The organism is Actinosynnema sp. NPDC053489 (genome assembly GCF_044544865.1).
Classification (GTDB): Bacteria; Actinomycetota; Actinomycetes; order Mycobacteriales; family Pseudonocardiaceae; genus Actinosynnema.
In genome coordinates, this window is the sequence record NZ_JBITXT010000012.1 from 54932 (window position 1) to 112602 (window position 57671).

Annotated in this window: 49 protein-coding genes (2 of these 49 running past the window's edge); 18 read left to right on the forward strand and 31 right to left on the reverse strand. The window is 73.2% G+C overall.

Annotated features, from left to right (window positions below; genetic code table 11):
- The 3 genes in view from ACIGNX_RS25685 to ACIGNX_RS25695 are tightly spaced (at most 24 nt apart) and all read left to right on the forward strand, a layout consistent with a single transcriptional unit that may run on beyond the window.
- Positions 1 to 403: the 3' end of a metallophosphoesterase family protein gene (locus tag ACIGNX_RS25685; RefSeq protein ID WP_396543249.1), read on the forward strand. The gene continues 443 nt to the left of window position 1, outside the view; the window shows 403 of its 846 coding nt (coding positions 444-846); the start codon falls outside the window, past its left edge; its stop codon occupies positions 401 to 403.
- A complete protein-coding gene (locus tag ACIGNX_RS25690) occupies positions 400 to 1059 on the forward strand; it encodes a 4'-phosphopantetheinyl transferase (RefSeq protein ID WP_396543250.1) in 660 nt (219 codons plus the stop codon). Before ACIGNX_RS25685 ends, ACIGNX_RS25690 begins: the two co-directional genes overlap by 4 nt.
- A gap of 24 nt (positions 1060 to 1083) precedes the next feature.
- Entirely contained in the window at positions 1084 to 2562 is a 1479-nt protein-coding gene (locus ACIGNX_RS25695; protein WP_396543251.1) for a glutamate--cysteine ligase, read from the forward strand.
- A gap of 85 nt (positions 2563 to 2647) precedes the next feature.
- On the opposite strand, the gene ACIGNX_RS25700 is transcribed toward ACIGNX_RS25695, so the two are convergent.
- The 5 genes from ACIGNX_RS25700 to ACIGNX_RS25720 all read right to left on the reverse strand — a co-directional run bounded on the left by ACIGNX_RS25700 (position 2648) and on the right by ACIGNX_RS25720 (position 7022).
- The gene (locus ACIGNX_RS25700) at positions 2648 to 3907 is read right to left on the reverse strand and encodes a tetratricopeptide repeat protein (protein WP_396543252.1); all 1260 of its coding nucleotides are present in this window, start codon (positions 3905 to 3907) and stop codon (positions 2648 to 2650) included.
- 117 nt (positions 3908 to 4024) lie between these two features.
- Positions 4025 to 5452: a cellulase family glycosylhydrolase gene (locus ACIGNX_RS25705; RefSeq protein ID WP_396543253.1), complete on the reverse strand. Its 1428-nt coding sequence runs from the start codon at positions 5450 to 5452 to the stop codon at positions 4025 to 4027.
- A gap of 168 nt (positions 5453 to 5620) precedes the next feature.
- On the reverse strand, positions 5621 to 6022 hold the full coding sequence (locus ACIGNX_RS25710) for a hypothetical protein (RefSeq protein WP_396543254.1): 402 nt from the start codon (positions 6020 to 6022) through the stop codon (positions 5621 to 5623).
- 39 nt (positions 6023 to 6061) lie between these two features.
- Positions 6062 to 6469, reverse strand: a complete 408-nt coding sequence (locus ACIGNX_RS25715) for a hypothetical protein (protein ID WP_396543255.1) — start codon at positions 6467 to 6469, stop codon at positions 6062 to 6064.
- A 4-nt stretch (positions 6470 to 6473) separates the two neighbouring features.
- Positions 6474 to 7022: a TetR/AcrR family transcriptional regulator gene (locus ACIGNX_RS25720; RefSeq protein ID WP_396543256.1), complete on the reverse strand. Its 549-nt coding sequence runs from the start codon at positions 7020 to 7022 to the stop codon at positions 6474 to 6476.
- A gap of 45 nt (positions 7023 to 7067) precedes the next feature.
- Between ACIGNX_RS25720 and ACIGNX_RS25725 the strand changes: the two genes are divergently transcribed.
- Positions 7068 to 8675, forward strand: a complete 1608-nt coding sequence (locus ACIGNX_RS25725) for an AMP-dependent synthetase/ligase (protein ID WP_396543257.1) — start codon at positions 7068 to 7070, stop codon at positions 8673 to 8675.
- Here ACIGNX_RS25725 and ACIGNX_RS25730 read toward each other — a convergent pair.
- The 8 genes from ACIGNX_RS25730 to ACIGNX_RS25765 form a co-directional block, all read right to left on the reverse strand.
- Positions 8642 to 9292 (reverse strand): DUF998 domain-containing protein, encoded by a 651-nt coding sequence (locus tag ACIGNX_RS25730; protein ID WP_396543258.1) that lies wholly within the window; start codon positions 9290 to 9292, stop codon positions 8642 to 8644. The genes ACIGNX_RS25725 and ACIGNX_RS25730 overlap by 34 nt on opposite strands.
- A gap of 323 nt (positions 9293 to 9615) precedes the next feature.
- The gene (locus ACIGNX_RS25735) at positions 9616 to 10617 is read right to left on the reverse strand and encodes a LacI family DNA-binding transcriptional regulator (RefSeq protein WP_396543259.1); all 1002 of its coding nucleotides are present in this window, start codon (positions 10615 to 10617) and stop codon (positions 9616 to 9618) included.
- 56 nt (positions 10618 to 10673) lie between these two features.
- A complete protein-coding gene (locus tag ACIGNX_RS25740; protein ID WP_396543260.1) occupies positions 10674 to 12395 on the reverse strand; it encodes a discoidin domain-containing protein in 1722 nt (573 codons plus the stop codon).
- Entirely contained in the window at positions 12392 to 13606 is a 1215-nt protein-coding gene (locus ACIGNX_RS25745) for a DUF1996 domain-containing protein (RefSeq protein WP_396543261.1), read from the reverse strand. Before ACIGNX_RS25745 ends, ACIGNX_RS25740 begins: the two co-directional genes overlap by 4 nt.
- A gap of 392 nt (positions 13607 to 13998) precedes the next feature.
- The gene (idi, locus tag ACIGNX_RS25750; protein WP_396543262.1) at positions 13999 to 14577 is read right to left on the reverse strand and encodes an isopentenyl-diphosphate Delta-isomerase; all 579 of its coding nucleotides are present in this window, start codon (positions 14575 to 14577) and stop codon (positions 13999 to 14001) included.
- Positions 14578 to 14601: 24 nt separating this feature from the next.
- Entirely contained in the window at positions 14602 to 15990 is a 1389-nt protein-coding gene (locus ACIGNX_RS25755; protein WP_396543263.1) for a class I adenylate-forming enzyme family protein, read from the reverse strand.
- A 6-nt stretch (positions 15991 to 15996) separates the two neighbouring features.
- Positions 15997 to 17070, reverse strand: coding sequence for a 3-dehydroquinate synthase II family protein (locus ACIGNX_RS25760; RefSeq protein WP_396543264.1), 1074 nt, complete (start codon positions 17068 to 17070; stop codon positions 15997 to 15999).
- 85 nt (positions 17071 to 17155) lie between these two features.
- Complete coding sequence (locus tag ACIGNX_RS25765) at positions 17156 to 17953, reverse strand: 2-amino-3,7-dideoxy-D-threo-hept-6-ulosonate synthase (RefSeq protein ID WP_396543265.1); 798 nt, start codon at positions 17951 to 17953, stop codon at positions 17156 to 17158.
- A gap of 211 nt (positions 17954 to 18164) precedes the next feature.
- On the opposite strand from ACIGNX_RS25765, the gene ACIGNX_RS25770 reads away from it, so the two are divergent.
- Positions 18165 to 19121 carry a LysR family transcriptional regulator gene (locus ACIGNX_RS25770; protein WP_396543419.1) on the forward strand — a complete coding sequence of 319 codons (957 nt, stop codon included), beginning with the start codon at positions 18165 to 18167 and terminating at the stop codon, positions 19119 to 19121.
- Positions 19122 to 19248: 127 nt separating this feature from the next.
- Here ACIGNX_RS25770 and ACIGNX_RS25775 read toward each other — a convergent pair whose 3' ends face one another.
- The 3 genes from ACIGNX_RS25775 to ACIGNX_RS25785 all read right to left on the reverse strand — a co-directional run bounded on the left by ACIGNX_RS25775 (position 19249) and on the right by ACIGNX_RS25785 (position 21705).
- A complete protein-coding gene (locus ACIGNX_RS25775) occupies positions 19249 to 19608 on the reverse strand; it encodes a cupin domain-containing protein (RefSeq protein ID WP_396543266.1) in 360 nt (119 codons plus the stop codon).
- A gap of 343 nt (positions 19609 to 19951) precedes the next feature.
- Positions 19952 to 20386 carry an SLATT domain-containing protein gene (locus tag ACIGNX_RS25780; protein ID WP_396543267.1) on the reverse strand — a complete coding sequence of 145 codons (435 nt, stop codon included), beginning with the start codon at positions 20384 to 20386 and terminating at the stop codon, positions 19952 to 19954.
- The gene (locus ACIGNX_RS25785; protein WP_396543268.1) at positions 20383 to 21705 is read right to left on the reverse strand and encodes a hypothetical protein; all 1323 of its coding nucleotides are present in this window, start codon (positions 21703 to 21705) and stop codon (positions 20383 to 20385) included. The genes ACIGNX_RS25780 and ACIGNX_RS25785 overlap by 4 nt, the downstream gene beginning before the upstream one ends.
- 76 nt (positions 21706 to 21781) lie before the next feature.
- Between ACIGNX_RS25785 and ACIGNX_RS25790 the strand changes: the two genes are divergently transcribed.
- The 4 genes from ACIGNX_RS25790 (at position 21782) to ACIGNX_RS25805 (ending at position 28355) form a co-directional block, all read left to right on the forward strand.
- On the forward strand, positions 21782 to 23170 hold the full coding sequence (locus ACIGNX_RS25790) for an SDR family NAD(P)-dependent oxidoreductase (RefSeq protein ID WP_396543269.1): 1389 nt from the start codon (positions 21782 to 21784) through the stop codon (positions 23168 to 23170).
- 255 nt (positions 23171 to 23425) lie between these two features.
- Complete coding sequence (locus ACIGNX_RS25795; protein WP_396543420.1) at positions 23426 to 26854, forward strand: TM0106 family RecB-like putative nuclease; 3429 nt, start codon at positions 23426 to 23428, stop codon at positions 26852 to 26854.
- A 71-nt stretch (positions 26855 to 26925) separates the two neighbouring features.
- Positions 26926 to 27468, forward strand: a complete 543-nt coding sequence (locus ACIGNX_RS25800) for a snapalysin family zinc-dependent metalloprotease (protein WP_396543270.1) — start codon at positions 26926 to 26928, stop codon at positions 27466 to 27468.
- Between the two features lie 248 nt (positions 27469 to 27716).
- Entirely contained in the window at positions 27717 to 28355 is a 639-nt protein-coding gene (locus ACIGNX_RS25805) for an LPXTG cell wall anchor domain-containing protein (protein ID WP_396543271.1), read from the forward strand.
- Between the two features lie 54 nt (positions 28356 to 28409).
- On the opposite strand, the gene ACIGNX_RS25810 is transcribed toward ACIGNX_RS25805, so the two are convergent.
- From ACIGNX_RS25810 to ACIGNX_RS25835, 6 genes are all read right to left on the reverse strand, one after another.
- Positions 28410 to 29399: a zinc-dependent alcohol dehydrogenase family protein gene (locus ACIGNX_RS25810; RefSeq protein ID WP_396543272.1), complete on the reverse strand. Its 990-nt coding sequence runs from the start codon at positions 29397 to 29399 to the stop codon at positions 28410 to 28412.
- On the reverse strand, positions 29396 to 30196 hold the full coding sequence (locus ACIGNX_RS25815) for a carbohydrate ABC transporter permease (protein WP_396543273.1): 801 nt from the start codon (positions 30194 to 30196) through the stop codon (positions 29396 to 29398). Before ACIGNX_RS25815 ends, ACIGNX_RS25810 begins: the two co-directional genes overlap by 4 nt.
- Entirely contained in the window at positions 30193 to 31164 is a 972-nt protein-coding gene (locus ACIGNX_RS25820) for a carbohydrate ABC transporter permease (RefSeq protein WP_396543274.1), read from the reverse strand. The genes ACIGNX_RS25815 and ACIGNX_RS25820 overlap by 4 nt, the downstream gene beginning before the upstream one ends.
- Before the next feature lie 28 nt (positions 31165 to 31192).
- Complete coding sequence (locus ACIGNX_RS25825; RefSeq protein ID WP_396543275.1) at positions 31193 to 32536, reverse strand: ABC transporter substrate-binding protein; 1344 nt, start codon at positions 32534 to 32536, stop codon at positions 31193 to 31195.
- Positions 32537 to 32604: 68 nt separating this feature from the next.
- Positions 32605 to 33366 (reverse strand): DeoR/GlpR family DNA-binding transcription regulator, encoded by a 762-nt coding sequence (locus tag ACIGNX_RS25830; protein WP_396543276.1) that lies wholly within the window; start codon positions 33364 to 33366, stop codon positions 32605 to 32607.
- Positions 33367 to 33715: 349 nt separating this feature from the next.
- On the reverse strand, positions 33716 to 34795 hold the full coding sequence (locus ACIGNX_RS25835; protein WP_396543277.1) for an alkene reductase: 1080 nt from the start codon (positions 34793 to 34795) through the stop codon (positions 33716 to 33718).
- A 110-nt stretch (positions 34796 to 34905) separates the two neighbouring features.
- Here ACIGNX_RS25835 and ACIGNX_RS25840 point away from each other — a divergent pair, with 110 nt between their 5' ends.
- Positions 34906 to 35406 carry a MarR family winged helix-turn-helix transcriptional regulator gene (locus ACIGNX_RS25840; protein ID WP_396543278.1) on the forward strand — a complete coding sequence of 167 codons (501 nt, stop codon included), beginning with the start codon at positions 34906 to 34908 and terminating at the stop codon, positions 35404 to 35406.
- On the opposite strand, the gene ACIGNX_RS25845 is transcribed toward ACIGNX_RS25840, so the two are convergent.
- From ACIGNX_RS25845 to ACIGNX_RS25870, 6 genes are all read right to left on the reverse strand, one after another.
- Positions 35393 to 36910, reverse strand: coding sequence for a glycoside hydrolase family 13 protein (locus ACIGNX_RS25845; RefSeq protein WP_396543279.1), 1518 nt, complete (start codon positions 36908 to 36910; stop codon positions 35393 to 35395). The genes ACIGNX_RS25840 and ACIGNX_RS25845 overlap by 14 nt on opposite strands.
- 24 nt (positions 36911 to 36934) lie before the next feature.
- The gene (locus ACIGNX_RS25850; protein ID WP_396543280.1) at positions 36935 to 37774 is read right to left on the reverse strand and encodes a carbohydrate ABC transporter permease; all 840 of its coding nucleotides are present in this window, start codon (positions 37772 to 37774) and stop codon (positions 36935 to 36937) included.
- Positions 37771 to 38640 carry a carbohydrate ABC transporter permease gene (locus tag ACIGNX_RS25855; RefSeq protein WP_396543281.1) on the reverse strand — a complete coding sequence of 290 codons (870 nt, stop codon included), beginning with the start codon at positions 38638 to 38640 and terminating at the stop codon, positions 37771 to 37773. Before ACIGNX_RS25855 ends, ACIGNX_RS25850 begins: the two co-directional genes overlap by 4 nt.
- Positions 38640 to 39998, reverse strand: coding sequence for an ABC transporter substrate-binding protein (locus ACIGNX_RS25860; RefSeq protein WP_396543282.1), 1359 nt, complete (start codon positions 39996 to 39998; stop codon positions 38640 to 38642). The genes ACIGNX_RS25855 and ACIGNX_RS25860 overlap by 1 nt, the downstream gene beginning before the upstream one ends.
- A gap of 276 nt (positions 39999 to 40274) precedes the next feature.
- Complete coding sequence (locus ACIGNX_RS25865) at positions 40275 to 41276, reverse strand: LacI family DNA-binding transcriptional regulator (protein ID WP_396543283.1); 1002 nt, start codon at positions 41274 to 41276, stop codon at positions 40275 to 40277.
- A complete protein-coding gene (locus tag ACIGNX_RS25870; RefSeq protein ID WP_396543284.1) occupies positions 41273 to 41815 on the reverse strand; it encodes an enoyl-CoA hydratase/isomerase family protein in 543 nt (180 codons plus the stop codon). The genes ACIGNX_RS25865 and ACIGNX_RS25870 overlap by 4 nt, the downstream gene beginning before the upstream one ends.
- 81 nt (positions 41816 to 41896) lie before the next feature.
- Here ACIGNX_RS25870 and ACIGNX_RS25875 point away from each other — a divergent pair, with 81 nt between their 5' ends.
- From ACIGNX_RS25875 to ACIGNX_RS25895, 5 genes are all read left to right on the forward strand, one after another.
- Positions 41897 to 42463: a hypothetical protein gene (locus ACIGNX_RS25875; RefSeq protein ID WP_396543285.1), complete on the forward strand. Its 567-nt coding sequence runs from the start codon at positions 41897 to 41899 to the stop codon at positions 42461 to 42463.
- 260 nt (positions 42464 to 42723) lie between these two features.
- The gene (locus ACIGNX_RS25880; RefSeq protein ID WP_396543286.1) at positions 42724 to 45501 is read left to right on the forward strand and encodes a type 2 lanthipeptide synthetase LanM family protein; all 2778 of its coding nucleotides are present in this window, start codon (positions 42724 to 42726) and stop codon (positions 45499 to 45501) included.
- The gene (locus ACIGNX_RS25885) at positions 45498 to 45710 is read left to right on the forward strand and encodes a hypothetical protein (RefSeq protein ID WP_396543287.1); all 213 of its coding nucleotides are present in this window, start codon (positions 45498 to 45500) and stop codon (positions 45708 to 45710) included. Before ACIGNX_RS25880 ends, ACIGNX_RS25885 begins: the two co-directional genes overlap by 4 nt.
- An 88-nt stretch (positions 45711 to 45798) precedes the next feature.
- Positions 45799 to 48723, forward strand: coding sequence for an AAA family ATPase (locus ACIGNX_RS25890; RefSeq protein WP_396543288.1), 2925 nt, complete (start codon positions 45799 to 45801; stop codon positions 48721 to 48723).
- A 33-nt stretch (positions 48724 to 48756) separates the two neighbouring features.
- On the forward strand, positions 48757 to 49458 hold the full coding sequence (locus ACIGNX_RS25895; protein ID WP_396543289.1) for a peptidylprolyl isomerase: 702 nt from the start codon (positions 48757 to 48759) through the stop codon (positions 49456 to 49458).
- Here the strand turns inward: ACIGNX_RS25895 and ACIGNX_RS25900 are convergent.
- Entirely contained in the window at positions 49455 to 50180 is a 726-nt protein-coding gene (locus tag ACIGNX_RS25900) for a hypothetical protein (protein WP_396543290.1), read from the reverse strand. The genes ACIGNX_RS25895 and ACIGNX_RS25900 overlap by 4 nt on opposite strands.
- A 96-nt stretch (positions 50181 to 50276) precedes the next feature.
- Between ACIGNX_RS25900 and ACIGNX_RS25905 the strand changes: the two genes are divergently transcribed.
- Entirely contained in the window at positions 50277 to 50936 is a 660-nt protein-coding gene (locus tag ACIGNX_RS25905) for an MOSC domain-containing protein (protein WP_396543291.1), read from the forward strand.
- Between the two features lie 12 nt (positions 50937 to 50948).
- On the opposite strand, the gene ACIGNX_RS25910 is transcribed toward ACIGNX_RS25905, so the two are convergent.
- Both ACIGNX_RS25910 and paaZ read right to left on the reverse strand, forming a co-directional pair.
- Entirely contained in the window at positions 50949 to 51788 is an 840-nt protein-coding gene (locus ACIGNX_RS25910) for an aldo/keto reductase (RefSeq protein WP_396543292.1), read from the reverse strand.
- A gap of 119 nt (positions 51789 to 51907) precedes the next feature.
- Positions 51908 to 53932: a phenylacetic acid degradation bifunctional protein PaaZ gene (paaZ, locus tag ACIGNX_RS25915; protein WP_396543293.1), complete on the reverse strand. Its 2025-nt coding sequence runs from the start codon at positions 53930 to 53932 to the stop codon at positions 51908 to 51910.
- 138 nt (positions 53933 to 54070) lie between these two features.
- Between paaZ and ACIGNX_RS25920 the strand changes: the two genes are divergently transcribed.
- Together ACIGNX_RS25920 and ACIGNX_RS25925 are read left to right on the forward strand one after the other, a co-directional pair.
- The gene (locus tag ACIGNX_RS25920; RefSeq protein WP_396543294.1) at positions 54071 to 55318 is read left to right on the forward strand and encodes a family 16 glycosylhydrolase; all 1248 of its coding nucleotides are present in this window, start codon (positions 54071 to 54073) and stop codon (positions 55316 to 55318) included.
- Between the two features lie 727 nt (positions 55319 to 56045).
- Positions 56046 to 57671, forward strand: partial view of a hypothetical protein gene (locus ACIGNX_RS25925; protein WP_396543295.1) — the 5' portion only. It continues 1380 nt past the right edge of the window; only the first 1626 of its 3006 coding nucleotides appear in the window; it begins with the start codon at positions 56046 to 56048; the stop codon falls past the right edge of the window.

Consider the following 57671-nt stretch of genomic DNA (forward strand, 5'->3'; position numbering starts at 1 on the left):
CGGGGTCATCTGCACCGACGAGTACTTCCTGCACCCCGACCCGTACCCGAGCCGGGAGGCGTGGTGCGCGGCGCGGATCGAGGAGAGCGAGCGCCGGTTGCGCGCGGTGGACGCCTCGTTGCGCACCGTGCTGATCAACCACTGGCCGCTCGTGCGGGACCCCACGTTCGTGCTGCGGTACCCCGAATTCGCGTTGTGGTGCGGCAGCGAGCGCACGGCGGACTGGCACGTCCGGTTCCGCGCGGCGGTGGTGGTCTACGGCCACCTGCACATCCCGCGCACGATCCGCAAGGACGGCGTCCGCTTCGACGAGGTGTCCCTGGGCTACCCGCGCGAGTGGCAGCCGCGCGGCTGGACCGCCGCCCCGCTGCTGGACGTGCTGCGCGAGGGGGACGCCCGGTGATCGCCGACCTGGTCGGGCCGCCGGTGTCGGCGTTCGACGCGTTCGACGACCCCGACGGGGTGGTGTTGTTCCCCGAGGAGGAGGAACACATCGCCCGCGCGGTGGACAAGCGGCGTCGGGAGTTCACCACCGGCCGGCACTGCGCGCGCACGGCGCTGGCCGCGCTGGGCTTCCCGCCCGTGCCGCTGCTGCCCGGTCCGAAGCGCGAGCCGACGTGGCCCGAGGGGGTCGTCGGCAGCATCACGCACTGCAAGGGCTACCGCGCGGCGGCCGTCGGCCGGTCGTCCGAGGTGTGGACGATCGGGATCGACGCCGAGCCGAACGAGCCGACCCCCGACGGGGTGCTGGAGGCCATCGCGGTGCCCGGCGAGTTGGCCCGGATGGGTGACTTGCGGGCGTCGGGCGACAAGGTCGCGTGGGACCGGCTGCTGTTCAGCGCGAAGGAGTCGGTCTACAAGGCGTGGTTCCCGCTGGCGCGGACGTGGCTGGGGTTCGAGGATGCGGAGGTGACCCTCGACCCGGACGACGGCACCTTCACCGCGCGGATCTTGATCGAGCCGCCCGTGGTGGACGGCGTCGTGCTGGACGGGTTCACCGGCCGCTGGCTGGCCAGGGAGGGGTTTGTGGTGACCGCGATCGCGGTACCCGCGCGCTGATCAAGGGGTTCGGAAGGCGGCGGTATGGGCGACGAGGTCGGGCGGCAGGAGTTCACGCGCGATGACCGGACGCGGTACCGCACGAAGGTGCGCCGGTGCCTCGACGTGTTCGCGCGGATGCTGGGCGAGTCCCGGTTCGAGTTCGACCGGCCGACCACCGGCCTGGAGATCGAGCTGAACCTCGTGGACGACGCGGGCGACCCGGCGATGCGCAACGCCGAGGCGCTGGAGGCCATCGCCGACCCGGACTTCGTCACCGAGCTGGGCCAGTGGAACCTGGAGATCAACGTCGCGCCGAGGCTGCTGACCGGCGGCGGGATCACCGAGTTCGAGGACGTCGTGCGGGCGTCGCTGAACGAGGCCGAGCACAAGGCGCGGGGCGTGGACGCGCACATGGTGATGATCGGTATCCTGCCGACGTTGCAGCCCAAGCACCTGGCCGTGGACGCGCTGTCGGGCAACCCCCGGTACACGCTGCTCAACGAGCAGGTGCTGGCCGCGCGCGGCGAGGACCTGCAGATCGCGATCAGCGGGGTGGAGCGGTTGCAGCTCACCGCGGACTCGATCGTGCCGGAGGCGGCGTGCACGAGCACGCAGTTCCACCTCCAGGTGTCGCCGGAGGACTTCGCCGCCTACTGGAACGCGGCGCAGGCCATCGCGGGCGTGCAGGTCGCGATCGGGGCCAACTCGCCGTTCCTGCTGGGCAAGGAGCTGTGGCGGGAGACGCGGATCGCGCTGTTCCAGCAGGCCACGGACACGCGCAGCGACGAGCTGAAGGAGCAGGGCGTCCGGCCGCGGGTGTGGTTCGGCGAGCGGTGGATCACGTCGATCTTCGACCTGTTCGAGGAGAACGTGCGCTACTTCCCGGCGCTGCTGCCGATCTGCGACGAGGAGGACCCGTTGCAGGTGCTGGAGCGCGGGGACACGCCGTCGTTGGCCGAGCTGAGGCTGCACAACGGCACGATCTACCGCTGGAACCGGCCGGTGTACGACGTCGTGCGCGACCAGCCGCACCTGCGGGTGGAGAACCGCACCCTGCCGGCCGGGCCGACGGTGGTCGACATGCTGGCCAACGGGGCGTTCTACTACGGCCTGGTGCGCGTGCTGGCGGAGGAGGAGCGGCCGCTGTGGTCGCAGATGTCGTTCAGCGCGGCGGAGGAGAACTTCACGGCGGGCGCGCGGTCGGGGATCGACGCCCAGGTGTACTGGCCGGGCCTGGGCACGGTGCCCGTGGCGGAGCTGGTGCTGCGCCGCCTGCTGCCGATGGCCCACGAGGGCCTGGTGAGGATGAAGGTGGACGCGGCCGAGCGGGACCGGCTGCTGGGCGTGATCGAGCAGCGCTGCCTGACGGGCGTCAACGGCGCGACCTGGCAAGCGCGCGCCTTCCACCGCCACTACGACCACACCGCCCTGGACCGGCCGGAGGCGCTGCGGCGGATGCTGCGCACGTACCGGGACCTGATGCACAGCAACGAGCCGGTGCACACCTGGCCGGTGTCCTGATCCCCGTTTTTGTCGTACCCCGCCGGCAGGATGAGAACAGGGGTCCCCTGGGCGAGGACCCCTGCGCAGCGTTCGGGCCGTCGGGTCAGGCCGAGGTCCGCGGGCCGGCCAGCAGTTCCCGGGCCCGCAGCGCCCTCATCGCGTCCGCCTCACGGGCCCGCACCGCCCGCTCCCACCACACCTCGCCCTCCCGCCGGCCCTGGTGCAGCGCCGACAGGCTGAACATCGCGTCCGCGTGACCCGCCTCGGCCGCGCGGGTGAACCACGTCTCCGCCCGGTCGTCCTCCGGCTCCGCCCGACGCCCCGGCCGACGAGCCGCGGCACGTCCCTCGGCGCTCCCCCACCGGGTCAGCAGCATGCCCAGCTCGTACATCCCCCGCGCGTCCCCGGCGCCCGCCGCCAGCCGGAAGCAGCGCTCCGCCACGTCCACGTCACCGCGCTCGCGCGCCAGCACCCCGAGCACGACCTGCGCCCGGGGACGACCCGTCGCGTCGCGGTGCCGCCGGTTCAGGGTCCGGGCGTCCAGCACGGGCAGCGCGGCCCACAGGGCGTGGTCCACCTCGACGCCGCCCACCTCGGCCGCCCGCTCCAGCCAGTGCTCGGCCTCCTCGACCGCGCCCCGGTGCAGCAGGAGCAGCGCCAGCTCCGCCGTCGAACACCCGGCGCGGGCCGCCTTGCGGTACCAGCGCTCGGCCTCGTCCCGACCGCCCCCGGCCACCAGCACCGCGCCCAGCCGGCCCATCGCCTCCACGTCACCGCCCTCGGCGGCACGCCGGTGCCACGCCTCGGCGCCCTCCAGGTCGCCGCGAGCCGCCAGCACCTCGCCCAGCTCGACCATGAAGAACGCCTCGCCGGTCGCCTCCACGGCCAGCCGCAGCCACCGCTCGGCCTCCTCCGCCTCGCCCCTGGCCCGCAGCCGCGTGCTGATCACGGCCAACGCCCGCGGGTGGCCCGTCTCGGCGGCACGGCGGTACCACTCGTCGTCGGAACCGGGATGGGAGGCGCCCGCCGGGACGGCGAGGTCCGCCAGCGCCATCATGGCCTCCGCGTCACCGAGGTCGGCGGCCTCCCGGTACCAGTGCCGCGCCTCGTCCAACCGGTCCCGCAGCCGCGCCGCCCGCGCCATGCCGTGCATCCCGGCCACGTCGCCCAGGTCCGCCGAGCGGGCGTACCAGCGCGAGGCCTCGACCTGCTCGCCGCGCTCCTCGTGCAGCAGCGCCAACAGGTTCATGCCGTCGACGTCACCGCTCTCGGCGGCGGCGCGGTACCACACCTCGGCCGCCGCGGCGTCCCCACCGCGCGCCGCCGCCACCCCGAACCCCACCATGGCCGCTGTGTCGCCCACACGTCCCCCTCGACGTCGGTGTCGGCTCGATGCTCCCGCACCACCGAGGTCGGGCGCACGCCTGCAACCGGGGCAAGCGGGGGCGCGGCGACCGCCACGCCCCCGCGCCGCCGGGGATCAGCTCGTCGGGAAGTCGTCCGGGGTCCGCATGCGGTCGCGGATCCAGACGCCGGCGGGCTTGAGCACGCCCGTGCCGGTGAACGCGGAACCCGCGCAGGTGCCCTCCTTGAACACCGCGCCCGAGCGGAAGTCGTCGGAGAAGTTCCAGTTCGTCCAGCCGATCTTGTTGGCGGCCAGGAAGTCCAGGTACTTCTGGCTGTAGGCGAAGTCGTTCGCGCCGTCACCGGTGTAGGTCTGGGTGCCGAACTCCGTCACGAAGAGCGGGAGCCGCGCCGCCGCCCGCTGCAGCGCGGCGAAGTACTCGTCCTGGTGCGAGGCCGCGTAGAAGTGGAACGTGTACATGAAGTTCGTGGCGTTGATCGGGTTGTTGACGATGTCCTGCTCGCTGCGCCCGTCGGACACGCCCAGCGAACCCCAGCCGTGCGTGCCGACGAACACCACGCCGTCGGGGTCCTGGGCCCGGATCACCGGGATCATCTGCTCGGCGTAGGACTTGATCCCCGCCCACGAGACGTTGTTCGGCTCGTTGGCGATGTCGTAGATGATGTTGGTCTTGTCGCGGTGCCGCTGCGCGATCTCGGTGAAGAACGTGCGGGCCAGGGCGATGTTCGCGTTCGGGTCGCCCGGGTCGAGCTGGTGCCAGTCGACCAGCGCGTACAGGCCGCGCCGGGTCGCCTCCTCGATGTAGCCGTGCACCAGGTCGGTGAACTTGCGCGGGTTGGTCTCGTAGCCGTCCTCCTGCACGTACATCGAGATGCGCAGGACGTCCGCGCCCCAGTCGCCGGCCAGCGCGTCCAGCGACGCGGACTTGACGCACTGGGCGTACCACTGGATGCCGTGCGTGCTCATGCCGCGCAACTGGACGGGCTTGCCGTACCGGTTGCACAGCTTCAGCCCGCACACGCGCAACTGCCCGTTGACGTCCGCCGGCCGGCCGGCGGTGACCGCGCCCGTCTCGACGGTGAGCCGGTCGAGGTTCGGGCCGCCCACGGCCGTGGTCGCGGTGGCGCGCACGCGGTTCGCGCCGGCGGCCAGGGACACGGTCGCCGTGCCCGTGCCCCACGTCGACCACGCGCCGGTGCCGGGGAACGCCACGCCGACGCCGGCCGCGCCGTCGACCGTGACGGTGACCGGGCGGTTGGCGGTGGTGCCGTTGGCGTAGCGGAAGGACAGGGTCGCGGGGCCGGCGGTCGCGGCGGTGACGGTGAACTCGACGTACCCGCCGGTCGCGTTGTCGTAGTTGACGAAGCCGCTGCCGGTGTAGCCCGCGTGGTTGGACTCGACCAGGCCGCCGGAGATCGTGGCGGCTTCGGCCTGGTGCTCGGTGATCGCCGCGGCGCCGACGTCGGCGGCGGCCGTCGGCACGGACAGGACGGCCGCGACGAGCGGCCCCAGCAGGGTGGGTACGGGCCATCGGGGTGCCACGGGGTGCCTCCCACGGTTCAGGGGTGGAGTGGGACTCGGTGGCGGCGGTTCAGTTAGGAAAGTTTCCTATCTGTTGCGTGGGATCACAGCACCCCGGCACGTGCGGTGTCAACGGTGGACGGCGCGCGAGAGCCGCGCGGGACGGTCGGCGACAGCGGGAGCGGCGCGTCAGAGGCCGGAGGCCGCGGGGACGTGGCCGAGGCGGGGGCGCAGGTGGGTGCTCGCGCTCCACGCCGACACCAGGCCGGGCAGCAGCACGTGCCACGGCAGCCGGTCCAGCACGTCGCAGCGCACGGACAGCACGATCCGACCGGACGCGCCGCTGTCCAGCCACACCACCCGCAGCGGCACGTCACCCGGCACGTCGTCGACCGCCGCCAGCGACAGCAGGCACGGCGGCAGCGCCACCCGGCGCACGCACGACTCGGCCGTGTGGCCCTCCGCGCGCAGCACCTCGTGCCGCACGAACAGCGCCCGGACGGCCGCCACCAACCGGCGCTCGCCCAGGCCGGCGCGCACCTGGACGACCATGGACTCGTAGCCGGCGATCGCGACAGGCCGTGTGGACACGCAGCGCCTTCCCTCTGGTCGGGTCAGGCGAAGTTAGCACTAGTAGTCGTCGCCGCCGAAGAACGTTTCCTCCAGCCGGTCCGCCGTGCCCGCCAGCAGCGCCAGCGGTTCGGTGAACTCGTGGATGTCGAGGTCGGCCAGCGGCAGGGAGTGCCGCAGCACGACGTGCTCCCCCATGATCGCCGCACCGCACGCGATGGTCGAGTTGCCGACCTCGGCGAGGAACGCGTGCAGGTCGACGTTCGCCGCCAGCCCGATCGGCGAGGCGATCTGGACCCACTCGTGCATCTTGTCGAGCACCTCGCGGACCAGGACGACCACCTGGGTCCGCTCGTCGTCCTCGTCGTACTGCTCGAAGTTGAACAGGATCCTGATCTCGTCCTCGTTCTCCGCGATGACGTCGTAGGTGTCGTGCACGTACGCGGCGAGGTCGCCCCAAGTGGCCATGCGATCACCCTACGGGCGCGACCGCCGCCCACACCGCATCCCCGACCGGTCGGGACGCCTCGGCCAGGTCGAGGCCGCCGGCGAGGTACCGGCGGGCGCACTCGTGCGCGGGCCCCATCACGACGGGGTCCAGCGCCCACAGCGGGAACTCGCGCAGGTCGCCCGCCGCCATCCGGGCGGCGAACCAGCGGGTGACCGGCTCGAACACCTCCGCCTTCGCGGCCGGGTCGGCGGTCGTCGGCGCGGCGTAGAGGAAGCGGGCCCGGCCGGGGTGCTCGACCACCCACCCCAGGTACCGCGCCACCGCCCCCCGCACGGCGCGCTGCGCGTCACCGTCGTCCAGCGCCGGCAGCATCGCCGCCACGCAGTGCGCGAAGCTCTCCCCGTACAGCACGGCGAACACGCCGGCCCGGCTGCCGAAGTGGTGGTAGACGCTGCCGTTGGACACGCCGGACCGCGCGGTCAGCGCGCTGATCGTGACGGCGTCCAGCCCGCCCTCGTCGACCAGCGCGAGGGCCGCGTCGAGCACAGCCCGCCGACCGGTCGCTCCCACGCCCGTTAGAGTACCGCTCTAGAGCGTCGCTCCCTGGAGGTCACCGTGGCCCGTTCCATCCCCGATCTGCTGCGCGAACGCGTGCGCGAGACCCCGGACGCGGAGGCGCTGCGGTTCCGCACCGGTGACGCGTGGACCTCGCTGACCTGGGCCGAGGTGGGCGAGCAGGTGCGCAGGCGGGCGCTGGGCTTCCGGGCGCTGGGCGTGCGGGACGAGGCGCGGGTCGCGATCATGGCCGCGACGAGCGCGGACTGGATCCTCACCGACCTCGCGGTGCTGGCGGCGGGCGGCGTGACGACCACCATCTACCCCAGCAGCACCCCGGACGTCGTCGCGCACATCGTCCGCGACTCCGGCAGCGTGCTGGTGGTCGCCGACCCGGACCTCGCGGGCCGGGTCGACGCCAAGGTGGTCACGCCCGACTGGGAGCCCGACGGCCCGACCGGCGACTACGACGCGATGGTGGACGAGCTGACGCCGGAGCGGCTGGCCACGCTGATCTACACCTCCGGCACCACCGGCACGCCCAAGGGCGTCGAGCTGACCCACGACAACTGGCTCTACACCGCCGAGGCCATCCGCGAACTGGGCGTGCTCACGCCCGACGACCTGCACTTCCTGTGGCTGCCGATGTCCCACGCGTTCGGCAAGGTCCTCCAGGTCGGCATGCTGGCGACGGGCGTGCCCACCGCCGTGGACGGTGAGGTGGACCGGATCGCGGCCAACCTCCAGGAGCTGCGCCCCACGGTGGTGGCCGCCGCACCGCGGATCTTCGAGAAGATCCACCAGCGGGTCGTGGCGTCCATGCGCGAGGCGGGCGGGGTCCGGGCCAGGCTGTTCGACTGGGCGCTGGAGGTCGCCGAGCACCCGGACTGGGCGCTGCGCCGCAAGGTCGCCGACAGGCTCGTGTTCCGCAAGCTCCGGGACCGGGTCGGCGGTCGGATCAAGTACTTCGTGTCCGGCTCGGCGCCCCTGTCGCGGCCGGTCGGCGAGTTCTTCGACCGCGCGGGCATCACGATCCTGGAGGGCTACGGCCTGACCGAGTCGTCGGCGGCGTCGTTCGTGAACCGGCCGGACGCGAACCGGCTCGGCACGGTCGGCCCGCCGCTGGTCGGCACGGAGGTCCGCATCGCCGACGACGGCGAGGTGCTCATCGGCGGGCGCGGGGTCATGCGCGGCTACCACGGCCTGCCCGAGGAGACCGCCGAGGCGCTGCGGGACGGCTGGCTGCACACCGGCGACATCGGCGAGCTGGACGAGGCGGGCCGGTTGCGCATCACCGACCGCAAGAAGGAGCTGATCAAGACCTCGGGCGGCAAGTACGTCGCGCCGCAGGCGGTGGAGGGCCTGGTCAAGTCCAACAGCCCGTACATCGGCAACGTGCTGGTGCACGGCGACGGTCGCAACTACTGCGTCGCGCTGGTCACCGTCGACCCGGACCTCGCGCCCGCCGACCTGGACGCGGACGCCGAGGTCGGCCGTGCCGTCGAGGCCGCCAACGCCAAGCTGGCCCGGCACGAGACGATCAAGAAGTTCGCCGTGCTGCCGGAGGACTTCTCGGTGGACGACGGCACGCTCACCGCGAGCCTCAAGATGCGCCGCAAGGAGATCGAGACCCGCTACAAGGACGTGCTGGACGGCCTGTACTCCTGAGGTCCGGCGGGCCGGCGGGCCGCCGCGACGGCCCACACGCCCGCCACCAGCACCGCGACCACCTCGGTCAGCACCAGCAGCCGCTCCACGTGGCCGAGTGGGATCACCCGCCACCAGGACGTGCCGACCACGACGTCCACCGCGATCGCGTACAGGATCGGCGTGAACGCCACCGCCGACAGCACGCCGAGGCGGAACGTCCACCGGGCGTGCCCGCCCCACACCGGGTCGCGCCGCCACGGCCGGGCCAGCAGCACGGCCGCCAGCGGCAGCGCGACGAAGGCGAGCAGGCTGCCGAAGCGGTGGATGCTGCCGCTCGCGCTCGGGCCGAGCGCCCAGTTGTTCTTCGGGAAGATCACCACCAGCGCGAGCCCGGCGGACCACGCGGCGAACGCCACCGAGCCCGCCGAGCGCCACCTCGCCACCCCGCTCCGCACGAGCACGGCGAGGATCGCCAGCGAGCCCGCGACCAGCAGCAGCACGCCCGTGTCGAACACCCAGCGGTAGGGGCCCAGGGCGTACTCGCTGATGGTCCGGCGCAGGTGGGCGGTCGAGCCGCGCAGCCGGTAGAGGTCCAGCCCGCCGACCAGGGCGATGGTCAGCACGACCGCGGTCACGCCACCGAGGGCGGCGAAGCGGGCCGCCGAGCGGGCCGGGGCGGGCGATGAGGTGGGCGGCGGGGTTGGCGGTGAGGTGGGCACAACGGACAGAACGGACCAGGACCGGTCCGGGTTCCGCCGCGCCCGGACCGACAGCCCCCGGACAGGCGCGGCTCGACTCGACCACGCAGACCCGACTCGACCGCGCAGACCCGACTCGACCACGCGGACCTGACCCGATCACGCGGACCCGGCTCGACCGGCGGGCTCTACTCGACCGGCGCGCTCTACTCGACCCCGCGGATCCGGCTCGACCGGCGCCCTCGACTCGACCGGCGGGCTCAGCTCGACCGGCGGACCACGAGCGTCGGGGCGAACACCACGGAGCTGACCGGTCGGTCCGGCCGCTCCACCCGCTCCACCAGCAGGCGCGCCATCTCGGCCGCCATGTCCTCCACCGGCTGCCGCACGGTGGTCAGCGGCGGGTCGCACTCCACGGCCGGGCTGCTGTCGTCGAACCCGACCACCTTGACGTCCTCCGGCACCCGGCGACCGCCGGCGCGCAGCACCGGCAGCGCGCCGGTCGCCATCAGGTCGGAGGCGATGAACAGGCCGTCCACGTCCGCGCCGCCCACGTCCGCGCCGGCCAACCGCCGGGCCGCCTCCGCGCCGCCCTCGCGGGAGAAGTCGCCCTCGACCACCGCGGGCTCCGGCAGGCCGTGCCGGGCCACCGCCTCGCGGAAGCCGCGCAGCCGGTCCTGGCCCGCGGGCGTCTCCAGCGGGCCGGTGATCGTCGCCAGCCGCCGGCAGCCCGAGGCCACCAGGTGGTCGGCCGCCAGCCCCGCGCCCGCGGCCTGGTCCACGTCCACGTAGGTGATCGACATCGGCCGGACCGGACGCGCGGCGAGCACGACCGGCAGGTTCGCGTCGATGAGCTGCCTGGGCAGCGGGTCCGCGCCGTGCGTGTGGATCAGGATCACGCCGTCCAGCCGGCGCTGGCGGATGTCGTCCACCACCTCGCGGTGGTCGCCCGTGGTCAGCACCAGCTGCACGCCCAGCGGGCGGATCACCGGCAGCACGCCGCTGACCACCCGCCCGAAGTACGGGTCGTGCACGGTCCGGCCCTCCTCGGGCAGGACGAGCCCGATCGCACCGGCCCTGCGGGTGACGAGCGAACGCGCCGCGCGGTTGGGCGTGTACCCGGTCGTGGAGATCGCCTTCTCCACGACTTGGCGCAGCTCACGGTCCACCGTGGCGACCCCGTTGACGACCCGGGACACGGTGGCCCGGGAAACCCCCGCGATCCGCGCGACCTCCTCCAACGTGACTGGTCTGCGGTCCACGTCAGCCTTTATACCGGGAGGTGCGGCCCCGCCGAGGCGGGACCGCACCTCCGGCGTCACTGGTAGACGCGGACGTAGTCGACCAGCATGCGCTGCGGGAAGACCGTGGTGGCGTCCGGCGGGCCGGGCCAGTCACCGCCCACCGCGTTGTTGAGCAGGATGAAGAACGGCTTGTCGAACACCCACGGGCCGCGCGTGGCCTCGACGGTCGCCTTGTCGATGGAGAGGACCGTCACGTCGTCGATGCTGAACGTGATGCCCCGGCTGTTCCAGTCGAGGCGGAACACGTGGAACGCGTTGGCGAAGTCCTGCCCGGTGTCGCGCGCCTGGCCGATGCCGCCGCCGCCGAAGTACGCCGGGCCGTGGATCGTCTGGTACGCCGTGTTCGGCTCGCGACCCAGGTGCTCCATGATGTCGATCTCACCGCTCGCGGGCCACGGCGTGCCCTTGAAGATGTCGGTGCCGAGCATCCAGAACGCGGGCCACAGGCCCTTGGTGCCCGACACCTTGATCCGGGCCTCCACGCGGCCGTAGGTCCAGGACGCCTTGCCCTCGGTGATGATCCGGGCCGAGGTGTACTGGCACGTGCCGCTGCCGCTGACCGGGTCGACCGGGCACGCCGAGCCCGGCGTGACCTCCCGCCTGGCCTCCAGCACCATGTTGCCGGCGCCGTCGGTGAACGCGTTGCGGTTGTCGGTGTAGTACTGCAGCTCCGCGTTCTGCCCCGTGCCGACCTCGGGCCGCCACTTGGTCGCGTCCGGGCGGGTGCCCGAGGCCGCGTTGAACTCGTCGCTCCACACCAGCCGCAGCGGGTTGCCCGGGTCCGGGGCCTGCGGCGGCGGCGCGGTGGGGCTGCCGCCGGTGCCGTAGACCTGGAACTCCCACAGCGAGTAGCCGTACTGGCCACTGCGCTTGGTGAGGTTCACCCGCACGTACCGGCCCGTGCCGCTGACGGCGAGGGTCTGCTTGAACCCGGTGCCGTTGGTGACGGTGTGGATCGTGGTCCAGTTCGCCGCGTCGGCCGAGGTCTGGATCTGGAACCCGGTGGCGAACGCCGGGTCCCACTGCAGCACGACCTTGCTGACCTGGGCGGTCGCGCCGAGGTCGACGTAGATCCAACCGGGGTCGACCCAGCCGGTGGTGGCGCTGGTGGCCCAGCGGGTGGCCGGGTTGAAGTCCAGCGCCTTGGCCGGGGTGCAGCCGGGGCACGCGCCGTCGTCCTGGAACGACGAGGCGAACGCCGGCTTGTTGTAGGACAGCAGCTGCTCACCGGGTTGGGGGTTGCCGCCGCCCGTGCCGGTGCGCACGGCGAACTCCCACAGCGACACGCCGTACTGCGTGGCGCGGGCCGTGGTGTACACCCGGACGTAGCGGCCCGTGCCGGTGAAGGTGACGTTCTGCGTGCCGCCCGTGCTCGTCGTGGTCTGGTAGGCGGTCGTCCACGTCGAGCCGTCCGCGGAGACCTGGATCTGGTAGGCCGTCGCGTACGCGGCCTCCCACTGCAGCGTCGCGCCGCAGACCTCCCGGCTCGCGCCCAGGTCGACCCGCAGCCACTGCGGGTCGCTGAACGCGCTGGACCAGCGGGTGCCGGCGTTGCCGTCCACCGCGGAGGCCGCCGTGAACGGGCTGCCCGTCTCCACCGACGACGCGGTGACCGGGGCGTTGAGCGCCGCGTTGCCCGTGCCGCACTCGGCGGCTCGCACCGCCGTGGTCGGCACGACGAGCGCGGTCAGCAGCGCGAGGGCCGCGCCGGCGCGGATCAGCGATGACCTGGTCACGGGCGACCGTCCGCGCCGCACTTGATGATCGGGTTGATGCAGTCGCGCACCCGGCGGGCCAGCTCGGCCTCCGGCCAGGCGTTGAAGAAGTCGCCGTGCATCGTGAAGCCCGGCCCGGAGGCCAGCCGGAACCGCGCCGGGTCGCCGTTGACCGGGTAGCGCAGCACCTGGCGCAGCTTCGGCACCGGGACCGGGTGGGTCGCCGGGCACTCGGCGTTGACCGGGTAGGCCATGTGGCTCTTGTGGTCGGCCGAGTCGAGGTCACGGCCGTTCCAGCACTGCGGGAAGTCCAGGTAGGACTCCAGCATCGTGCCCGCCGGGCAGTTCACGAAGTCCTTGGACGCGCCCACGTGCCCGGCGTGCAGGCAGGACCAGCGCGAGATCGTGCTGGCGTCGGGGGCCGTGGCCTTCGCGTTGCCCGCGACGATCCGCAGGCCGAGCGGGAACGGCTGGATGCGCGCGATCACGTCGTCGCGCACGCCCTCGCCCAGGTAGTAGAACGTGGTGCCGGTCGGTTCGACGGGCTGGTTGTCCGCGTACAGGGTGGGCACCCAGTAGGAGGACAGGTCGACGCCCGGGTTGCACGTGCTCGTGCCCGTCAGCAGGGTCTGGACGGTGGTGCGGGCGTTGGTGGTGGTGTTGCCGAAGAAGCTGTGCATGTGCGACGCGCCCGGCAGGTTCGGCGCGACGATCGGGTCGTCCGGCAGGCGGTGGCTGTACGGGCACTCCGCCAGGAACTCGGCGACCCGCACGATCGGACCGCTGGTGGTGGGCGGGCCGAACACCTGGAACTCCCACAGCGACACGCCGTACTGGGTGGCGCGGGCCGTGGTGTAGACGCGGACGAACCGCGCGGTGGCCGAGACCGCCAGCGTCTGCACGCCGACGGTGCCCGACGCGGTGGCGACGGTGGTCCAAGCGTTGCCGTCGGCAGAGGTCTGGAGCTGGAAGGAGCGCGCGTAGGCGGCCTCCCAGTTCAGCGTGACCTGGCTGATGGCGGTGGACGTGCCGAGGTCGACCCGGAGCCACTGGGGGTCGGACGCGGCGCTGGACCACCGGGTGCCCGCGTTGCCGTCGACGGCGGCGGAGGCGGGCGTACCGCCGTTCTCGGTGGAGGAGGCGGCCACGGCCTTGCCCTGGGACAGCAGTTCCGGGGCCGCCGAGGCGGGAGAGGTGACGAAGGTCAGTGCGGACGTGGTCAGCACCGCCACGGTGAGTGCGGTGACCAAACGACGCCATCGGCGAATGGTGGGGATCACGACTCCCCTTTCGAAGGGCGTTACAGGGAGGTTTCAGAGAGCGCTCTCACAGCGGAACGTAGGACCGCCCCCTGTATCAGTCAAGGAAAGTGCCGGGTTCCGGTCATCCCGGAACACCGACCGAGAGAGCGCTCTCTCACCTGAGCGTTGAACTCACCGGTCCTGGACGTAGGACTCTCGCGACCTGAACGTACGACTCACGCGGCTTGAACGTACGACTCACGCGAGAGTCCTACGTTCAGAGCGCGTGAGTCCTACGTTCGGAGCGCGAGAGTCCTACGTTCAGAGGGCGGGAGTTCTGCGTTCGGGGCGCGGGGGTTCTGCGTTCGGGGCGCCGGTGGCGGTCAGGGCAGGCGGGCGGCGGGGGGCAGGGCGTCGGGCGAGGCCGTCGGCCAGGCCAGCGGGTCCGGGCCCAGCTCCCACAGCTCGGCCACCTGCAACGCGCACCACGGCGACACCGGACGGGCGCCGGCCAGCACGGCGGGCGCGAACTCCGCCCACGACACCCACTCGAACGAGTCCACCTCGTCCGGGTTCGGCTCCGGGTCGCCGGTGACCACGCCGCGGAACACGGGGCACATCTCGTTCTCCGTGACCCCGTTCTCCATCACCGCCCGGTAGCGGAACGCGGGCAGCACCAGGTCAAGCGACACGCCGGCCAGCCCCAGCTCGTCGGCCAGTCGCCGCGACACCGCCGCCACCACCGGCTCGGCGGGCGCGGGGTGCCCGCAGCACGAGTTGGTCCACACCCCGGGCCACGTCTTCTTGTGCAGGGCTCGCCGGGTCAGCAGCAGCCGACCGGCCCCGTCGAACAGGTACGACGAGAACGCCAGGTGCAGCGGGGTGGACGTGTGGTGCACGGCGGCCTTGTCGGCCACGCCGATCCCGGCACCGGACTCGTCCAGGAGCACGACTTGTTCCACACGCCCACCCTGCCACAACCGCGATCACCGCGCGTCGGCGAGCACCCTGGGGTTGCGCACCAGCTTGCCGCTGGGCGTGCGCGGCAGCGCGCGCAGCACGTGCACCCGCTCCGGCAGCTTGAACTCGGCCAGCCGCTCCGCGCACCACGCGGCCACCTGGTCCGACGTGAGCGTGTCCGACCCGGTCGAGATGTAGGCCTGGACCGCCGCGTCGTACACCGCGATGGCCTCGGTGACCAGCGGGTGGGCCCGCAGCGCGCCCTCCACCTCGGTCAGGTCCACGTTGAAGCCGCGCACCATGACCAGGGAGTCGGACCGGCCCAGCAGCCGCAGGTTGCCCTCGGCGTCGAACTCGCCGCGGTCACCCGTCCGGAACCACCCGTCGGAGTAACGGGAGGGACCGTCGTCCTCGGTCAGGTACGGCGACTCGTCCAACGCGACCTCGACCAGGCCCTCGCGCACCCGGATGGTGGTGTCGGACAGCGGCCTGCCCACCGACGGCCGGGACGCGCCGCTCACGTCCATCGTCAACGCGCCCGTCTCCGTGGTGCCGAAGCACTCGCCGACCGCGAACCCGTGGACGGCGGCGAACGCCTCGGCCACCTCCGGCGGCATCAGCTCGCCGCCCGCCAGCGCGCCGCGCACCGTCCGCAGCGCCCCGACAGGATCCGCCCCGGCAGGACCCCCCTCGGCCGGCCCCGCCTTGGCGAGCAGGTCGAAGTGGAACGGCTGGCCGGAGAGGAAGTCGACCCGGTGCCGGCCCGCGGCGCGCAGGATGTCCTCGGCGGAGGAGGACCGGGTCGCGAACACCAGCTCGACCCCGGCGGCCAGCGCGTGCAGCAGCCCGCCCATCAGCCCGAAGCTGTAGGCGGTGTTGTTGAGGATCAGGAACTTCTCGCCGTGCCGGGCCATGTCCCCCGCGGCGGCGAACCGCATCACCTCGCGGATGACCGACTCGGTGCTGCGGCCGACGACCTTGGGCCGGCCGGTCGAACCGGAGGTGAACTGCACCAGCCGGTGCCGCGTCGCGGCGGGCAGGCCGTCGCGCCGGCGCTCGGTGACCAGCTCGTACCGCTCGCGGAACGCGCCGGTGAACCGGTCGGTCGCCCGCACGACGAACTGCGGCCGGGCCAGCTCGCGCAGCACGCCGACCTCGGCGGGGGTGAGCCGGTGGTCGATCGGCACCACCCTCGCGCCGAGCGTCCACAGCGCCAGCACCGCCTCCAGCTGGGTGAAGCTGGGCGGCACCTGGACCGCGACCGTGGTGCCCTCCCCCACCCCGGACGCCGCGAACACGGCGGCCTCGGCGGCGACCGAGGCGCGCAGCGAGCCGCGGGTCACGGTGTGGTCGTGGGTGAACACCGGCAGGTCGTCGCCGTGGCGGGCCAGCAGGTCGGTGACGAACTCGCGCATCTCGGTTCAGGACTCCTTGCAGAACTCGCCGATGGGGATGCCCACGTGCCGCTGCTCGGTCGCGATGTAGCCGAGCAGCTCGTCGCCGCGCTGGAGCTCGGTGACGTTGCGGACCTTCCCGCCGGGGCCGAGCACCCGCACGTGCCAGTCGTCCTGCACGGTCAGGCTCACCTCGACGCCCTCGGGCGAGTGCGCGGTGATGGTCAGGATCGGGCGCGACTCGAGCTTGGCCCGGCCGACGGTGAGCTTGCGGGTGCGGCCCTCGGAGTTGACGGCGAGCACCGTGCTGCCCGAGCGCAGCTCGGACAGGTAGTTGGTGCGGTTGTCCGGACCGAGCACGTAGGAGTGCAGCGCCCCGGCGTTGACCCGGAACGGCCGGGTGGGCATGTAGGGCAGCGGGTGGGTCTCGCTGCAGCACAGGATGAACCCGGAGGAGAACGAGCCGACGAGGATGCCCTCGTCCTCCTGGAAGTGCGACGCGGTGTCCACGCAGACGCGGTCGCCGAGGCCGTTGTGGGTGATGCCCTCGACGGTGAGCGTGGTGAGGTTCAGCGGCGGGGTGGTCGCCTCCAGCAGCCTGGCCAGCTTGAACACGTCGTTGGCGTCGCGCGGCGCCAGCAGCACGCCGTCCGAGCCGTGCTCCAGCACGTCCAGCACGATCGCGGCCTCTTCGAGGTCCTCCACGACGGTCACCAGCTTGCCTGGCGAGCCGTCGGCGGCGGCGATGACGATCTCCAGCGGGATCTTCGTCGGGTCGGTGAACGCGACCACGGTGTGCCCGAGCCGCACGGCGGCGGCGCAGGCGAGCTTGAGCGTGCGGTCGTCGCGGACCTGCACGAACGCGGCGTCGGTGGTGAGCCGCTCCAGCGCGTCCTGGTCGTCGACGACCACGGTGACCAGGTGCGGGCTCTCGACGGCGGCGTCGGCGACGAGCACGCGGGTGATCGTGGGCGGCAGCGCGTCGAGCAGCGCCGGGTCGTCGGACACGACGCCGGCGAGGCGGGCGTGCACGGCGGCGTCCACGACGGCCTCGCGGTGCGCTTCGGGGACGGTGCGGAGGTCGATCCAGGCGAACTTCAACGGTTCTCCAAGGGGTGAGTGCCCGATCGGCGTGCGGACGGGCCGCCGCCGGTCGGGTGACCGGCGGCGGCCGCTGGCAACGGGGTCATGACGAGGCGACTACCCCCGTCATCGCGCGGACCAGGTCCGCCTCGGTGTCGTCGTGGACGATCGACGCCAGTTCCGCGACCAGCGACATCGGCGCGGGCGCGGTGAACACGCGGCGGCCGACGGCCAGGCCGGCGCAGCCGACCGCCATCGCGGTGCGGGCGTGGTCGACCACGCTGCCCGCGCCGGCCGGGCCGCCCGCGACGAGCACCGGGATCGGGCAGCTGGCCACCACCTCGGCCATCCGCGCCGCGGGCCGGGCGAGGTTGGTCTTGACGAGGTCCGCGCCGAGGTCGACCGCGATGTTGACCACGTGCGCGAGCAGGGCGGGGTCGTTCGGGTCGGCGATGCGCGGCCCGCGCGGGTACGCCATGGCGATCAGCGGCACGTTCCACTCGTCGCACGCCTTGGCCACCACTCCGAGGTCGGCGAGCTGGCGCTCCTCGGTGTCCGAGCCGATGTTGACGTGCACGCTCACCGCGTCGGCGCCCAGCCGCAGCGCCTCGTCCACCTCGCCGACGAGCACCTTGGCGTTGGTGTCGGCGGCGTGCGCGGTGCCCGCGCTGAGGTGCACGACCAGCGCGCAGCCGGCGAGCACGGAGGGGTCGATCGTCCGGACTCGTCCTTTGTGGACGATGATGGCGTCGGCGCCGCCGACGACCACCGAGTCGATCAGCTCGTGCCACCGGTCGCGCGGGACCACCGGGCCGTCCGAGACGCTGTGGTCGAGCGGGACGAAGAGGTACCTGTCGTCGCGCGGTCGGGAAAGGCGCCGCAGGCGCAGAGCTTTCGTCATGTCGCTCACACCTCCTCGTGGTCCGGTGTCGGCCATCCAGCAGGGTGGTCGAACCGGTGAGCGCGGCGGGAGGTGTGAGGTGGCGATAACTCGTCAGTTATGCACCTGTTGGAGCAACGCGGCGGGCGCCCACCGGCGCGCGGTCGCCTCCCGCGCCACGCGCGCGACCGGTGTTCGGTTTGTCTTGTTGCCCTAGGCTGCCGCAGTGAACATGGAGCTCAGGCACCTCCACGTCGTGCTGACCGTCGCGGAGGCGGGCAGCATCAGCCGGGCCGCGTCACTGCTGAAGATCGCGCAGGCGGGGTTGACCGCCCAGCTGCGCCGCATCGAACGCGGGTTCGGTGGTCCGTTGTTCCTGCGGCGCACCGACGGCGTCGAGCTGACCGAGTTGGGCCGCCACGTCGTGCTGCGGTCGCGCGACCTCGTGGAACGGTTCGACGACCTGATGGAGACCGCGCGCAAGCTGGCCGCGGAGAGCGACGCCACGGGCATCCGGCTCGGCGGCGTGACCGGCTCGCTGACGCCGCTGCTGGTCGCCGTCGTGCGCGCGTTGCTGCCGACGCACCCGCAGACCACCCACTTGGAACGCACGAGCGACGCCGTGCTGGACCTCGTGCGCACCGCGAAGCTGGACCTGGCGCTGGTGACGGAGTTCCCCCACAGTCCACTGCGGATTCCCGAAGAACTCGACAGCCGGACCGTCGTGGCGGAACCGATGCTCGTCGGGATCGCGGTCGGCCACCGGTTGTCGGCGCGCAACGAGATTCGGCTGTCCGAACTGGCCGACGAGGAGTGGGCGGTCTCCGAGGAGGGCTACGGCGGCGGTCGGTTGAACCTCCACCTGGCGTGCGAGGCGGCGGGGTTCACGCCGCGGTGCGCGCACTTCGGCGTGGACCCGGAGTCGGCCGCGGAGCTGGTGCGCTCGGCGCACACCGTGGCGTGCTTCTTCCCGACCGGGCAGGACCTGCCGGGCGTGCTGCTGAAGCCGATCGTGGGCAACCCGGTGCACCGGCGCGTCGCGGTCGTGTGGCGGCGGGACTGCGCGGCGGCGGAGTACGTCGACGAGATCCACGCCGCCCTCCTGCGCGCCTACCAGGAGCGGATCTGGGGCCACGGGCCGCGCACGGCGAAGTTCACGCCCGCCGGGTTGACCGCGGCGGCCAGCTGACGTCCCGACCGGGCACCCGCGGGGTCCCGGACCGCGGTCCGCGGGGTGCCGCCCGGCACCGGTCCGCGGCCCGGGACGCGGGGTGTGACGCGTGCTCCCGTTCGGCGGTTCCGCGCGGGGCGGGGGCTCAGCGCGCGTCCTGGTCGTGGGCGCTGAAGCGCTCGGCCATCTCCACGTCCCACCAGGCGGCGAAGAACTGGAAGTCGGCGTCGCCGTCGTTGACGAGCTGGTGCTCCTCGTACGGGCGGAAGTGCACGAGGTCGCCCGCCGCGAACGGCATCCGCCCCTCGTCGGTCACGATCTCCGCCTCACCGGACACGGCCACCCAGATCTCGTGCTCGCGGTGGGCGTGCGTGCTCGACGCCGCACCCGGCCGCACCACGCACCACGAGCCGTCGAACGGCGCGTTGACCAGCGGCCACGGCATCAGCCTGCGGGCCGAGAGCCCGCTGTCCCGGACCAGTTCGCCGGGGTCGAGTCGGCGCATCTCCACGGCTATCGCCCCACCATCGGAATTCGGCGTCGTCACCGGCGAACGCCCGGGCGTGACGACGGGGACCTTCGCCGCGGCGCGTCGGGGCGGAAACGATTGCCACCGAACGGCCTACCGCCGGAACCTAGCGATTCCGGGTGCGCGGCGGCCACCGGCTCGGCCACGCGCGTTCGCCAGGCGTTCGCCGGAGGTTCGGTGGTGGTGGCGCGGCCGGTCCCGGTGCGGACGGGTCCGACCCGGTGGTGCCGCAGGTCGCGAGGGGTGGGCGCGCCAACGGGACCACCGGCGTGGTCGCGCGTCCACCCTTCGGGAACGCGAAACCTTTCGCGCGGCCCGGTCAGCGGTCCGCGTGGCGCAGGACGCTCTCCACCTCGGTGCGGAACGCGTCGACGCCGTCCTCGCCCTCCGGCGCGCCGTGCGCCCGGAGCAGGTGCAGCAGCGCCACGCCGTGCGCCGACCGGCGGGACAGCGCGCGGAACGAGAACGCGGCCTCGTAGCCGGTGATCGCGGTGGCCAGCGCGGTCGCGACCGCGGCGAGGAACGCCCACAGCGCCCGCCTGCCGCCGTCGGCCACCGCCACCGCGCCCAGCGCCGCCGCGGCCGTGAACAGCAGGACGGTCAGGCCCGTGGTCCAGCGGCGGGCGGTCGTGTAGCGGGAGCGGGCCCGCTCGAACGCGGCGAGGCGATCGCCCAGCCGGTGCCGCAGGTAGGCGCGGAGGAACTGCTCGCGGTGGTCGTCCACCGCCGTGGGCGACGGTCCGGTGCCGGTCATGGGCGGTCCACCGATCCGTGGCGCAGCCGTGCCACGGCCGTCGCCAGTTCGCGGGCGCGTTCCTCGCGCTCGGCGTCGTCGGCGGCGGGTGGCGCGGCGAGGTGGTCGAAGTACAGGGCGCGCAACCGCTCGGCCCGGGCACCGGCCTCGGGGTCCTCCCCGCCGCGCGCCACGACCGCGAGCACTGCCGCGGCCGCACCGGACGCGGCGAGCAGCACACCGGGCCACGGCTGGTCCCGCAGCCAGACCTGCAGCGCGGCGAACACCGTGGCGCCGAACCCGGCGGCCAGGGCGAGGACGGTGAGCAGGCGGGCGCGTTCGCGAGAGCGGAGGGCGGCTTCCTCGGACTCGTGCAGCGCCGGCGCGACGAGCTGGTTGGCGTCGTGGATCGCGTCGGCGAGCAGCGGGTAGTCGAGCACGTAACCGGGGTCGATCACAGGGTGCGGCTCGGGCGCGCGGAACCGGAACCGGGGCCAGACGGCGGGCGGGGGCGCGTCGGCGTGCAGCCGCGAGCCGGGCCGGTTGCCCAACACGCGCCGCACGACGGCCACCACCTTGTCCGCGCCCTCGTCCAGGTGGACGACGGCCACCTGCCCGCTGCGGACGAGGACGGCGAGGTCGTCGTCCTGCCCGTCGGGGGTGGCCTCGGCGCCGGCTCCGGGGTCCGCGGTCGGACCGGCCGGGTCCGGCTCCTCGGCGCTGGAACCGACGAGCGGTGCGTTCGCGGCGGTGGGTGTGCCGGCGGCGATCTCGTCGGCCAGGCCGCCCGTGCCGGCCAGCACGAGCAGCGGCCGGTCGCGGCTCAGGTGGTCCACCAGCGCCGACCTCGCCGTGCCGTCCCCGCCGACCAGCAGCGCCGGCGCCGGGCGCTTGCGGCCCGCCACCGCGTCCACCACCCGGAACAGGGCGGGCAGCTCCTCGCCCCACTTCGAGCCCGGCACGAGCACCGCCGTGTCGTGGTTCACGTTGAGCCGCAGCTCACCCTCCGCGGGCTCCGCGTCCTCCGCCGCGACCCGACCGGACGGCGCGACGCCCACCATCCTGGGCCACCGGCCGTCCAGCGACTCGGCGGCCAGCCCGACCAGGTGCGTCACGCCGGCGTCCGCCCCCGAGGTGACCACGACCGCGTCCGCCGCCGACGCCCGGGCCAGCACGGACCGCAGCACCGGCAGCACGGCGGCGGCCAGGTCGGTGTCCAGCGCACCCGCCGTGCCTAGCACCACGAGGACCGGACGGCCGCGGGGCAGGCCGAGGGCACGCGCCCGGACGTCGGCGTCGGGATGGGCCAGTCGCCGCACCCGCGGGCCCGCTGTAGGCATGCCGGGCACCCTAGCGGGGCCTCACGGGAATTTCACCCGTCCGGGGATGGAAATCCCCGCAGGTAGAGTGCTGGGCGTGTCGATTGACCCCGCCGAGCTGGAAATCGCCCTAAAGGTGCTCGCCCAAGTGGACGAACTGGACACCGAGCACCCCGACGCGGTAGCCGTCCGCCGGGCCACGGCCGGCATCTGGAAGAGCCTGCGCAAGCGCCGCAAGGCCGAGCGCCGGGCCTCCGTCACGGCCGCCGACCGCGCCGTCATCGAGGCGACCGCGACCGGCTCGCCGTCCCGCATCGACGACGAGACGCGCGGCCTGCTGCTGCGCGAGCCGGAGGCGGGCGCGGTGGCGGGCACGCTGCTGCGCGCCCGGTCCTGCTACACGTGCAAGCGGCGCTACACCGAGGTCGACGCGTTCTACCACCAGCTGTGCCCCGACTGCGCGGCGCTGAACCGGGCCAAGCGCGACCAGGGCGCGGACCTGACCGGCAAGCGCGCCCTGCTCACCGGCGGCCGGGCCAAGATCGGCATGTACATCGCCCTGCGGCTGCTGCGCGACGGCGCGCACACCACGATCACCACCCGGTTCCCGCACGACGCCGTGCGCCGGTTCGCGTCCATGCCCGACAGCGCCGACTGGCTGCACCGGCTGCGCGTGGTGGGCATCGACCTGCGCGACCCGGCCCAGGTCGTGCGGCTGGCGGACTCGGTGGCCGCCGCCGGGCCGCTGGACATCCTGATCAACAACGCCGCGCAGACCGTGCGGCGGTCGGCCGGCGCCTACGCGCCGCTGGTCGCGGCCGAGTCCGAGCCGTTGCCGACGGGTCCGCTGCCCGAGCTGGTCACGTTCGGGCACACGCTGTCCGCGCACCCGGTGGCGCTGGCCGGCACGTCGACCGACGCGATCCCGGCCGTCACGGCGCTGGCGCTGACCGCCGGGTCGAAGGAGATCGACGCGGGCGGCCTGGTGCCCGACGAGGCCCCGGTCAACAGCTGGGTGCAGCGGGTCGACGAGGTCGACCCGGTCGAGCTGCTGGAAGTGCAGCTGTGCAACAGCACCGCGCCGTTCATCCTGATCTCGCGGCTGCGCCCGGCCATGGCCGCCTCCCCCGCGCGCCGCAAGTACGTCGTGAACGTCTCGGCGATGGAGGGCCAGTTCAGCCGCGCCTACAAGGGCCCGGGCCACCCGCACACCAACATGGCCAAGGCCGCGCTGAACATGCTGACCCGCACCAGCGCCGAGGAGATGCTGACCACCGACGGCATCCTGATGACCGCCGTGGACACCGGCTGGATCACCGACGAGCGCCCGCACCCGACGAAGGTGCGCCTGGCGGCGGAGGGCTTCCACGCGCCGCTGGACCTGGTCGACGGGGCGGCCCGGGTGTACGACCCGATCGTGCGCGGTGAACTGGGCGAGGACCTGTACGGCTGCTTCCTGAAGGACTACGCCCCCGCCCCCTGGTGACCGTCCCGAGCGTTGAACTCGGGGGTCGCGAACGTACGACACACGGGCGTTGAACGTAGGACTCTCGCGAGAGTCCTACGTTCGGGGCGCGAGAGTCGTACGTTCAGAGCCGGTGAGTTCAACGTTCGGGAGCGGTGAGTTCAACGCTCGGGACGTGGTGGGGGTTGCAGTCCGGCGACTCGCCGGGCGCGCTCCCCGGCGATCACCCGTCCGGCCGCGATACTGCCCGCCATGCTCACCGCCGACGGCCACCTGGTGCACTCCCCGGCGGACCTGGTGGACCTGGTGGAGTGCGACCACCGCAGCAGGCTGGCGCTGGCGCTGGCCGCGGGACTGCCCGGCGCGCCCACCCCGGACGACCGGTCGAACGCGCTCGCCACCCGGCACGGCCACGCGCACGAGCAGGCGGTCCTGGCCCGGTTCCGCGCCGAGCACGACGTGGTCGAGATCCCCCAGCCCGCGCCGACGCACGACGCGCTCACCGAGGCCGCCGCCCTGACCGCACGGGCCATCGCCGACCGCGCCCCGGTCATCTACCAGGCCGTCTTCTACGCCGACGGCTTCCACGGCCGCGCCGACTTCCTCGTCGCCACCGACCGGGGCTACGAACCGCACGACGCCAAGCTCGCCCGGCACGCCACCCCGGCCGCCGTCGTCCAGCTCACCGCCTACGCCAACGCGCTGGGCCGCCACGCCGGCCCCGCCATGCACCTGCGCCTGGGCGACGGCACGACCAAGACGTTCCGGGTCGCCGACTTCCTCCCGCTGGTCCGCGACCTCCAGGCCCGCCTGCGGGCCCGCCTGGCCGCACCCGCCCGCCTGCCCGAACGGCTGTGGGACGACGAACGCCCCGCCTGCGCCACCTGCCGGTTCGGCAGGCACTGCGCCACCGGCCGGGAAGCCGACCGCGACCTGTCCCTGGTCGCCGGCATCCGCGCCGACCAGCGCCGCAAGCTCGCCGCCGCCGGCCTGCGCACGATCGACGCCCTGGCCAACGCCACCCGCGCCGACCGCCCGGCCACGATGTCCGCGGCCACGTTCACCGGCCTGCGCGCCCAGGCCGCGCTGCAGGTCATCCAGGACGACTCGCGCACCGAGGACGACCCGGTCGGCAAGGTCGCCTACGAGGTCGTCGCGCCGGAGGCCCTGGCCGCCCTGCCCGTGCCCAGCCCCGGCGACCTGTTCTTCGACATGGAGGGCGACCCGTTCGCCCTCGACGGCGAGGGCCTGGAGTACCTGTTCGGCGTGGTCGGCGCGGACGAGCGGTTCACGCCGTTCTGGGCGCACACCCGACCGCAGGAGAAGGCCGCGTTCGAGCGGTTCGTCGACCACGCCGCGCGAGCGCTCCAAGAGCACCCCGACGCGCACGTCTACCACTACGCCCCGTACGAGGTGAACGCGCTCAAGAAGCTCGCCGCCCTGCACGGCACGCGTGAGGACGCCGTGGACCACCTGCTGCGCTCCGGCGCGCTGGTCGACCTCTACGCCGTCGTGCGCAAGGCGCTGCGCGTGTCCCAGCGGTCGTACTCGATCAAGTACCTGGAGCCGCTGTACATGCCGGGCGCCCGCGCGGGCGAGGTGACCACGGCCGTGTCCAGCATCGAGGCCTACGAGGAGTTCCTGGCGCTGCGGGACGCCGACCCGGCCCGCGCCGAGGAGGTGCTGACCGGCATCGCCGACTACAACGCCTACGACTGCGTGTCCACGCTGCGGCTCTACCGGTTCCTGCTGGAGGTCCGCGCGGAGGCGGGCATCGAGCCGCACGTGCCGGAGCCCTCGTTCACCGCGGAGATCGAGGACGAGATCGCCGCCCAGCGCCGCGCCGAGCGGGCCGAGCGCCTCGCCGCCGTGGTCGACCCGCTGCTGGCGGGCCTGCCGGACAACCCGGCGGAGGCGACCGACGACGAGCGCGCCCGGGCGCTGCTGGCCGCCGCCGTCGGCTACCACCGGCGGGAGACGAACCCGGCCTGGTGGGACTTCTTCCGGCAGGTCGCCGCGCCGTTGAGCGAGCTGGAGTCCGACAGCGCGTGCGCCGTGCCGGTGTCCGTGCGGGCGCAGGGCTGGGAGATGCCGTCGGGCCGGGTCCGCAAGGCCAGGCGCGAGGTGCGGGTGTGGTGCGACCCGGACCGGCCGCACCCCTTCGCCAAGGGCGACCAGGTCCGGCTGCTCTACCCCGGCACGCCCGCCAACGTCACCCGCGACGCGGTGGTGCTCGCCGAGTCCGCCGAGGACCTGGTGGTGCAGGAGAGCGCGGCGCCCGACGACGTGCACGACGGGCAGCCGATCGCCGTGCTGCCGGGCAGCCCCGTGCGGCCGACGCCCAAGGACGAGGCGGTCTACGACCTGGCCCGGGCCGTGGTGGACGAGCTGCCCGTGCTGCCGCCGCACCCCGGCGTCGACCTGGTCCGCCGCACCCCGCCCCGGCTGCGGACGGGTGCGCTGCCCCGCGGTGGCGACACGATCGCGGACGTGATCGCCGCGGTCGACGCGCTGGACGGCTCCACGCTCGCCGTGCAGGGCCCCCCGGGCGCGGGCAAGACCTACCTCGCGGGACGGCTGATCGCGCACCTGGTCCGGAGCGGTCGCAGCGTCGGCGTGACCTCCACCAGCCACAAGGCCGTGGAGAACGTGCTGGCCGCGGCCCTGGCCGCCGGCCGCGAGCTGGGCGTGCGGATCCCGACGGCGAAGCGGGCCAAGGGCGCGCCCGCGAAGGACTGCGCGTGGGAGCAGCCGCGCGACAACCCGGCGCTGGTGCGCTGGCGGGACGACCAGGGCGGGGGGCACCTGGTCGGCGGCACGGCGTGGACGTTCGCCAACGCGGCGCTGCGAGAGCGGCCGTTCGACGTGCTGATCGTGGACGAGGCCGGGCAGTTCGCGCTGGCCGACGCGCTGGCCGTGTCCACGTGCGCCCGCAACCTGGTGCTGCTGGGCGACCCGCAGCAGTTGCCGCAGGTCGTGCAGGGCACGCACCCGGCGGGCGCGGAGGCGTCGGCGCTGGGGCACCTGATCGGCGACGCGGACGTGATCCCGCCGGAGCTGGGCTACTTCCTGGACCAGACGCGGCGCATGCACCCGGCGGTGTGCGCGCCGGTGTCGAACCTGTCGTACGCGGGCCTGCTGCACGCGCACCCCGGTGCGGCCGCGCGCGGGATCGAGGGCGTGCCGTCCGGGGTGTACGTCCACTCGGTGCCGCACTCGCACAACACGACGTCGTCCGCCGAGGAGGCGGCGGCGGTGGTCGGCCTGGTGCGGTCGCTGATGGGTCGCATGTGGACGGACGGGCCGAACGCGCGGGCCCTGGACGACTCGGACGTCCTCGTGGTCGCGCCGTACAACCTCCAGGTGCGCCTGGTGCGTCGGGAGTTGGAGAAGCACGGCTACGAGCACGTCCGCGTGGGCACGGTGGACCGGTTCCAGGGCCAGGAGGCGCCCGTGGTGATCACCACGATGACCTCGTCGGCCGCCGTGGACCTGCCCCGCGGGCTCGACTTCCTGTTGTCCCGCAACCGGTTGAACGTGGCGCTGTCGCGCGCGCAGGCGGTGGCGGTCGTGGTGTGCTCGCCGCGGCTGGTGGAGGCCGACGTCCGCGGGGTGGACCAGCTCCGCCTGGTCTCGGGGATGATCGGGCTGATGGCCGACGCCGCCCGGTGGGACATCGACGGGGGCTATGGCCAAACCGTATGACGCGGTCCGTTCACCCGCTCTTAATGTCGTAACACACGAACACCTCCTCACCCTGCACCGAAGGAGATCGTGTGACGAAGAGAGTGCTGCGCCTGCTGTCCGGGGCGCTGTTCACGACCATCGCACTGGTGGGCACCGTCCTGGTCGGCCCGGCGTCGGCGGCGACCGCGCCGTCGGCCCTGGCCAGGACCGTCTACTACAGCGCCTCCGGCTACTCGGCGGAAGCCGACCAGGCCGCGCAGATCTGGAACTCCAGCGCGCCGAACGTGCGGATGGTCCGCGGCGGCAGCGCCACGATCCGGATCTACCCGACCACCGGCGGCGGTTCCCGGGCCTACCCCTGCGGGCTCGGGTGCGCCACGATCTACATCGACTCGCGCGACGTCGCGGCGGGCAACTCCGCGCTGCGGATCGTGACCCACGAGATCGGGCACGGCCTCGGCCTGCCCGACAACTACAACGGCATCTGCTCGTACCTGATGTCGGGTGGCAGCGCGGGCACGTCGTGCCGCAACCCCTACCCCAACGCCCAGGAGGCGAGCCGGGTGAACCAGCTGTTCGCGGGCGGTTACAGCACCTCGGTGCCGAAGACCGACGTGTACGCGAGGGGCTGACGGCGGCGGGTGGCGCGGTGGTCCACCGGCCGCCGCGCCACCCGGCTCCGGGAGGGCGGAACCACTCGAACGGGAGGAAAACGGCCAGTCCGCCGAGGACCGTCCGAACGGACCAGCCGATTCCGACCGGTGGAGTTACCCGGAGGTCTCAAAACTACGGGAAGTAGTTACCTAACCCCGGATCGAGTTGTTACATAGTCCCCGATATGGTGACGCGGTTCCTCTGCCCTTCCCTCAGGAGCCCTCACATGCAGTTCGCCAGAGTCGGCGCCCTGGTCGGTGCCGTCACCGCCGCCGTCGCCGCGACCGTCTTCGCCGCCGTCCCCGCTTCCGCTCACACCCCGACGGTCGACGCGGCCTGCGTCGACAAGGTCAGCACGCTGAGCGTCAACCTCAAGGACTACCGCGTCGAGCAGGGCAAGAAGAACAAGGTCGTCGTGACGGTCGACGACCAGGAGCCGAAGACCTTCGAGTTCGACAAGGACTTCAGCAAGAACTTCACCACCGAGCCCGCCACGGTGACCCACAAGTACAAGGTCGAGGTCAAGGCGTGGGACGACCCGAACGGTGACAAGAAGTTCACGCGGACGTTCGACCGCAGCACCGAGGCGTGCGTGAAGGGCGTCCCGCCGACCACCACGACCACGACCACCACCACGACGACGACGACCACCGTCGAGGCGACCACCACCACGGTCGAGACGACGACGGAGTCGGCGCCGGCGGTCACCACGACCACCGAGGCCGCCGTCGTGCCCGCCGGCGACACCAAGCCGCTGGCCAACACCGGCGCGAGCATCGCGATCCCGCTGGTGATCGGCCTCGTGCTGCTCGGCGGCGGCGCGGCCCTGCTGGTCGTGCTGCGCAAGCGCGCGGCGAACAACTAGCACCTCGACGGCTCGGGCCCGGTCACCGCGGTGGTGGCCGGGCCCGAGCCGTCCCTACGGCAGCACCTGGATCTTGCGACCCCGGCCCGCCCGGAACCGTGCCAGCGCCGAGGCGTACTCCCCCAGCGGCAGGCGGTCGCTGATGAACACCTCCGGGTCCAGCACCCCCGCCGCGAACAGGTCGGCCGCCCGCTCGAACGAGTGCAGCACCGCCATCGAGCCGGTGATGGTGATCTCCTCGTTGTAGATCCGGTACGGGTCGATGGTCACGCGCGCGGCGTAGTCGGCGACGCCGAACTGCAGGAACGTCCCGCCCTTGGCGACGCGGCCCAGCCCGTCCTGGATCGCGCCCTCGTTGCCGGTGGCGTCGATGACGACGTCCCACCCGCCCGGCCGGTCCAGCTCGTCGGGCGTGGTGGCGGTGGCGGTCACGCCGAGGCGCTCGGCCGTGGCCAGCCGGTCCGGGTTGACGTCGACCACCTCGATCGACGACGCGCCGGTCAGCTTGCCGAGCTGGAGCATCATCAGGCCCATCGTGCCCGAGCCGTAGATCAGCACCCGGTCGGCCAGCCGCGAGCGCAGCACGTCGTACCCGCGCACCGCGCACGACAGGGGCTCGATCAGCGCGGCGTCCTCGGTCCGCACGTGGTCGGGCAACTTCACGCAGTTCGCCACCGGTGCCAGCGCGTACTCGGCCGCGCCGCCGCCGGTCGTGACGCCGATCGCCGCCCACCGCTCGCACAGGTTGGCGCGCCCCGACCGGCACATGCGGCACTCGTGGCAGTACAGCGAGGGGTCCACCGCGACCCGGTCGCCGACCGCCACCTCCGCCACCTCCGGGCCGACCTCCACGACCACGCCGGCGAACTCGTGCCCCGGCACGACCGGCAGGGTGGGCGCGAACTCGCCCTGGAGGATGTGCAGGTCCGTGCCGCACAGCCCGCACGCCGCCACGTCCACGACGACCTGGCGCGGGCCCGGCGTCGGGTCGGGCACCTCGGCGACCTCCACCGCGCCCACCCCGGTGATCACGGCTGCTTTCACTTCACGGCTCCCAGCGAGAGGCCCTGGACCAGCTTGTCCTGGGCGGCGAACCCGGCGACGAGCACCGGCAGCGACACGACCACGGCGGCGGCGCACACCTTGGCCAGGAACAACCCCTGGCTGGTGACGAACCCGGTGAGGTGCACCGGCGCGGTGCCCGCGACCACGCCGGTCAGCACGCGGGCGAACAGCAGCTCGTTCCAGCTGAAGATGAAGCAGATCAACGAGGTCGCGGCGATGCCGGGCAGGGCGACCGGCGCCACGACCCGCCGCAGCGTGGTGACCAGGCCCGCGCCGTCCAGCGCGGCGGCCTCCAGGATCTCCACCGGCACCTCGGCCAGGAACGACCGCATCAGCCACACCGCGATCGGCAGGTTCATCGACGTGTAGAGCACGGCCAGGAACGTGATGTTGTCCAGCAGGCCGGTGTGCCGGGCGACGAGGTAGACCGGCAGCAGGCCGGCCACGACGGGCAGCATCTTGGTGGACAGGAAGAAGAACAGCACGTCCGACCACTTCTCGACCTTCTTGATCGACAGCGCGTACGCCGCCGGGGTCGCCAGCAGCAGCACGAGCACCGTCGAGCCGACGGACGCGCCGAGCGAGTTGATCAGCGGCGGCCACGGGTCGGAGTCGAAGAACGCGGCGTAGGAGTCGAACGTGACGGGCGCGGCCGGGGACGGCGGGTTGGTCGCCGCGTCCGGCTCGCTGTGCAGGGAGGTGAGCACCATCCACGCCACGGGTGCGAAGAACACCAGTCCCGCGCACCACGCGGCCAGGCCGAGCAGGCGCCTCATGCCCGTGCCCCCTTCGGGTCCGCGGCACCGCCGCCCTCCTCGCGCAGCAGCGAGGACACCACGCGCAAGGCGAACGTGGCGATGGCGATCGAGCCGACGACCACGACGACCCCCGCGGCGGACGCCTGGCCGTAGTCGTGCGCCTGGTAGAAGGTCTGGTAGATCGTGTACGGCAGGTTCGCCGTGCCCAGGCCGCCCGAGGTGATCGTGAAGACGGCGTCGAAGTTCTGCACGACGTGGATCGAGCCGAGCAGCGCGCCCAGCTCCAGGTACGGGCGCAGGTGCGGCAGCGTGAGGTGGCGGAACACCTGCCACGGCGTGGCCCCGTCGACGCGCGCGGCCTCGACCGCGTCGTGCGGGCGGCTCTGCAGGCCCGCCAGCAGGATCAGCATCATGAACGGCGTCCACTGCCACACCAGCGACGCCTCGACGGCGAGCAGCGGCATGCCGCCGATCCACTCCGGCTGCGGCGCGTCCGGGCCGAACAGCCACGTCAGCACGCCGTTGAACAGGCCGTACTCGGGGTTGTAGAGCGCGTGCTTCCACAGCAGCGCGGCGGCGACGGGCACCACCAGGAACGGCGAGATCAGCATCGTGCGCACCACTCCGCGGCCGGCGAACCTGCGGTCGAGCAGCAGCGCCAACCCCAGTCCCAGCACGAGGCCGACCAGCACGACGGTGGCGGTCAGCACGGCCGTGACGCCGATCGCCGAGCGCAGGTCCGGGTCGGTGAACACGGCGGCGTAGTTGTCGAGGCCCGCGAACCCGCGGTGGGTCGGGTCCAGCGAGTTCCACCGCATCAGCGAGATCACCAGCGTCGCGGCGAACGGCAGTTGCGTGACCACGATGGTGAACAGGAGGGCGGGGAGCAGCGGCGCGCGTCGTGCCCAGCGCGCTGCCGCCGCCTGCCGCGACCGCGCCGGGGGCGTCGGCACGGCCCGCGCCGGCGCCTCCCGCACGGTGGTCACCGGGTCCGCCCGATCGGCGTGGGGTTCCTCATCGGTTGCCCCGGTACTTCTCGGCGACGACCTCGGCCAGCGCCTGGCCCTCCGCCAGCGCCGCCTCCACCGTCGTGCTGCCCGCGATGGCCGCGCTCACCTGCTGCGACACCTGCGTGCCCAGGTCGGTGAACTCCGGGATGCCGACGAACTGGATGCCGCTCGCGGGCCGCTCCTGCACGCCCGGGTCGGTGGGCTTCGCGCCCGCGATGGCCGCCTCCGCCTGCCGGGCGAACGAACCGCCGGCCGCCTGGTACTCGGGCCGCCGGTAGGTCGACTTCCGCTTGCCGTCGGGCAGCTTCGACCAGCCCAGGGTCTTGCCGACCAGCTCCTCGTAGCCCTTGCCGGAGGCCCACGACACGAACTTCCACGCCTTGTCGGCCTTCTCGCTCGCCTTCTGGATGCCGAACGCCCACGTGTAGAGCCACGCCGAGCTCGCGGTCCGGACGACCGGGGCCTGGGCGAAGCCCAGCTTGCCCTTGACCGGCGAGTCGTCGGCCTCCAGCAGGCCGGCGGCGACCGTGGCGTCGTACCACATGGCGACCTTGCCCTGGGTCATGTTGTTCAGGCACTCGGCGAACCCGGCCTGCGACGCGCCCGCCTCGCCGTGCGCCCGGACCAGGTCGACGTAGAAGCGGGTGGCCTCCGCGAACTCCGGCGAGTCGAGCGCCGCCCGCCAGTCCTTGGTGAACCACGTGCCGCCGAACGTGTTGACCACCGTGGTGAGCGGCGCCACCAGCTGGCCCCAGCCGGGCTGGCCGCGCAGGCAGATGCCCTTCATGCCGGGCTGCGCGCCGTCGACCCGGGCCGCGAGGTCGGCGACCTGCTGCCACGTCGGCCGCTCGGGCATCGTCAGGCCCTTGGCGTCCAGCACGTCCTTGCGGTACATGAGGAAGGACGACTCGCCGTAGAACGGCTGCGCGTACACCTTGCCGTCGGCGGCGGTGAGGGACTGGCGGATCGGCTCCAGCACGTCGTCCTGGTCGAAGCCCGGGTCCGCGGCGACGTAATCGTCCAGCGGGGTGAGCCAGCCGTTCCGGGCGTAGATCGGCGTCTCGTAGTTGCTGATGGTGGCCACGTCGTACTGGCCCGCCTGGCTGGAGAAGTCCTGGCTGATCTTGTCGCGGACGTCGTTCTCGGGCAGCACGGTGAAGTTGACCGCGATGCCGGTGTCCGCGGTGAAGTGCTCGGCGGTGAGCTTCTGGAGGTCCTGCAGCTGCGGGTTGTTGACCATCAGGACGTTGATCGAGTCGCCGCCGCCGCTCCCGCCGCCCGCGCCGGCGCACGCGGTCGTGGCCAGGAGCACCGCGGCCAGCAGGCCGCCGTACCGCAATGACTTCATCGTCTTGCCCTCCTCGGGGCGAGCGGAACCAGACCCCTGGTGCGGAGGGGTCCGTGCGTGGGTTGGGGTCAGGCCCGGACGACCTTCGGTCCGAGCAGGGCGTAGCGGTGCGCCTCGCCCGCGGGCAGCACCGAGTCGGTGATCACCGCTTCGAGGTCGGCGACGCCGCCGAACCGGTGGAAGCTCGACACGCCGAACTTCGTGTGCACGCCGACGAAGATCCGCCTGCGGGCCGAGGCCAGCGCCTGCGCCTTCACCGCGCCGACGGCCGGGTCGGGCGTGGTGAGGCCGTGCTCGCGGGAGATGCCGTTCGCCCCGATGTAGGCCAGGTCGATCACCATCTCCGAGAGCATGCGGGTGGCCCAGTGGTCGACCGTGGCGAGCGTGCGGCCGCGCATCCGCCCGCCGAGCAGCAGCACGGTCGTGGACGGCACCTCCGACAGCGCGGCGGCCGTCGGCAGGGACGCGGTGACCACCGTCAACGGCCTGCCGGTCGGCAGTGCCTCGGCGACCAGCTGGGGCGTGTAGCCCTCGTCGACGAACACGGTCTCGGCGTCGCCGAGCCGGTCCGCGGCGGCACGGGCGATCCGCCGCTTCTCCGGCACCATCGAGGCGGAGCGGAACTTCAGCCCCGTCTCGAACCCGGCGCTCTCCACCGGGAACGCGCCGCCGTGCGTGCGGCGGACGAGGCCGTGCTCGTCCAGCACCCGCAGGTCGCGCCGCACGGTCTCCGGCGCGACGTCCAGCTCGACCGCGATGTCGGCCACCTCGACCCGGCCGTCCGCCCGGGCCCTGGCCAGGATCCGGCGCTTGCGCTCGTCCGCCCGCACGTCGCCTCCCTGCCCGGTCGGACCGTCGCTGCCCGTTCGGGCCGCCCTTCAAGGTCTAACACCGCCCGATCGGTGTGGCCAGCGCCACAGCGGCGTGATCGGTGCCCGGGTTCGGCCCGTTTCCCCTGACCGAACGCACACGTCCCGCCGCTTCCGTGCCCGATTGGGCCCGTGCGGCTGCCCGTTCCCACCCCGTCCCCGCCGCGCCCGCCGAACGCGAGCGTTGAACCCACCCCTCGCGAACGCAGGACTCTCGCGCCCCGAACGCAGGACTCTCGCGAGAGTCGTACGTTCAGGTCGCGAGAGTCCTGCGTTCACGACCCCCGAGTTCAACGCTCGGGGCGGGAGATCAGGCGTTCACGCCGGTCAACGCAGGGTAGTCGGTGTAGCCCACCTCGGTGCCGCCGAAGAACGTGGCCGGGTCCGGGGTGTTGAACGGGCCGCCGCGGGCCAGGCGGGCCGGCAGGTCCGGGTTCGCCAGGAACAGCGCGCCGAAGCTCAACGCGTCCGCCACGCCGTCGTCCAGCAGGTGCAGCTCGTCCGGGCCGGTCACGCCGTCGGGCGTGTGCGGGTTGAGGATCAGCACGCCGGAGAACCGCTTGCGCAGCTCCAGCGTCAACGCCCGCTCGCCGGTCTCGCCGATGTGCAGGTACGCCAGGCCGAACGGGTCGATCGCGTCCACCAGCGCGGGGTACAGCTCGTGGGTCGACTCCTCGGCGATGTCGTTGTACGGGTTGGCCGGCGAGATCCGCAGCCCGACGCGGTGCGCGCCGATCGCCTCGGACGTCGCGCGGACCACCTCCACCACGAACCGGATGCGGTTGGCCACCGAACCGCCCCACTCGTCGGTGCGCAGGTTGGTGTTGTCGGCGAGGAACTGGTGCAGCAGGTAGCCGTTCGCGCCGTGCAGCTCGATGCCGTCGAACCCGGCCTCGACCGCGTTGCGGGCGGCGGTGGCGAAGTCGGCGATGGTGGCCTCGACCTCCGCCGCGCTCAGCTCCGCGGGCGTCGGGTACTCCTCCATGCCCGTGCCGGTGAACAGCGAACCCGCCGCGCGCACCGGGGACGCGCCCACGGGGTGCAGGTCGCCGGGCAGCACGCTGGGGTGGCCGATCCGGCCGGCGTGCATGAGCTGCGCGAAGATCCGCCCGCCCGCCGCGTGCACCGCGTCCGTGACGGCACGCCAGCCCGCGACCTGCTCGGCGCTGTGCAGCCCCGGCGTGAACGGGTAGCCCTGGCCGACGACCGACGGCTGGATGCCCTCCGTGATGATCAACCCGGCGCCGGCGCGCTGCGCGTAGTACTCGGCCATGAGGGGCGTCGGCACCGTCTCGTACGCGCGGCTGCGGGTCATCGGGGCCATCACGATCCGGTTGGCGAGCTTGGTGCCGGCGAGGTCGAGGGGTTCGAACGCGGTGCTGCCGCTCATGGCTTCCTCCAGGTTGCTGTCTTTACCTGCCCGAACAGTAATCCGAACTCGGATGATTCCCGCACGATCACGTGATGGCCGTCACTCCCACGGGTGGCTAGACTCGAAACATGGCCACGACAGGACAAAATCCCACGTCAACGCCGGTTCCCCAGGTCGCGGACGGCGGCCCGGTCAGCCACGCGATCTTCCGCGTCGCCCGCCTCCACCGCCTCCTGGCGGCACAACTGCTCAGGCAGGCAAACCTGCACCCCGGCCAGGAGGTGGTGATGATGCACCTGTGGGACCGCGGCCCGCGGCGGCAGGCCGACCTGTGCGAGGAGCTGGGCTCGGACTCGCCCACCATGACCAGGACCGTGCAGCGGCTGGAACGCGCGGGCTTCGTCCACCGCTCGCCCGACCCGACCGACGGCCGCGCCGTGCTGGTCGAGTCCACCGCCGCGGGCCACGCGCTGCGGCACGAGGTCGAGCGCGTGTGGCGCGAGCTGGAGGCGGCCACCCTCGGCGAGCTGGACGAAGCCCAGCAGGCCGAGACCCTGAGGGTGCTCGGCCTGCTGGAGTGCAACCTGGCGGCGCGGACCCAGCGGCCCGCGCGGATCAGCGAGTCCTGATCCAGGCCGCCGTGTCGGGCGGCACGGCGCCGTCCACGAGGGGTCCGCTGGTCAGCAGCACGCCGTCGTGCGCGGGCAGCGCGACCGGCTCGGCGGACAGGTTCAGCACGCACGCGAAGTCGTCGCCTCGGGTGAACGCGACCACGCCCGGCCCGAGGTCGAGCCACCCCATCGGCCCGTCGCCCAGCGAGCGCTCCGCCCGCCGCAGCGCCAGCACCGTGCGGTAGTGCGCGAGCATCGAGTCCGGGTCGCCGGTCTGCGCGGCCACCGACAGCGACCGCCAGTGCTCCGGCCGCGGCAGCCACGACGGGCCGTCGTCACCCCACGGGATCGGCACCCGGCACCCGTCCCGGCCCCGGTCGGTGTGGCCGGAGCGCACCCACACGGGGTCCTCGCGCAGCTCGTCGGGCAGGTCGTCGACCTCCTCCAGCCCCAACTCCTCGCCCTGGTAGACGTACACGCACCCGGGCAGCGCCGTGGTCAGCATGATCGCCGCCCGCGCCCGCTTCGTGCCCAGCTCCAGGTCCGTGGGCGTGAGGTGCTGGCGGCGGCCGAAGTCGAACGACGAGTCCTCCCGGCCCATCCGCGACACGTGCCGCGTCACGTCGTGGTTGGACAGCACCCACGTGGGCGGCGCCCCGACCGGCGCGTGCGCGGCCAGCGTGGCGTCGATGACCCGCCGCAGCTCCCCCGGCTCCCAGGGGCAGCACAGGAAGTCGAAGTTGAACGCCGAGTGCAGCTCGTCCGCGCGCAGGTAGCGGGCGAACCGCTCCGGGTCGGGCAGCCACATCTCGCCGACGAACACCCGCTCGTCCGGGTACTCGTCGAGCACCCGGCGCCACGACCGGTAGATCTCGTGCACGCCGTCCTGGTCGGAGTAGGGCAGCTCGGCGTCGGGCTTGGAGAAGTCCTTGACCAGGCCGTCGGCCACGTCGATGCGGAACCCGTCGACCCCGCGGTCCAGCCAGAACCGCAGGATCGACTCGAACTCCGCCCGCACCTCCGGGTTGGTCCAGTTCAGGTCCGGCTGCTCCGGGCTGTACAGGTGCAGGTACCACGAGCCGTCCGGCGCCTGGCTCCACGCCGGGCCGCCGAACCGCGACCGCCAGTCGTTCGGCGGCGCGTCGCCCTCGTGGAACCAGAACCGGTCCCTCCCCCGGCCCGCCAGCGCCTCCTGGAACCAGGGGTGCCGGTCCGAGCAGTGGTTGGGGACGATGTCGATGATCACCCGCAGGCCCACCGCGTGCGCCTCGCCGATCAGCTTCTCCGCCTCCACGAGCGTGCCGAACACCGGCTCGATGTCGCGGTAGTCGGCGACGTCGTAGCCGCCGTCCGCCAGCGGCGACGGGTACCAGGGGCTGAGCCAGATCGCGTCCACACCCAACTCGGCGAGGTACGGGAGCTTCTGGCGCAGGCCCGCCAGGTCCCCGATCCCGTCGCCGTTGCCGTCGGCGAAGCTGCGCGGGTACACCTGGTAGATGGCCGCACCGCGCCACCAGTTCATGTGGATCCTCCCTCGGTAGTGGCGTCAGCCCTTCACGCTGCCGGCGGTGAGCCCCGCCAGGACGTGCCGCTGGAACACCAGGAACAGGCCGATCATCGGCACGCTGGACAGCACGAGACCGGCCAGCAGCAGGTTGACCGGTGTGTCGGGGGCGAAGCGCTGCAGCGCGACGCTGAGCGTCTGGCGCGCCGGGTCGGAGAACACCAGCAGCGGCCAGATGAAGTCCTTCCACGCGGCCACGACCGCGAAGATGGACACGACCGCCAGGATCGGCCTGGACAGCGGCAGCACGATCCGCCACAGCATGGTGAGCTGACCCGCGCCGTCGATCCGCGCCGCCTCCAGCACCTCGACCGGCAGCTGGTCGAAGAACCGCTTGAGCAGGAACACCGTGAACGCGTTGGCCGCGCCGAGCAGCCACAGCGCCACCGGGTTGTTGAGCAACCCGAGGTCGGAGATCGTCAGGTAGGTGGGCACCAGCAGCACGGCGGCGGGCATCATCAGGGTCAGCAGCATCATGCCGAGGATCCCCTTGCCCAGCACCGGCCTCAGCCGGGACAGCGCGTACGCGGCGGGCACGTCCACCGCGAGCTGCACCGCCCACGTGCCCACCGCCACGACGATCGTGTTGACGAAGTACCGGCCGAGGTCCATCAGGTCCCACGCCTCGGCGTACGTGCCGGGCGTCCAGGTCCGCGGCAGGACCGTCGGTGGCACGCGGGCCAGTTCCGCGGCCGGTTTCATGGCCGAGAGCACCACCCACACCAGGGGGACGACGAAGACCGCCGTCAGCACGACGGCCGTGACCGCCAGCGCCACGTGGTAACCGGCCCGGTGGCGCCCCGGCGCGATCAGCGTCCTCACGCGTCCGCCTTCCGCGTCACCCGCAGGTACAGGGCGGTGAACGCGCCCAGCACCAGCAGCAGCAACAGGCTCAGGGCACTCGCGGTGCCGAAGTCGTTGTAGTAGAAGGCGTACCGGTACAGCAGGAGCAGCACGGTGACCGTGGAGTCCTCCGGACCGCCGCCGGTCATCACGTACGGCTCGGTGAACACCTGCATGGTCGCCACGACCTGCAGCAGCAGCAGGACCAGCAGCACGAACCGGGTCTGCGGCACGGTGACGTGCCACAGCCTGCGCAGCGCGTTCGCGCCGTCCAGCTCGGCCGCCTCGTACAGGTCGCCCGGGATGCCCTGCAGCGCGGCCAGGTAGATCAGCGTCGCCGTGCCCAGGTTGGCCCAGGTCGACACGATCACCAGCGACAGCATCGAGGTGTCGGCGCTGTCCAGCCAGGGCGCGCCCGGCAGCCCGAGCCCGCGCAGCGCGGTGTTGAGCAGGCCCGGGCCGGGGTCGTACAGCCACTTCCAGATCAGCGCGGCCACCACCGGGGGCAGCATCACGGGCAGGTACACGACGAGCCGGAAATACGCCTTGAGATGCCGCAGCTCGTTCAGCACGACCGCGAGCACGAACGGCACCGCGAAGCCGAACACCAGCGCCAGCGCGGTGAACAGCAGGGTGTTGCGCCACGCCGTGGCGAACAGGGGGTCGGCGAAGAGGCGTTCGAAGTTCTCCCAGCCGACCCACGCGGGGTCGGTGACGAAGTCGACCTGCTGGAAGCCCAGCACGGCCCCGCGCGCGATCGGGTACCAGGAGAACACCGCGAAGCAGACCAGCGCGGCGGACAGGAACCCGTACGCGGCCAGGTTCTCCGCGACGCGGCGGCGCATCACTTGACCTGTGCCAGGACGGGGTTCACCTTGGCTTCCGCGTCGGCCAGGAGCCCGTTGACGTCGGCGTCGCGGTTGGTGAGCACGGCCTGCATCACGTTGTCGAGGATCGCGTAGACCTGCTGGGCGTTCGGCGGCTCGATCCGCCCCTTGGGCGTGGCGTCCACGTAGGACTTGAAGTTCGCCACCGGCACGGTCGCCAGGCTCTCCTTCAGCCGGGTCTGCTCGGCGGCGATGTCACCGGTCCACACGTCGGCGACGGGCGGCACGGGCAGGCCGATCGGCTGGCCCTGCTCCTTGTACCGCTGGAGGTTCTTCTCGAACCGGTCCGGGTTGAGGAACTTCCACTGGATCCACTTGAGGCCGGCCTTGATCTTCTCCGGCGACGCCTTGGGGTTGAGCATGTAGCCCTCGCCGCCGATGAGCGTGCCGTCGCCGTCCGGGATGCCGGCCAGGCCGTAGTCGGCGTAGTCGCCCTTGAACTGGTTGACCAGCGTGGGCACGTTGTCCGGGGCGGCCAGGTACATGCCGAGCTGGCCCGCGCCCATCATCTGCTGGACGTCCTCGATCACGAGGAGCTGCTTCTCGCCCATCGTGTTGTCGGTCCAGCGCATGTCCTTGAGGTGCTGCAGGACCTCGCGGCCCTTGTCGTTGTTGAAGTCGGCGACCCACTTGTCGCCGTCCTGGCGGGCGATCCGGCCGCCGACGGAGTACATCCACGCCGTGAAGTGCCAGCCGCCCTGGTTGTTCTTGCTGTACTCGGCGAAGCCGACCTTGCCGTCACCCAGCGCGGTGATCTTCCTGGCGGCCTCGCGGACCTCGTCCCACGTCTTCGGCGGCTGGTCGGGGTTCAGGCCGGCCCGCGTGAAGAGGGCGCGGTTGTAGAGCAGGCCCATCGAGTAGTTGGCCGTGGGGACGCCGTAGACCTTGCCGTCCTTGCTGAAGACGTCCCGCAGCTCCTGGCGGATGGCGTCGTAGTGGGGGACGTCCTTGACGTAGGCGGTGATGTCCGCGGCCTGCTTGCGGGCGATCAGGTTCGCCGGGTCGGTGAAGTAGGCGTAGAAGACGTCCTCGAGCTGGCCGCCGGCGAGCTTCGCGGAGAACGTCTTGGGGTCCATGAACCCCTCGTGCGGCTCGATGTCGATGTCGGGGTTGGCGGCCTCGAACTCGGCCACGTCCTCGTCGAAGACCTTGCGGTCGAACGCCTGGGTCTGCGGCGGCTGGCCGTTGACCGAGATCGTGACCTTGCCGCCGGCGGCCGTGCCGCCGCCATCGGCTTGCGAGCACGCGACGGCGGTGAGGCTCAGGCTGCCTGCCAGCAGCAACCCCGCCGCTCTGCGGAGGCTGAATGAGTTCATGGGGGCGGACCCTCCTCGGCTGTGGTGTGGCGCACACGGTAAGTCGCCCCAACACTCCGCCGCAAGATGTCTACGAAAAGTCGCAACTTCTCGACATCAACTCGTAAGCCCGCCCCGCCTCCGTGCCTGCCCGCGAGAGTCCTACGTTGAACGCGCGAGAGTCCTACGTTCAGACACCCCGAGTTGAACGTTCAAAGCTCACGTTGTTAGTCATGAGCGTTGAACTCGAGGGTCGCGAGCGTTGGACTCTCGCGGCCTGGACGTAGGACTCTCGGGTTAGCGGGGGGCGGGGGCGGTGGAGGAGCGGACGACCAGCTCCGGTTCGAAGAGGAGTTCCTCGTCGGGGACCGGGGTGCCCGAGATCTGGTTGGCCAGCAGCTCCACGGCGGCGCGGCCCATGGCCTCGATCGGCTGGCGGACGGTCGTCAGCGGCGGCTCGGTGCACGTCATCAGCGGCGAGTCGTCGTAACCCACCACGGACACGTCGTGCGGCACCTTCAACCCGTGCCGCCGCACGGCGCGCACCGCGCCCAGCGCCAACGGGTCCGACGCGCACATGATCGCCGTCACGCCCCGGTTGAGCAGCCGGGTCGCCGCCGCCTGCCCGCCCTCCAGCGAGAACATCGCGTGCTCCTCGAACAGCTCCACCCCCGCCGCCGACGCGCACGACGTCAGCGCGGTCAGCTTGCGCCGCGACGGCACGTGGTCCGACGGCCCGAGCACCGCCCCGATCCGCACGTGCCCGAGCGCCACCAGGTGGCCGAACGCCTGCTCCACCGCCACCGCGTCGTCGCACGACACGCGCGGGAACCCGAGGTCGTCTATGGCGGCGTTCACCAGCACGGCGGGCAGCTTGCGCCGCGTCATCTGCCGGTAGTGCTCGTGCGACGCGTCGGCCTGCGCGTACTGCCCGCCGGCGAACACCACGCCGGACACGTGCTGCTCGAACAGCAGCTCCAGGTAGTCCGCCTCGGTCACGCCGCCCGCCGTGCGGGTGCACAGCACCGGGGTGAAGCCGCGCTGCGCCAGCGCGTTGCCCACCACGTCGGCGAACGCCGGGAAGATCGGGTTCTGCAGCTCCGGCAGCACCAGGCCGACCAGGCGGGCGCGTTCGCCGCGCAGCTGCGTCGGCCGCTCGTACCCCAGCACGTCCAGGGCGGTGAGCACGGCCGAGCGCGTCGCCTCGGACACCCCGGGCTTGCCGTTGAGGACCCGGCTGACCGTCGCCTCGCTCACGCCGACCTTCGCGGCCACTTCCGCCAACCGCCGTTGCGTCATGGAGCAACTATACGGCAGGATTTACGCCCTGCTTGCGTTGACTTGCACTCGCTTGCGAGCTCGACGGCCGCCCGCAGCACGGCCGACGGCGGCACGACCCGGTCCACGAGCCCGGTGCGCAACGCCTCCTCGGCCGTCACGCGGCGTGCCACCAGCACCTGTCCGTCGGTCACCCGGCCGGCGGTCACCCGGCCGAGCGCCGCGTCGGCGGACAACACCCGCCGGTCGCACGCCATCACCAGGTCCGCCGCCTCCCCGAACGGGCTGCCGCCGATCGCCGCGACCACCGGGACGGGCAACCCGGCCAGCTCCTCCCGCACCCCGCGCAACGCCGCCGCGATCGCCTCGCGCTGGGTCGCCGAGGCCCGGACCAGGCGTTTGATGTCGACGGCGCACAGGCCGGGGTCCACCACGAGCACGACCGCGCGGGCACCGGCGGCCACCGGCAGCAGCGCGCGCACGTCGGACAGCACGGTGTCGGACGGTTCGCCGATCCGGATGACCGCGATCCCGCCGGAGACGTCGAGTGAGACGGCCATGACGCGGCCATCGTGGCCGACGATTCCCCCGGTTGTCATGTTCCGCACCACCATCGGGTGACGACGGGGTACAACTCTCCCGTGAAGCGGTGGGTGGTTGCGGTGGCGTGGGTCGGTGCGGCGTCGGTCGGCCTGACGGGGTGCTCGGTGTCCGTGGCGGGGCAACCCGTGGCCGGCCCGACGTCGTCGGCCGCCGCGGCGCAGCCCGAGGTCCTGCGCTGGGTGAACAACTTCTGCGGCGTGGCGAAGTACCTGGTCGCCTCGGGCGGGGTGTCGTTCGACCAGAAGCAGGACCAGACCGACCCGGCGGCCGCGAAGAAGGCCGTCAGCGACAACCTGGGCCGCGTGGTCGACGTGCTCAACGTCGCGCTGCACGACCTGGACGCGCTGACCCCCGCGCCGGCGCCCGCCGCCGACACCGCGGTCGAGGTCATCACCGACCCCCTGGCCAGGGCGCGGGACAAGTTCGTCTCGGCCAGGTCGACGGTCGACTCCGCGGCCGAGCTGACCGCGGACGTCTACTCCGCGGTGCTCCAGGACATGACCGAGGCCGTGACGGTGATGAACGAGGCCGTCGAGAAGATGGGCGTGGTCTCGCTGCCCGACGACTTCCGCGCCGCCGCCCAGCAGGCCGAGAACTGCGCCTGACCCCGCGGCCGGCCCGCCGTGCCCGGGGCGTTGGTGACCTGCGACGAGAGCTGTTTTCCGCACTTCTGCGGTCTCGTCCACGCGACGGGGCAAATCTGGGGGCGGTGCCCCCATGTGCGCCACCGCGCGCCCGTGTCACGTTGTGCGGCGTGTTCCCCTCCGCCGTAGAACGGCCCCCCGCAGCGTGGTGGCTCAGCGGTGTGCGCGGGAGCGCCCAAGAGCTGGTCGTCCCCCGTGGACGGCCCTCATGGGCCGCGTTCGTGGAACGCGCCACCACGACCGCGGCCCGTGCAGACTTCGCCGGCGGCACCTGGGACGAGGCGTTCGCGTTCGCGCTCAGGCCCCTCGTCCGGACGGCCACGGCGCTCGACCCCCGGTTGGACGCCGACTTCGCCCGCGCGCTGGGCAAGCGGCTCGCCCGCATCGCCGCCCGGACCCTGGTGCTGGAGCTGAACCTCCACCGGCTCGGCGGCAGGCTCGTCGGGGACACCCCGCGGGAGCGGTTCGACCACTTCGTCCGGCACGTCGACCTGCCCGCCCTGTTCACCCGCTACCCCGTGCTGGCCCGGCTGCTCGGCCAGGCGTGCCTGCACGCGGTCGACGCGCACCGCGAGCTGCTCGACCGGTTCGCCGCCGACCGGGCCGGGATCGTGCGGACCCTGCTCGACGGCCGCGACCCCGGTTCGCTCGCCCACGTGGAGACCGGTCGGGGCGACCCGCACGCCGGCGGGCGCTCGGTGGCCGTGCTGACGTTCACCGACGGCCGCCGGGTCGTCTACAAGCCGCGCCCGGTGGCGCTGCACCGGGCGTTCACCGAGCTGGTCGCGTGGCTGGACGGGCACACGGGCCTGGGCCTGCGGCTGCCCCGCGTGCTGGTCCGGCCGGAGCACGGGTGGGTCGAGTACGTCGAGCACCGGCCGTGCGCGGACGTCGCCGAGGTCAGCCGGTTCTACCAGCGGCTGGGCGCGCTGCTCGCCCTGCTGTACGCGGTGGACGGCACCGACGTGCACTACGAGAACCTGATCGCGGCGGGCGACCAGCCGGTGCTGGTGGACGTCGAGACGGTGTTCCACCCGAACGTCGCCGCGCCGCCCGACCCGGCGGTCGCCGCGCTGGCCCGGTCCGTGCACCGCACCGCCGTGCTGCCGCGCGTGCTGCTGGCCGAGCACGGCGCGCTGGACGTCGGCGGCCTGGGCGGCGACCACGGCGACCGGCCGCCGACCGAGGGCGTGGCGTGGCTGCACCCCGGCACGGACCGGATGCGGCTCGTGCGCAGGCCCGCGCCGATGCCGCCGGCCCGCAACCGACCGGTGCTCGACGGCCGCGAGGCCGAGCCCGCCGACTACCAGGGCGCGCTGCTCGCGGGCTTCGGCGTCGGCTACGACGCCCTGCGCGACCACCGCGCCGAGCTGCTCGGCCCGGACGGGCTGCTGGGCCGGTTCGCCGACCTGCCGGTGCGGTTCGTGCCGCGGATGACCCAGCTCTACGCGACGCTGCTGGACGAGTCGACGCACCCGGACGTGCTGCGGGGCGCGGCGGACCGCCAGGACGTGCTCGACGTGCTGTGGGACGACGCCGAGGCCGACGAGCTGGTCCGCGCCCTGGTGCCGCACGAGGTGCGCGACCTGTGGGCGGGCGACGTGCCGCTGTTCACCACCCGGCCCGGCAGCCGCGACGTGTGGACCTCGACCGGGCAGCGGTTGCCGGACCTGCTGCCGGTGTCGGCGGCGGACGCGGTCGCGGCCAAGGTCGAAGCGCTGGACGAGGTGGACAAGCACGACCAGCAGTGGCTGATCGGCGCGGGCCTGGCGAGCAGGCCGCGACCGGTCGAGCACCGCACCGGCCGCGCCGTGGGCGCGCCGGTGGAGGCGGGCGTCCCCGACCCGCAGCGGCTGCTGGTCGCCGCGTGCGGCATCGCCGACGAGGTGCTGGCGCACGCCGCGACCGCGCCCGGCCGGGTCAACTGGATCGGCCTGGAGCTGGCGGACGACCGGCACTGGGCGGTCGCACCGATGGGCGCGGGGCTGTCCAACGGCTACACCGGCGTCGCGCTGTTCCTCGCCCAGCTCGGCCGGCTGACCGGCGCCGCCCGCTACACGGAGTACGCGCGGGACGCGTTGCGCCCCATCCCGGGCCTGCTGGCGGCGTTCGCGGAGGACACCGAGCTGGCGGCGGCCGTCGGCAGCGGCGCGTTCCACGGCCTGGGCGGCATCTGCTACGCGCTGGCCCGCCTGGCGAACCTGCTCGACGACGACGGGATCACCGACTCGCTGCGCGTCGCGCTGGACGTCGCGGCCTCGGTCGAGGCGCTCGGCGAGGAGCCCGCGAACGTGGTCGAGGGCTGGGCGGGCGGCCTGGCCGCGATGCTCGCCGTGCGGGCGGAGAGCGGGTTGCCCGCCGCCTCGGCCCTGGCCCGCGCCTACGCGGACCGGCTGCTCGCGGCCACCCCGGGCGGTGACGGGTTCGCCCGCGGCCGGGCCGGTGTCGGCTGGGCGCTGCTGCGCTACGCGCGCGCCGCGGGCGACGACCGCTACGGTGTGGTCGGCCGCGCGAACCTGCGGGCCGACCGAGCGCTCCGGCAACGCCTGCTCGACGTGGCCGAAGCGGACCACAGTTGGTGCTCCGGGCTCTCGGGGGCGGTGCTCGCGCACTGCGCCCACCCGGACCAGCCGGTCGACGCGCACACCCTGCACGTCGACCGGTGCCTGAACGCCTTGGCGGTGCACGAACCCTTGCGAGACCTGAGCCTGTGCCACGGTGAGCTGGGCGTGGTCGAGGCCCTGACCGTCCTCGCGGAACGCGGGCACGGGCTGGCCCCGGCCATGCAGACCCGGCGCGCGGGGCTGGTCCTCGGCGCGCTGGACCAGTACGGGGCGCGCTGCGGCACCCCGGGCGGCGTGCCGTCGGCCGGCCTGCTCACCGGGCTCTCGGGCATCGGGTACGGCTTGCTCCGCCTCGGTTTCCCCGAGCAGGTGCCCTCGGTGCTCCTGCTCGGGTCAACGCACGACATCCACCCCCGCGAGGAGAACACCCGATGAACGACGCCAACCGCGACGAGGTCACCACCTGGCGCGAGGACCAGGACGGCGATCACCCCGCCGGCGAGATGGCGCTGTCCCGCAAGGCCAAGGCGGGCGCCCGCGCCCGGGCGCTGGCCGGGCTGACGCTGGCCGTCGGCGCGTACGCGGCCGTCGCCGTCAGCGAGGCCACCAACACCACGGTGAGCGCGCCCGGCCTGCCCCTCTGACCAGCTCGCACCGCCGCCGAACTGCCCGCCCACACTGGGGGTGCGGGCAGTTTGGCATGTGGTCGAGTGGCTTGACTAAGGTCGGCCCATGCACACCCGCGCGCCGGTCGTGGTCGGCCGCGACGAAGAACTCCGCGTGCTCGACCGCGTGCTGGTCGACGCGGGCGCCCACCGCGGCCGCGCCGTGTTCCTCGTCGGCGAACCGGGCATCGGCAAGACCCGGTTGGCGCGCTACGCCGCCGGCGCCGCGTTCGACCGCGGGATGCGGGTGCTGCGGGGTCGCGGCAGCACGATAGGGCCCATCGTGCCGTTCCGGCCGCTGGCGGAGGCCCTGATGTCCCTGCTGCGCGGCACGGACGGCCTCGACCTGCGGGAACTGGGCCCCTACCAGTCGGCGCTGGGCCGGCTCGCGCCCGAGTGGGGAGCCGAGGCGCAGCGGTCCGACCACTCCGTGCTGGTGCTCGCCGAGGCCGTGCTGCGGCTGCTGGCCGTGGTCGGCCGCACCCGACCGTGCCTGGTGGTGCTGGAGGACCTGCACGACGCCGACGCCGAGACGCTGGCCGTCGTGGACTACCTGGTGGACAACCTCGACCAGGCGCCCGCCGCGCTGCTCGTGACCACCCGCGCCGACTCCGGGCCCACGCTGGACGTGGTCCGCTCGGCCGCGCAGCGGCAGGCGGGCGTGCTGCTGGAGCTGCACCGGTTGGACGAGCGGCAGGTGCGCCGGATGGTCGGCCTGTGCCTGGAGGCGGAGGACGACGAGGTGCCCGCCGAGGTCGTGCAGCGGCTGTGGGCCGACAGCGCGGGCAACCCGTTCGTGGTCGAGGAGATGCTGCACGGCCTGGTCAGCGGCGGCCTGCTGGTGCGCGGGCCGACCGGGTGGCAGGTGCTCGGCGAGCTGCGCATCGACGTGCCGTCGGCGCTGGTGCGGCTGATCGCGCACCGCACGGACCGGCTCGGGCCGCAGGGCCGGGAGGTGCTGTCGGTGGCCGCGGTGCTCGGCCACCGGTTCCCGCTGCCGGTGCTGCGCCGGGTGACCGGGATGGACGACCGGGCGCTGCTGTCGCACCTGCACGCCGGGGTGGCCGCGCAGCTCGTCACGCCCGACGAGCCGGTGCCGGACTGGTACGCGTTCCGGCACCCGCTGACCGCCGAGGCGCTGCTGGCGCAGATGCCGCCGCCGTACCGGGCGGAGCTGGCGCGGCGCACCGCCGACGCCGTGCAGCAGTTGCACCCCGACCTGAGGGGCGAGTGGTGCGCGCTGGTGGCGTCGCTGCGGCTGGACGCCGGGCAGACGGCCGAGGCGGGCGCGTTGCTGGCCGAGGCGGGGCGGCGGGCGCTGGCCGACGGCGCGGCCGGGTCGGCGGTGCGGCTGCTCGACCACGCGCACCGGCTGCTGGCCAGCGAGGTCGACGTGGCGATCCGCGCCGACGTGCTGGACTCGCTGCTGCCGGCGCTGGCCGAGGCGGGCCAGTTCGACCGGGCGTTCGCGCTGGTGGACGCGGTGGCCGAGCTGTCGGCCGCCGGCCTGGGCCGGGTCCGGCGCGCCGAGCTGCACACCAAGCTGGCGCAGGTGGCCAACACCGCGGGCCAGTGGACCGACGGCATCGCGCACGTGGAGACGGCGCGGGCGCTGCTGGGCGTGGACGCGGGCGACGAGCACACCGCCCGGCTCGACGCCGTGGCCGCGTTCCTGACGCTGAACCTGGAGGTGCCCGACCGGATCGGGTCGGCCGAGTTCCTGGCCCGGCGGGCGGCCGACGCGGCGAAGCGGGTGCCGCTGCCCGAGGTGGGCTGCGAGACGTGGCAGCTGCTGGGCGTGCTGGCCCGGGACCGCGACCTGGAGGAGGCGGCCGAGTGCTTCAGCCGGGCGCGGGCGCTGGCCGAGGAGCACGGGCTGCCCATCCAGCGGGCCTACGCGGTGATCCGGCAGGCCGGGCTCGACTGGCTGGCCGAGGGCAACGCGGCGGAGCTGGCCGAGGCGCGCGAGGAGGCGCTGCTGATCGGCGCGATCAGCGTGGCCTACAACGTGGACTCGATCCTCGGGCTGGACGCCGTGCTGCGCGGCCAGTACGCCGCCGCGGCCGAGCGCCTGCCGCGGATCATCGCCGACACCCGGCGGCTGCGGCTGCGCAACCTGACCCTGTACGGGCTGATGGCGCAGGCCACCGCGGCGGCGCACCAGGGCAGGCGGGCCGAGATGGACGCGGCGATCGAGGCGTTCGACGAGGTCGGCGGGGTCGGCTCGCAGGAGCGGCCGCTGTGCTTCGGGCTGGCGCGGGCGTTCTGCGCGCTGCTGGAGGAGGACCGCGTGACCGCCGGGCACGACCTGGCGCGCGCGATCGCCTACGAGGCCGAGGCGCCGACGGTGTACCACCTGTCGGGTCGGCACGGGCTGCGGCTGCTGCTGGACGCGCTGTCCGGCGCGCTGGACCTGGACGGCTACCGCGAGGTGACCCGGTCGGCGGCGGCCCGGATGCGCTGGAACCGGGCGTTCGCGCAGTTCGCGCTGGCCGTGCTGCTGGGCAGGCTGGGCCGGGAGGCGGAGGCGGCGCAGGCCGTGCGGGCGGGCCGGGACGCGGCGGCGATCCACCCGCTGGCCCGCCACCTGGGGCTGCGGCTGGTGGCCGAGGCGGCGGTGGCCGACGGGTGGGGCGAGCCGGTGGTGTGGCTGCGCGGCGCCGAGGAGTACTTCCACCAGGCGGGTCAGCCGGCCGTGGCCAGCGCGTGCCGCGGGCTGCTGCGGCAGGTGGGCGCGTCGGTGCCGCAGCGGCGGACCGGGTCGGACCAGGTGCCGCGCGAGCTGCGGGCGCTGGGCGTGACCGTGCGGGAGTTCGAGGTGTTCCGGCTGCTGGCGGGCAGGCTGGGCAACAAGGCGATCGCCACCCGGCTGCACATCTCGCCGCGCACGGTGGAGAAGCACGTGGCGAGCCTGCTCACCAAGACCGCGCGGCCCGACCGGGAGGCGCTGAGCGCGTACGCCGCCTCGCTCGGACCCGCCGACCGGCCCTAGCGGGGTCGTGCCGGGTCCGTTACACCTGGTCGGATGAGGATCATCCTGGTGGCGGTCGCGGTGACGGCGGTGCTCGGCGGCGGGGTCGCGCAGGCGTCCCCCGAGGCGCCCGGCACGACCCGCGGGCCGTGCGGGTACGCGGTGACGCCCGACGAGCCGGCCGCCCGGCCCGTGCCCCTGCCCCCGGACCCCCGGCACACGCCCGACCGCGGCCACGCCGAGGTGGTGCTGCAGACCAACCGCGGCCCCGTGCCGCTGGTGCTGGACCGCGCGCAGGCGCCGTGCACCGTGCAGAGCTTCCTGCACCTGGTGCGGCGGAAGTTCTACGACGACACCACGTGCCACCGGCTCACCGCCTACCCCACGTTGAAGGTGCTCCAGTGCGGCGACCCGACGGGCACCGGCGAGGGCGGGCCCGGCTACCGCTACCGCGACGAGCTGCCCGCGGACCTCGCGCCCGCCCCGAACGACCCCACCGGCCTGCGCCGCGTCTACCCGCGCGGCACGCTCGCCATGGCCAACGCGGGCCCCGACACCAACGGCAGCCAGTTCTTCCTGGTCACGTCCGACTCGGTGCTGCGGCCGAACTACACCGTCTTCGGCCGCGTGACCCCCGAGGGGCTGGCCACCCTCGACCGGGTCGCCGCCGGCGGGATCGCGCCCAACCCGGACAGCGAGGTCGACGGCCGGCCCGCGCTGACCACCGACGTCCTGCGGGCCAGGCGCACGGGCTAGGAGATCGGCGCGCCCACCCGGATGTCGGCGTTCCAGTCGGTGAAGCGGTGCACGGTGCTCTGGAAGACGTTCTCCTCCGCGGTCCTCAGCACCTGCTCCACCCGCACCGGCAGGTCGCCGGGCCCCACCCACACGGTGGCCGACGCGGTGAAGCCGGAGTCGTAGGCCGCGAGGAGCTGGGCGCGGCGCGAGCTGTCGGCCGTGCGCCCGGCCTGCGCCCACAGGTCGACCAGGAGGGTGTACCGGCGGGTCGGCACGCCGTCGAGCCGCTCGTCGGCCTGGTCCACGAGCGCGCTGCCCGCCAGCGACCGCACCACCGACGCCGGGTCCACCTCGTCGGCCAGGCCGGCGACCGTGGTGTCGGTCCGCACGGGCGCGCGGTCGGCGGGGTCGAGCCTGGTCCACGCGCCGTCGCCGGTGCGGGCGTAGCCAGCGCCGGGCAGCACGACCACGTCGGTGGCCGGGTCCTGCCGCAGCGACACCAGCCTGCCCTCCCGGGCCCGCAGCAGGTCGCCGGTCACCGTGAACCGCAGCGCGCCCAGGGTGGTCTCGCACGCGAACCGGGCGGAGCGCTGCTCGGCGGCGCGAGCGGCGACGTCGGCGACCAGCGTCGCGCTGTCGGCCGCCGCCGGGCCGAGCGTCGGCGCGGGCAGGGGTGTCCGCTCCGCGCAGCCCGCCAGCACGACCGCGGCCAGCAGCGACGCGACTACGGACCTGCGCATGGCTCCCCCCGGCGAACGGCGAACACCCGCCATCCTCCCCCACCGCGGCCGATAAAGGGTGCGAACCCCCAAAGTGCCTGCACTACCGTCGGTGCCATGCCCCACGTGCTCACGATCAACGTCGGCTCCCGCGTCGAGTTCGACCAGGCCGACATCGGCCACACCGGCATCGGCAAGCGCCCGGTGGCGGGCCCCGTGGACGTCCGCGCGCCCGGTCCCCGCGGGGTGGGCGGCAGCGGCGTCGCCGGCGACCACATCTCCGACACCCGCCACCACGGCGGCGACGACCAGGCCGTCTACGCCTACGCGCGGGAGGACCTCGACGCGTGGTCGGCGGACCTGGGGCGCGACCTGCCGCCCGGCCTGTTCGGCGAGAACCTGACCACGGTCGGCGTCGACGTGTGCGGCGCGCTCGTGGGCGAGCGGTGGCGCATCGGCGGGCTGCTGCTCCAGGCGACGAGCCCGCGCATCCCGTGCCGCACGTTCGCCGGCGTGATGGAGGAGCGCGCGTGGGCGAAGACGTTCACGCGGCGCGGGCTGCCCGGCACGTACTTCCGCGTCCTGGAGCCGGGCACGATCGCGGCGGGCGACGAGATCGCGGTCGAGGACCGGCCCGACCACGACGTGACGATCGCGCTGGCGTTCCGCGCCCTGACGCTGGAGCCGGAACTGCTGCCGCGCCTGCTGCGGGCGGCCGAGTACCTGCCCCGGGACCTGCGACGCCGGGTCGAACGGCGGGTGGTCGACCCGGCGTAGCGGCACGTCGGCTCAGGCGAGCGCGGACAGCTGGTCGAACTGCTCGTCGGTCAGCTCGATCCGCGCCGCCGCCACGTTCTCCTCCAGGTGCGCGATGGAGGACGTGCCGGGGATGGGCAGGACCACCGGCGACTTGCGCAGCAGCCACGCGAGCGCGAGCTGGGCGGGCGTGGCGCCGTGCTCCTTGGCCGCCGCGTCGAGCACCCCGCCGGGGCGGGCCAGCTCGCCGGTGGCCACCGGGAACCACGGGATGAACGCGATGCCCTGCCGGGTGGTCTCCTCCAGCACGGCCTCGTGACCGCGGTTGGCCAGGTTGTAGAGGTTCTGCACGCTCACGATCGGCGCGACCTCCTGCGCCGCCTTGAGCTGGGTCACGTCGACCTCGGACAGCCCGATGTGCCGGATCTTGCCCTCCTCCTGGAGCGCGCGCAGCTCACCGACCTGGTCCTCCAGCGGGTAGTCCGGGTCGACGCGGTGCAGCTGGTAGAGGTCGATGCGCTCGACGCCGAGGCGGCGCAGGCTGGTCTCGACGGCCTGCCGCAGGTAGGCGGGCTTGCCCAGGACGGGCCACTGGTCCGGCCCGGTGCGCAGCAGGCCGCCCTTGGTCGCGATGACCAGGCCCTCCGGGTACGGGTGCAGGGCCTCCCGGATCAGCTCCTCGTTGATGTGCGGGCCGTAGGAATCCGCGGTGTCGATGAAGTCGACGCCCAGCTCGACGACCCGGCGCAGCAGCGCGATCGCGTTGTCGCGGTCGGCCGGGTACCCCCAGATGCCCTCACCGGTGAGCCGCATCGCGCCGTAGCCGAGGCGGTTGACGGTCAGGTCCCCGCCCAGCGGGAAGGTTTCAGACACCTCTGGTGCTCCTTGGGATTCGGGTGGTGCTCGGTTCTCCTCACCCGCAACCCGGTGGGGCGCGCCGGTGTTCCCGTCGGCGGGCGACGGGCCGGCGCGCGTCCACGTGGTGGAACCCGCTACTGCTTGGCGACCAGCGTCAGCACGTCGTACCGGGCGACGGACTCGCCCTTCTGGTTGACCAGGTCGGCGTCCCAGCGGACCTCGCCGTAGTCCTGGTCCTCGCGGGGCGTGATCTGCTTGGCCGTCAGCGTCACGGTCAGCTCGTCGCCGGGGAACGTGGGCGTGAGGAAGCGCAGGTTCTCCAGCCCGTAGTTGGCCAGCACCGGTCCGGGCTCGGGCGAGACGAACAGGCCCGCCGCGAACGACACGACGAGGTAGCCGTGCGCGACCCGGCCGCCGAAGAACGGGTTCGCCGCGGCCGCCTCCTCGTCCGTGTGGGCGTAGAAGGTGTCGCCGGTGAACTCGGCGAAGTGCTCGATGTCGGCCAGCGTGACCGTGCGCGGCCCGGCCACCACCGTGTCGCCGACCTTCAGCTCGCGCAGGGACTTGCGGAACGGATGCACGTCGGACTCGGTGCGCGGCGCGCCCGCCACCCACCGGCCGGTGACCGCGCCGAGCACCCGCGGGCTCGCCTGCACGGCGGTGCGCTGCATGTGGTGCAGCACGCCCCGGATGCCGCCCATCTCCTCACCGCCGCCCGCCCGGCCCGGTCCGCCGTGCACCAGCGCCGGCAGCGGCGAGCCGTGCCCGGTGGACTCCTTGGCGTCGTCGCGGTCCAGCACGAGCACCCGGCCGTGCCACGGTGCCACGCCCAGCACCACCTCGCGCGCGAAGTCGGCGTCGTGCGTGACGACGGAGCCGACCAGGCTGCCGGAGCCGCGCGCGGCCAGCTCGACCGCGTGCTCCGCGTCGCGGTAGGCCATCAGCGTCGACACCGGCCCGAACGCCTCCACCTCGTGCGGCTGGGCGTGGTCCGGGTCGGCCTTGAGCAGCACGGGCGACAGGAACGCGCCGCGCTCGGCGTCGGCGTCGACCACGTCGACGCGGTCCGGCGAGCCGTAGACCACGTCGCCGACCTCCAGCAGCGCCTTCAGCGACCGCCGCACCTCCTCGCGCTGCTCCAGCCCGGCCAGCGCGCCCATGCGGACGGTCTCGTTGGCGGGGTTGCCGATGACGACCTTCGCCAGGCGGGCGCTCGCGGCCTCGGCGACGGCGTCGAGCAGGGCGGCGGGCACCAGGGCGCGCCGGATCGCGGTGCACTTCTGGCCGGCCTTGACCGTCATCTCCGTGACGAGCTGCTTGACGAACAGGTCGAACTCGGGCGTGCCCTCGACCGCGTCCGGGCCGAGGATCGAGCAGTTGAGCGAGTCGGCCTCGGCGTTGAAGCGGACGCTGTTGCGCACCACGGTCGGGTGGGTGCGCAGCACCTGGGCGGTGGACGCGGAGCCGGTGAACCCGACGAGGTCCTGGCCGGTGAGGTGGTCGAGCAGGTCGCCCGCGCTGCCGGTGACCAGTTGCAGCGAGCCCTCGGGCAGCAGGCCGGACGCGAGCACGAGCTCGACCAGCTTCTCGGTGACGTAGGCCGTCTGGGAGGCGGGCTTGATCAGCGACGGCACGCCCGCGATGAAGGCGGGGGCGAACTTCTCCAGCGGTCCCCACATCGGGAAGTTGAAGGCGTTGATCTGCACGGCCACGCCCCGCAGCGGGGTGGCGACGTGCTGGCCGACGAACGTGCCGCCCTTGCTCAGCGGCTCCACGGCGCCGTCGACGTAGACCTTGTCGTTGGGCAGCTCGCGCTTGGCCTTGCTCGCGTACCCGAACAGCACGCCGATGCCGCCGTCCACGTCGATCAGCGAGTCGGTCCTGGTCGCGCCGGACCGGGCGGACAGGGCGTACAGCTCGTCGCGGTGCTCGCGCAGGTGCGAGGCGAGGGCCTTGAGCAGGGCCGCGCGCTGGTGGAACGTCAGCTCCCGCAGCGCCGGGCCGCCGACGCGCCTGCCGTGCTCCAGCGCCGCCGCCAGGTCGATGCCGTGCGAGGAGATCCGGGCGATCTCCTCGCCGGTCACGGCGTCGTGCAGCGGTGCGCCTTCGACGGACGGGGTGTGCCAGCGACCTGACACGTAGCTGCGCAGCATGGCCATGGGGTGTCGACCTCCTCGTCGGACCGGTGGGTGTCCCGGCATGACCCGACAGTAAAGCCTCCCCACTTTCATCGTGACTTGATTCAAGGTGATGCAGTAACTTCTGGCCTTGCCGCCGCCAGAGCGAGAGGAGTGTCGATGAGGACACGAGTGGTGGTGAGCGCGGTCGTGCTCGCCTTCGGCGGGCTGGTCGCGCCTGCCGTGCAAGCCGCCCCGGCACCGGACGCGGCCGCCGCCCCGACCGGCGTGGGCACGATGGCGGTCACCTTCGCCGAGGAGTTCAACGGCCCGGCGGGCACGCGGGTCGACGGCTCCAGGTGGAACACCGAGGTCGGCGACAACAACGGCAACAACCGCGAGCACCAGTACTACACGACGTCCGCGAGCAACGCGGCCATGGACGGCGCGGGCAACCTCGTCATCACCGCCCGCAAGGAGAACCCGGGCAACTACAACTGCTGGTACGGGCGCTGCCTGTACACCTCGGCCCGGATCAACACCGCCGGCAAGTTCACCACGACCTACGGCAAGGTCGAGGCGCGCATGAAGATGCCGCGCGGCCGGGGCATCTGGCCCGCGTTCTGGATGCTCGGCCAGGACATCAACTCCGGCAACCCGTGGCCGAACAGCGGCGAGATCGACATCATGGAGTTCCTGGGCCACGACCTCGACACCGTGTACGGCACCATCCACGGTCCGGGTTACTCCGGCGCGGGCGGCATCGGCATGCCGTTCAACGGGCCGAACTTCGCCGACGGCTTCCACACCTTCGCCGTCGAGTGGACGCCCACGGGCATCGCGTGGTCCGTGGACGGCACCGTCTACCAGCGCCGCACGCCGGCCGACGTCGGCGGCAACCAGTGGGTGTTCAACAAGCCGTTCTTCATCATCCTCAACCTCGCGGTCGGCGGCGAGTGGCCGGGCTACCCGGACGCGAGCACCACGTTCCCGCAGCAGCTCCTCGTCGACTACGTGCGCGTGTCGACGGTGGACGGCAACCCGCCCGCGGGCGGCCGGATCACCGGCATCGGCGGCAAGTGCGTCGACGTGGCCGGGGCGAACTCCGCCAACGGCACGGCCGTGCAGCTGTACGACTGCAACGGCACCGCGGCCCAGCAGTGGTCGCGGCCGGGCGACGGCACGATCCGCGCGCTGGGCAAGTGCCTCGACGCGGCGTCGGGCGGCACGGCCGACGGCACGCTGGTCCAGCTGTGGGACTGCAACGGCACCGGCGCGCAGAAGTGGGCCGTCAGCGGCGCGAACGACATCGTGAACATCCAGGCGAACAAGTGCCTGGACGCGCAGAACAACAGCTCCGCCAACGGCACCAGGTTGCAGCTGTGGACCTGCACCGGCGCGGCCAACCAGAAGTGGACCGTCGCGTGACCGGACAGGGCACGACCGGGCAGGACGTGGTCGGGGCCTGCGCCTGATCGCGGCGAAGGCGACCACGGCCGGGCACGACCGCCGACTCCCCCGGCGGTCGTGGCGGCACCGGTCGAGGCGGGCGCGACGCGGAAGCTCGCGCCCGCTTCCCTTTTCGGGGCGGCGCCGTCGAGCCGCCCATAGACGTAGGACGTCGGACGTTTCTCATGCCCCCCGGAGCGGCCGGACCGGCCTCGGGAACAATGCGCGGAAGCCATTCCGAAGCGACTTACCTCAAATCTATGTTAAGCGCGCTAACGCCCCGCAACGGGCTCGTATACACATGTCCGCCGCTTCGGTCACGGGCAGTGCTTTCCGGTAGCGCTTGGTGCCACCTGCGTCCGAGTGGTCCAACTTCGCGGAAAAAATGACTTCTCCGCGCTCCGCGACGTATCCCCGCGAAGCGCCGGAACTCCTACTCCGTGAACCGACCCTCGCTTGCCACTGGGGACGAGCGAACCTTCGGTCGGGAATCCGGCTTCGACCTCCGTGCCCGCACGGCGGTCGGACCGACCTGGGAACTTTCGACCCGCATCAAGATTGGTTTGCGATGGCATCAGCTTTTGTGATGACGAGGACAGGGGGATCGCGATTACGGGCCTCCGGCATTCCGGATGGCGTCGGTCGCGACATCACAGCGCTGCTCCACACATCCGGATCGGGCATTCCGGACCGGATCGCGTCGTCCTTGCGGCGCACCTACCCGCGGGGTTTCGCCCGTATCGCGGAAGCGATCGCCGGCGCGTCGCCGGTACTCGACCCGACGACCCTCGTGGACGTCGAGGTGCACGCCGACCGGGTGCGGCTTACCGGGTCCGCCGACGGCGCCGTGGCGGAGGTGGCCGTCGACGTGGTCGGCACCGCGCCGCACGGCGGGGTGTTCGACTTCGCGCTCGACCACGACGGGCAGACCGTGTTCCTGTTCGCCGACCGCGACCCCGGCGACGCACCGGCGGCCTCCACCGAGCAGTGCCTGTTCGACCTGCTCAGGCCCTACTACTGGCTGACCGAGGGGGTGGCGGAGCCCGCCGGGCACCTGCTGCCCGGGATGCCGCGGGTCCGCGCGTTCCTCACCGGGGTCCTCGACCGGGCCGACGTCCCGGCGATCCACCCGTGGGTGCGGGTGGCGGTGCGGGCGATGGACGAGGGGCGCGAGTCCGGCGGCTCGGAGTTCGCGCAGGCCGTCCACCGGGCGTCGGTGGAGCTGCGCCGCGGCGGCGGTGACGCCGACCTCCAGGTCGCGCTGGACGGCATCGCCCGGCTCGCCGGCCGGCTCCGCCGCGGGGTCTGCCCCGTGCTGGCGATCCGCCGCGTCCCGCGGCTCGCGGTCCTGCGCGGGATCGACGCCGCCGACGTCGAGTCGCTGCGCGGCGCGTTCACCGACCCCGGCGTGGCCGACTACCTGGAGACCGCCCACTCGGTCGACGCCGCTTTCCTCGCGACGGCGGACGAGGCCGGTCTGTCGCGCCTCGTGGGGGAACTGCGGGAGTGCGAGTTCTTCACCATCTTCCTGATGAACCGCGTCGCGCCCGCCCGGTGCGGCGCGACCCGGGAGATCCTCGGCGCCGACACCGCGCCCGGGTCAATCCTGATCACCCCGGACGACGTCCGGGAGTCGGCCGACCTGGCCCGGTCGCTCACCCGGGCGAACGCGTTCCTGTTCTCCCGCGAGCAGTTCCGCCGCACGGCCCGGGACGGCGGGCCGGCGATCGCGCGCGGCCGTCGCGTGGTCGGGTTCTTCCCCGGCCTGGGCAGCCGGTCGTCCTACCGGGACCTCGGCCGCGACCTCCTCGACTCCGGCATCCCGGAGGTGGTGCGGGTCTACGAGGAGGGCGCGCGGGCGCTGGACCTGCCCGACGGGCCCGAGGGGCTGCTCCTGGCGCCAAGTAACGTGCCGTCCGAGCGGCTGGCGGCGCAGGGCTTCATCGGGGCCGCGATGCTGACGCACAGCCTCGCGCTCGACGCCCACCTGCGGGTCACGGCCGAGCGCCGGGGCGTGCCGCTGGAGTTCGTGGGCTACACCGGCGAGAGCTTCGGCATCATCACCGCCGCCGTCGCCGCGGGCTCGCTCTCCGTCGCCGACGGCATCAGGCTCGCCCACGCCTTCACGCCGTTGGTGCTGACGGCCGCGAACGGCGCCGGGCCGGGCGACCGGCTCGCCGCGCGGATGGCGGAGTACCTGCCCGAGGCGCTGCGCGAGCGACCCCTGGTGGCCGAACCGCACCACGTGGTCGGCCTGCGCGGCGAACCGGCGGACCTCGCCCGCCTCCTCGCCGCGATCGCCTCGACCTGCCCGAAGTCCGACGTCGAGGTG

Excerpts from the sequence above, each read along its gene's own strand:
- ACIGNX_RS25695 (WP_396543251.1), top strand. The coding sequence starts at position 1,084 with ATGGGCGACGAGGTCGGGCGGCAGGAGTTCACGCGCGATGACCGGACG.
- ACIGNX_RS25715 (WP_396543255.1), bottom strand. The coding sequence starts at position 6,469 with ATGGCCACTTGGGGCGACCTCGCCGCGTACGTGCACGACACCTACGAC.
- ACIGNX_RS25755 (WP_396543263.1), bottom strand. The coding sequence starts at position 15,990 with ATGCGCGAGTTCGTCACCGACCTGCTGGCCCGCCACGGCGACGACCTG.
- ACIGNX_RS25765 (WP_396543265.1), bottom strand. The coding sequence starts at position 17,953 with ATGACGAAAGCTCTGCGCCTGCGGCGCCTTTCCCGACCGCGCGACGAC.
- ACIGNX_RS25770 (WP_396543419.1), top strand. The coding sequence starts at position 18,165 with ATGGAGCTCAGGCACCTCCACGTCGTGCTGACCGTCGCGGAGGCGGGC.
- ACIGNX_RS25775 (WP_396543266.1), bottom strand. The coding sequence starts at position 19,608 with ATGCGCCGACTCGACCCCGGCGAACTGGTCCGGGACAGCGGGCTCTCG.
- ACIGNX_RS25780 (WP_396543267.1), bottom strand. The coding sequence starts at position 20,386 with ATGACCGGCACCGGACCGTCGCCCACGGCGGTGGACGACCACCGCGAG.
- ACIGNX_RS25785 (WP_396543268.1), bottom strand. The coding sequence starts at position 21,705 with ATGCCTACAGCGGGCCCGCGGGTGCGGCGACTGGCCCATCCCGACGCC.
- ACIGNX_RS25805 (WP_396543271.1), top strand. The coding sequence starts at position 27,717 with ATGCAGTTCGCCAGAGTCGGCGCCCTGGTCGGTGCCGTCACCGCCGCC.
- ACIGNX_RS25815 (WP_396543273.1), bottom strand. The coding sequence starts at position 30,196 with ATGAGGCGCCTGCTCGGCCTGGCCGCGTGGTGCGCGGGACTGGTGTTC.
- ACIGNX_RS25825 (WP_396543275.1), bottom strand. The coding sequence starts at position 32,536 with ATGAAGTCATTGCGGTACGGCGGCCTGCTGGCCGCGGTGCTCCTGGCC.
- ACIGNX_RS25835 (WP_396543277.1), bottom strand. The coding sequence starts at position 34,795 with ATGAGCGGCAGCACCGCGTTCGAACCCCTCGACCTCGCCGGCACCAAG.
- ACIGNX_RS25840 (WP_396543278.1), top strand. The coding sequence starts at position 34,906 with ATGGCCACGACAGGACAAAATCCCACGTCAACGCCGGTTCCCCAGGTC.
- ACIGNX_RS25845 (WP_396543279.1), bottom strand. The coding sequence starts at position 36,910 with ATGAACTGGTGGCGCGGTGCGGCCATCTACCAGGTGTACCCGCGCAGC.
- ACIGNX_RS25855 (WP_396543281.1), bottom strand. The coding sequence starts at position 38,640 with ATGCGCCGCCGCGTCGCGGAGAACCTGGCCGCGTACGGGTTCCTGTCC.
- ACIGNX_RS25860 (WP_396543282.1), bottom strand. The coding sequence starts at position 39,998 with ATGAACTCATTCAGCCTCCGCAGAGCGGCGGGGTTGCTGCTGGCAGGC.
- ACIGNX_RS25865 (WP_396543283.1), bottom strand. The coding sequence starts at position 41,276 with ATGACGCAACGGCGGTTGGCGGAAGTGGCCGCGAAGGTCGGCGTGAGC.
- ACIGNX_RS25870 (WP_396543284.1), bottom strand. The coding sequence starts at position 41,815 with ATGGCCGTCTCACTCGACGTCTCCGGCGGGATCGCGGTCATCCGGATC.
- ACIGNX_RS25885 (WP_396543287.1), top strand. The coding sequence starts at position 45,498 with ATGAACGACGCCAACCGCGACGAGGTCACCACCTGGCGCGAGGACCAG.
- ACIGNX_RS25890 (WP_396543288.1), top strand. The coding sequence starts at position 45,799 with ATGCACACCCGCGCGCCGGTCGTGGTCGGCCGCGACGAAGAACTCCGC.
- ACIGNX_RS25895 (WP_396543289.1), top strand. The coding sequence starts at position 48,757 with ATGAGGATCATCCTGGTGGCGGTCGCGGTGACGGCGGTGCTCGGCGGC.
- ACIGNX_RS25900 (WP_396543290.1), bottom strand. The coding sequence starts at position 50,180 with ATGCGCAGGTCCGTAGTCGCGTCGCTGCTGGCCGCGGTCGTGCTGGCG.
- ACIGNX_RS25905 (WP_396543291.1), top strand. The coding sequence starts at position 50,277 with ATGCCCCACGTGCTCACGATCAACGTCGGCTCCCGCGTCGAGTTCGAC.
- paaZ (WP_396543293.1), bottom strand. The coding sequence starts at position 53,932 with ATGGCCATGCTGCGCAGCTACGTGTCAGGTCGCTGGCACACCCCGTCC.
- ACIGNX_RS25920 (WP_396543294.1), top strand. The coding sequence starts at position 54,071 with ATGAGGACACGAGTGGTGGTGAGCGCGGTCGTGCTCGCCTTCGGCGGG.